The organism is Chitinophaga vietnamensis (genome assembly GCF_902167635.1).
In the GTDB taxonomy this organism is placed as follows: domain Bacteria; phylum Bacteroidota; class Bacteroidia; order Chitinophagales; family Chitinophagaceae; genus Chitinophaga; species Chitinophaga vietnamensis.
Map to the genome: position 1 here is coordinate 633,218 of NZ_CABHMS010000002.1, position 57,671 is coordinate 690,888.

Consider the following 57,671-nt stretch of genomic DNA (forward strand, 5'->3'; position numbering starts at 1 on the left):
TCGAAGCGGATTTTAAGCTCGCAGAGGACCGAAGGCCAAAATAAAATATTTATTTATCACATCATCTTCCCGCTCTGCGAGCTTAAAATACGCTTCGATCCTTTGCTCCTCTGCGTCTTTGCGTGAAAACCCTCCACTCGCTTTCATCCAACGAAACTAGCAAAAAGAAAATTAAATGCAACAAAGTTGCAAATTAATTTATTGTTATACCTTTGGCCGATGACAACGGGAATGATCTACTGGAATATTTCGCCGGAAATTTTTCGTATCGGCGGCTTTGCCTTGCGCTACTATAGCCTGTGCTTCATGCTGGCATTCGGCAGCAGCTATGTGCTGTTGTCGTATATCCTTGCCCGTGAGGGAAGGCCGAAAACCTTGCTGGACAGACTATTGATCTATGTAGTGGCAGGCACTTTGCTGGGCGCCAGGTTGGGGCATTGCTTCTTTTATGAATGGAGTTATTTCCGGCGCCACCTCCTGGAGATCATCCTGCCTTTCCGTTGGGAGCAGGGGCATATCGAGTGGACGGGCCTGCAGGGGTTGGCGAGCCATGGCGGCGCTATCGGCATATTGGCGGCGGTGCTTTTGTTCAGCTGGCGTTATCATACCGGCCGCATCTGGCTGCTGGACCGCCTTTCCATCGCGATACCGCTGGCAGGTTGTTTTGTGCGCATCGGGAATTTCTTCAACTCCGAGATCGTAGGATTGCCTTCCAACCTGCCTTGGGCCGTGGTATTTGTGCGCAAGGACCTGGTGCCGAGGCATCCCGCACAGCTGTACGAAGCGCTGGCCTATCTCCTCATCTTCCTGCTGCTCTTCTGCTGGTACCAGCGCGGCCTGGCTTTCCGCAGGCCGGGCGCCTTGTTCGGATGGTTGCTGGTGCTGGTTTTCGACGCACGATTCTTCATAGAATTCGTGAAAGAGAACCAGGAAGCATTTGAAAACGGCCGGCTCCTCAACATGGGGCAGCTCCTGAGTTTGCCCCTGATCGCGGCGGGCATCTTCTTTTTGTTCTATAAAAATAAAAATCATGGGAAAAGTGCAACCAATACGGGTATACCTGCTCACCGGTTTCCTGGGCGCGGGTAAAACCACCGTGCTGAACCGGCTCCTGCAACTGTTCCGGCAGGAGCGTAATATTGTGATCGAAAATGAATTCGGGAAAGTGAACATCGACACTTCGCTGGTGAGTGAAAAGCTCGATCGCATGTACGAACTTACCAGCGGCTGCATCTGTTGCTCGCTGGATCAGGAGTTGTTTGATGTGCTGAACGACGTACTGCTATTGGAACAGCGGCCGCATAACCTTTTCATTGAAACGACCGGCATCGCCGATGCAGGCAGCATTGTAGGCATGTTCCACCTGCCCGATGTGAAAAAACATTTTGAACTGGTGAAAACGATTGCCATCGCCGATGCGGAAAACGTGATCCGTCGCCTGGAACAGGTAGAAGAAACCGGCAAGCAGTTGGTGGCGGCTGATCTCATCGTGATCAATAAGATCCATCAGTTAACAGTGCCGGAATTGGTTGTGCTGCAACAACAATTACAACAGATCAATCCATTGGCGCTGATCACTACATCAAGAGAAGGGGAGATCAGCCTGCGCGACCTCCAGGCGCCGAATGCCGCCATCAGCAAGCCTTCCTTTGCCTTCAGGGGCGTGCAACAGCACAAGTTGAACACGGTGTTGTTTGAATCTGCTGAAGCATTTGATCTCAACCGCCTGCTCTTCGTGCTCGACTTCCATTTCAGCGTATATCCGGACCAGTTATACCGCATCAAGGGCTATGTGCGCATTGCAGGCAGTGAAGGGCGTTTCCTGGTGCAATCCACCGGCAAATACCTCAACATCGTGCCTGCGGGCGAATGGGACGGTCCGCCGGCCTCTGTACTGGTATTCATCGGGCGCGGGCTGAAAACGCCTGCCATACAGCGTATCCTCACGCCGGCATTGCAGACGGGCTCCCTGGCCTGATGCGCCGCTGCCACGATTTTCCTATCTTTACGGACAATCGTTGCCCGATCATCATGAATCCGTCTATCCGACTTTCCGAACTCACCAACAGGATACAGCAGGCGCTGAACAGTGCGTTTGCCGGGCAAACCTATTGGGTACTGGCGGATATCACCAGCCATAATTTCTATCAGCAAAAAGGCTATCACTATTTTGACCTGGTAGAGAAGGAAGCACATTCCACCCATATCATTGCCAAGGTAGCTGCAGCGGCCTGGGGCACAGGCGCACAGCGCATCCGCGAGTTTGAAACCATAACAGGGCAGCAGTTCCGCAACGATATCCATGTACTGGTAAAAGTATCCGTGAGTTATCACCAGGTGCATGGCTTGCAGGTGTCTTTGCTGGATATAGATACCAGCTATACCATCGGGCAGCTGGAACAGCAGAAGCAGCAGGTATTACAGCGCCTCTTGCTGGAAAATCCTGACCATATCCGCAAGGTGGGCGACCGCTTCATTACCCGTAACAATCAACTGCCTTTGCCCGTCGTGATACAACGCATTGCAGTGGTGAGTTCCGGCAATTCCGCCGGCTACCAGGATTTCAGGCATACCCTGGATCATAACGGTTTCGGCTATACGTTTATAATAGACCCCTATTTTACCGTAGTACAGGGAGAAGCCAACGCCGACCTGGTACAGCAGCGGATGGTGGATGTATATAGCTCCGGCAAACCTTACGATGTAGTGGTGATCATCCGCGGCGGCGGCGCCCAAACAGATTTCCTTTTGTTCGACACCTACCAGTTAGGCAGGGTGGTAGCGCGTTTCCCGATACCGGTGATCACGGGCATCGGTCACCAGAAGAATGAGACCGTGGCCGATATGATGGCGCACACGCCTACTAAAACGCCTACCAAGGCGGCGGAGCTGATCATTGCGCATAACAAGTTGTTTGAAGACGGCATCCAGCATTTGCAGCGGGATATCCTGATCCGTTCGCAACAGTTGCTGGCAACCCACAACAAGGCCCTCACGGCATTGCACAGCGTGGTGGTGAACCAGTCGCGCACCTTGCTGGCAGCGCATAAAGAAAACCTGCTCCAGCATCGCCATGTGCTGCGTCAGCATGCGCAGCAGCTGCTGTTCGGGCAACGGCAGCAGCTGTCGGAGCTGTCGGCCGCCATCGCGGCCAAACCCCGGCTGATAGTATCTAACAAATTGAATAATCTTTCGAATATAGTGGCCAATATCCGGTCTTTCAGCCGCAACCTGCTACAACACCGGCAGGCGGCTTTGCAACAGCAGGAAACACTGTTCCGGGTGATGAGCCCCGATAACATCCTGCGGCGCGGCTTTGCGATCGTATATCACGATCACCATATCGTGAACGATGCCAGCGGCATCAATGCCGGCAGCCATATCCGCGTGGAATTGCAAGACGCTTCACTGGAAGCCTCCGTTACTTCAAAAACAAATCACGATGAGCGAAGAACTGACATATGAATCGGCCTATAATGAACTACAGGAGATAGCCGCCGAAATCGAGAATGAATCCGTATCTGTAGACCTGCTCGCGCAGAAAGTGAAACGCGCCGCCATACTCATTGAGTTCTGCCAGCAGAAACTACGCGCCACCGAAACCGAAGTAAGCAACATCATCCGGCAGATGGAGAAAATTTAGGGATTTACGGATTTCTTGATTTAGGGATTTCTTGATTTGGAGGGAGGCTGAATTTCCTTCTAAATCAATAAATTCGTAAATCAATAAATCTGTAAATCCGTAAATCCCCAATGAAACCTTATACTTTACTGTGGCTGGCAGCCATTCCGGTGGCCATTCTGTTCTGGATATTTGTACCGGATACGGTTGATATCCATCTTTCCGATACGTATTACGTTACCGAACGCGGGCTGGTGCTGGCGGCACTATTGCTGTACCTGCTGCTATTCTGGTGTCTATACCGCCTTACCAGAAACTGGTTGTGGTCTAACTCACTGTCATGGATACACGTAGTGGCAACGGTTATTGCATGTTTCACATTTACTATTGCTATTACGGGATGGAACAATGAACCGCCACGCAGCTATGTGAATGTAAACGCTGATACAGTGTTACTTACTATCCGTGGAATCGTTTTCTCGCTGTTAATCCTCGCCCAGCTGCTGTTTCCTGTTAATCTGTTGCTGGGAATAATGAGGAAAATTTAGGGATTTATTGATTTACGGATTTTTTGATTTGAGGGATACTTCAGTTCCCCTTAAATCAAGAAATCCCTAAATCAAGAAATCCGTAAATCAAAAAATCCCTAAATTTTGTGATAGATGATCGTGTCTGATGCCAACTGCTCTACTTTATATCCGCCGGTATCGATCGCAAGTTTAGGCAATGCGCGCTGTAAATCCGCTGTGGTAGCGGAAGTGATGCCGGTTTGGTAGAGATATAGTTGTTGTAGCTTTTTATTTTGTTGTAATGCCGCCAGGGCAGCCGCATTTATTTTCACGCCGTTGAGATTCAGATAACGCAGCTCGGTGCAGCTATTCAGTTTGGCAAGGCCGCTGCCGTTGATGCTTGTATTTTTCATTTCCAGCCGTGTGAGCTGTGGCATCTGCGCAAGCGTAGTGAAGATATGATCCGTGACTTTAGTGCCGGAGAGATCCAGCCAGATCACCTGCGAGCGGATGCCAGCCAGCAGCGGCGCATCCTGGTCGCTGAAGGCCGCCGCATTGATGCAACTCACCTGTAGCATCGGGCTGCCATCAGCCACAGGCAATACTTTCACGCCTTTCTGCTCCAGCGCCTGGATATGCTGCGCGCTGGCAGCGCTTACCGTTGCCGTGGGAACAAATTCGTTATGATCCAATGCCCTGGCGGGTTGCATGCCTGCTAACACAGCCAGTATTCTTGGTGTTTTAGGCAGGTCTTTGACCGCTTTGCCTTGCGGCGCCCCCTGGCTGATCCACCAATAGAGCAGCTCCAGCTCCTGCGGCGTGAGGCCCGGCTTGCCTTTGGGCGGCATGCGGTGCTCATCGTTTTCGGAAAGGAGCAAACGTTTGAACAGCTCACTTTCTTCCGGTAAACTATCCTTCAACACCGGGCCATGCTCGCCGCCTTTGCGGATGAGAGCTACGGATTCCAGGCGCAGGCCGCCTTTCAGCTTTTGCTCATTGTGGCAGCCATAGCAACGGTTGGTAAGCACGGGACGCACGAGGTCTTCGTATAGCCTGGCATCTTCAATATTCGTATATGCGGCAGCGTTAGCCTGTACACTGGCATGACTGAATCGTTGCAGGGCTGGCGGCATTGCCTGTGAGAGGTAATCATCGCCATGAGTGAGGGAGCCGCCGTAATGGCCGGCAGCACTCAGTAACAGCAACATCAGCACAGCGAGCGGCAAACGGAAGCGGTGCAGCGGCGGCAACATCTCCGCCAGTAATAAAACAATACTACTAAGGGCCACGCCTATACCGAGCCACATGTGGGTAGATAACAAGCGCTCATCGTAGCCGCCATCGAGCGACAGCAAATACCCAGCTATACAGCTATACACGGCCGAAAGGGCCGACAGTAACAGCACGATACGGATAGCAGGCTTCAGCGAGGGGCGCTTGCGCGACAACCATATCAGCACGGCCGCCATGATCAGCATCCCGATGGGCAGGTGCACCACCAGCGGGTGCGAACGGCCCGCCAGCAGGCGCCAGCTGCCCCGGGCAGTGTCCAACAATAAATATAACGATGACATCATTTCTTGTTATAGCGCAATTTTAGCTGGTTCATCATATATACATTGATCTCCCATTGATTGGCCACCGGCTGCCGAGTGTAAGGCAAGGCAGGGAGATAATCCACCGGGCCAAATTCGGTCAGTACCGTCAAAGGCTTGCCGGCGGCCTGATGCCGCTGCACGATCTTATCCCACCAGCTGAAATGCGCTTTCACGGCCTGCTCCCATTCCGGCGCCCGCGGATCATTGACCTGCGGCCCTTCTGCGTGGCCGATGCGCGCATGGATATGTTCCGCGCGCTCCAGCGCCAGTGCAACCGTATCTGCCTGATCCTGCAACAACGACTCATGCACATTACACCAATGCGAAATATCCAGCGTGAGGCGCAGGTCCGGCTTTGCGCTGATGAACTGCCGCGCAATGTGCGCTGCAAACAACATACGGGAACGGTGCGTTTCATGATAAACAGGCACGCCCGATTTTTGCGAGATGCGCGTGGTCATATCGATGAGTGCAGCGTTCTGATCAAAACTGAAATAGTCGCGGCCCGAGTGGCAGTTGATATACAGCGGCTTGATGCGGCTCTGCGTGGTGGCGGCTTCCAGCGCCTGCTCAAACTGTTGCCGGTGTTTCGTATAGTCGTGATCGTAGCCGGCGCAGAGATAACCTACGGACAGCTGGTATTTCTCCAACGCTTTGAATAATTCTTCCTGTGCGGCCTTCTCGTTCGGCCACCATATTTCAATGCCATCATAGCCGGCTTGTTTGGCGGCATGGCAGAAATCATCTGTGGTGCCCGGGAAGCCCCAGTTGGTGGCCAGGATGATGAGTTTAAAGCCATCATTGACAGTAGTAGCGGCGGCAGCCTGGAAAGCCGGCAGAGTAGGGAGGCAGAGGGCAGATCCCAATAACGCGGTTTGTCTGATAAAATTTCTCCTGCTATTATCCATAAAAATTTAGCTCAAAATAGGTGTGATCACTTTTCCGCCAACGTCGGTAAGCCGGAAGGGGCGGCCCTGGAACTGATAAGTGAGCTTCTCGTGGTCGAAGCCCAGCTGTTGCAGGATGGTGGCATGAATATCATTGATGGCTACTTTGCCTTTTACGGCGGTATAGCCTATCTCGTCGGTTTCGCCCCAGCTGCATCCTTTTTTGATGCCTGCGCCGGCCATCCACATGGTGAAGGCATCTACATGATGATCGCGGCCCAGGAAGGGCATGTCTTTACCATCGCGGTTTTCCTGCATGGGCGTGCGGCCAAATTCGCCGCCCCATATAACCAGCGTTTCATCGAGCAGGCCGCGTTGCTGCAAATCTTTCAGCAGCGCTGCAATAGGACGGTCGATCTCGCGGCATTTGTTACGGAAGCCGTAATCGATCGCGAGGTTCTCATCGGTGCCGTGGCTATCCCAGCCCCAGTCGTACAGTTGCACAAAGCGCACGCCTTTCTCTACCAGCTTGCGTGCCAGCAAACAGTTGTTGGCAAAGGATTCGCGGCCGGGCTGCGTGCCATACATTTCGTGGATATAAGCAGGTTCCTTGTTGATGTCCATCACATCGGGAACGGATATCTGCATTTTATAGGCGAGTTCATATTGAGAGATGCGGGCAAGTGTTTCGGGATCGCCATATGCGTTATATTCTTGTTTGTTGACATCGTTGATGGCATCGATCGAGGCTTTGCGCAGGTCTCTGCTCATGCCGTCGGGATCATTGAGGAAGAGCACCGGTTCGCCTTTGGTGCGGCATTGCACGCCTTGATATACCGATGGCAGGAAACCGCTGCCCCATACGCTTTTGCCGGCATCGGGCGTTTTGCCGCCGGAGGTGAGCACCACAAATCCGGGCAGGTTGCTGTTTTCGGAGCCGAGCCCATAGGTAACCCATGAGCCGATGCTGGGCCTGCCGAGGCGCGCGCTGCCGGTATGCATCAGCAATTGCGCCGGGCCGTGGTTGAACTGATCGGTTTGTACGGCTTTGAGGAAACTCACCTCATCGGCCATGGTGGCGAAATGCGGCAGGTGATCGCTCACCCAGGCGCCCGACTGGCCATGCTGGCTGAACACGGCCTGCGGCCCTAACATCTTGGGCACGCCGCGGATGAAGGCGAATTGTTTGCCTTCGAGCAAGGAGGGCGGGCATAGCTGGTTGTGCAGCTTTTGCAGTTCCGGTTTGTAGTCGAACAGTTCCAGTTGCGAAGGCGCGCCCGCCATATGCAGGTAGATCACGCTCCTGGCCCTCGCCGGGAAGTGCGGCGCCCGTGGCGCCATGGGATTGGCGCTCGCTGCCAGCGCATCTTTACGGCTGCCGCAGCCGGTGAGCAGGGAGCCCAGCGCCACGGCGCCGAGGCCGGTTACACAGTCCAGCAGGAAATGCCTGCGGGTAATGTAACGAAGCGTTTCTTCATTTGCCTCGCGGATCAGTTTTTCGTACATACGTTACAGTTATATAAAGCAATCTGTTTATGATTTCATTAAAAATTCGTCCAGGTTCATGAGGGCATTGGCCACTATGGTAAGGGCTGCCAGCTCCGCTGTATGTGGCTGATCGGCCTTGCATTGCAGGAAGGCGACCGCTTTCTCCGGCGCTTTCTTATATTCTTGTAAGGCTTGCCCGTAGAGCTTTTGCAGGATATGCAGTTTCTCTTCCGAAATATCCTGGTACATCGCGGTATGATAACCCCAACGGATACATGCTGCGGCATCGTTGCCGCCGGCCTGCTGCATATGTGCGGCCAGCGCGCGGGCGGTTTCTATATATACCGGGTCGTTGAGCGTCACGAGCGCCTGCAAGGGCGTGTTGGTGCGGATGCGGCGTTGCAGGCATACTTCACGGCTGGAGCCGTCGAAGGTCAGCATCGACGGATAAGGGCTGGTGCGCTTCTGGAATACATACACGGCGCGGCGGTATTGGTTGCCGTCTTCTGCTTTCTTCCAGTATTCACCGCTCCACACGGTTTGCCAGATGCCTTCGGGCTGATAAGGCATGATGCTGGGGCCGTGCAACCGGGGGTTGAGCAGGCCGCTCACTGCAAGCGCCTGGTCGCGCACTTCTTCAGCGGTGAGCCTGAAATGCGGGCCCCTGGCCAGCCAGCGGTTAGCGGGGTCTTTTGCTGTGAGCTCCGGCGTGCTGCGGGAATCACGGCGATAAGCTGCTGATAGCACGATCTCACGCAACAATGCTTTCATGCTCCATTTATAATCGTGCATGAATTTATAAGAGAGCCAATCCAACAGCTCGGGATGCGAAGGCAGGAAACCCTGCGAGCCGAAATCTTCCACCGTTTCCACGATGCCGGCGCCGAAGAGCTGTTCCCAGAAACGGTTCACCATCACGCGGGCGGTGAGCGGGTTGCGCGTATCGGTGATCCATTCGGCCAGCCCGAGACGGTTGCGGGGCGCGCCCGCGGGGAAGGGGTTCAGCGAATGCGGCACATCAGGCGTAACGGCTTTGCCTTTCACCATCCAGTTGCCACGCTCGAATATATTGGTGACGCGCTGCATCACGGGCGGATTCTCCACCATGATGGGCACATCTTCCGGATTTTTATTGATCACTTCCATGAACTGTTTGTTCACCTCAGCATAGCCGGGCTGCCCTTTGCCGGGCAGCTCATCGCGGAAGGCGAACCACTCGATCATGCACACAGCGTCGGCTGCGGGGATAGACGGATTGCGGAATACCATGTACAGATCGTGCGTGCCATTGATGGCCGGCCAGGGAATGGCCACCGCCTCGCGGCCTTTGGTGGGCGCGAGTTTATAGGTGAGCAATGTTTTGCCTTTAAGGCTATCGAGCCGGAACTCAATGCTGCCGCCGGTGGCGCCGGTCCAGTAGTTGATGAGCAGCTGTGTTTTGCCGTCCATGGCCTGTTTGGGCAGTCGGCAGCTGCCGTTATTTCTTACGCCGAGGTATTTGGTGTCCAGCAGGGCGCCATTAATATAGTCGTCACAGTTATGAGCATGTACTTTAGGCTCCAGCGCTTTGAGGAAGAGATCCGTTTCTTTTTCGGCGGCTTTGTTACCATATTGTTTCACCCAGCCGCGGATATGATCGGCTTCGGCGGTACTAACGCTGTCGTATAAACGCAGTTTAGGATGTTCCATGTGCGTGTCCTCATCGCGGGTATTGTTGAGGAAGGCGAGGAGTTTATAATAGTCTTCAAAGCGGAAAGGATCGTAAGGATGGCTGTGGCATTGCACGCAGGCGATGGTGGTGCCTTGCCATACCTGCATGGTAGTGCTTACGCGGTCCATGACGGCGGCGGTACGGAACTCTTCATCTTGTGTGCCGCCTTCATCGTTGCTCATGGTATTGCGGTGAAAGGCGGTGGCAATGAGGTCGTTGTTGGAAGGCGCGGGCAGGAGATCGCCGGCCAGCTGTTTGATGGTGAAGCTGTCGTAAGGCATATCGCTGTTGAAAGCATTGATGACCCAGTCGCGGTAGCGCCACAGGCTTCTGCTGGCATCGCGTTCGTATCCTTTGGTATCCGAATATCGCGCGAGGTCGAGCCACATGGCGGCCCAGCGTTCGCCATAGTGTGGCGAATTGAGCAGTGAGTCGACAATTTTTTCGTAGGCCTTCGGGTCTTTATTGTGCTTGAAAGCCTCGGCCATGGCGGGTGTAGGCGGAAGTCCGGTGAGGTCGATGCTCACGCGCCGCAGCAGGGTGAGTTTGTCGGCTTCAGGGGCGGCCTTGAGCCCTTCTTTTTTTAGTTGCTGTGCAACGAAGTGGTCTATCTCGTTGCCATCGGTGCTGATATCGGGTACTGCTACGGGTTTCAGCGGTATATAGGCCCAGTGATCGCCCCATTCGGCGCCCTGTTCCACCCAGCGGGTGAGGATGTTGACCTCTTCTTTATTAAGGGGCGTGCCTTTCTGTGGCATGCGTTCCTTGGGATCTTTGCAGGTGAGGCGGCGTATAAATTCGCTCTTTTCCGGGTGGCCTGGGATGATGGCAGGTTTGCCGGATTTGGTATTGCCCAGTGCTTCTTCGCGGAACAGTACGCTGAAACCGCCGCTTTGTTTCACGCCGCCATGGCAGCTGATACAATGCTTGTTGAGAATGGGTTTTACTTCCATGCTGAAGCTGACCGGCTTTTGCCGTTCACAGGCCGCCAGCGTGGCGCCGAGGCCCGCGAGCGCCAGCAGGGCACGTGTTCTTATGTTCGTGGAAAAAAAAGGCATCACTGTTCTTGGTTGACTATTGTAAAAGTAAGCAGTGATGCAGGGATTGTTACTAGATGATATCCTGATTTTGATGGATTATATTACGATTGACTGCCTTTCTCGCGGTATTGATTGGGAGAGAGGCCCATTACTTTATTGAAGAGGCGGGAGAAATAATAGGGATCTTCGATGCCCAGCTGGGCGGCCACTTCCTTGATGCGCAGGTTGGTGAAGAGCAGGTACTGGCAGGCCTTCTGCATTTTGAGGTGATTGAAATATTCGATGGGCGGAAAGCCGGTATCTGTTTTAAACAGGTAGGAGAAATGGGAAGGGGAGAGGTTCACTGCTGTTGCCATTTGTTGGAGGGTGAGCATCTGATGCAGGTGTGCTTTCATATACTGGATGGCCTGATCGATGGCGTTGTGGCGCAGGTCAGATTTTTCCGGATGATAGATGCCGGGAAATATACAGGAGGCGAGGAAATACCAGAAGCTCATGTTGGCGTAATAAAGGTTTTCGTTGCGGTAACCTTTTTCCAGTTGCGCATAGATATGGTTAAAGAGATCGATGCGGTCGCTGGCATGTGGCAGGAAGATGCGCGGGCCGTTGTGTTGTTGCTGTGCCATGCTTACGAGCGCATCGGCCGTGTGGCCGGTGAAGTGCGCCCAGTAGATGGTCCAGGGATCGTTATCATCCGCGGCATACTCATGCGGCCATTTGCGCGGGATGAGGAGGCAATCGCCCGCCGCTACTGCATACGTTTCTTTTTTGATGCTGATGCTGCCCTTGCCTTCATGACAATAAATCAGAATATGCTGGTCCGCGCCATGGATACGTTTGCGGAAATGGAAGCGCGCTTTTGGGTAATAGCCGATATCGGTGATGTACAAGGGCGTGGTTACCGCTTCCCTGGCGCATTTGCTGTTGAGGATGTTCCTTGGTATCACGATGGCTTTCTGTCCCTGGAAGCCCTCTTTTTTCCGGATCATGGCAATGTACATTTTTCTAAAAGTAAGAAAATCCATCTTGAAAAGCAGGCACTTAATTTTTCCTGCCACAAGAATTTTCAGAAAATTTTGAAAATTCGGAAAGTTTGATTTAGCTTTGTTCCGGCAACAAAAAGCAATGGTATGAACATCCTCGCTTACAGTATCTATCTACTGATCACCTATCTGATCACGGTAAGAGTGGGGTGGTTGTTTTACCGCAATGGCCGGATATTCATACTGCACCTGATGCGCGGCGAAGCCGGCATTACCGATGCGATCAACCGCATCCTGCTGCTTGGTTATTACCTCCTGAACCTTGGCTATGCCACTTTGATGATCAGCACCTGGAACACCCTGCATAGCTGGACGGAATTATTGCTGACCATTACACAAATGACAGGACATATCACGCTGTTGCTGGCCGGCATGCATTATCTCAATGTAATGGTGATCTATCTCATCAGTAAAAGGCATCTTCAAAAACATCATATATGACTACCTCCTACAATTTTATCGCTTATCTCATTTACCTGCCTGTGGTAATTGCTGTCACCTGGTTTGTAGCGCACACCCTGTTTCGCAACAGCAAAGTATTTATGCTGGATATTTTTTCCGGCAAAGCAGATATCGCCATGGCCACCAATAAATTATTTGAAACGGGATTTTATTTACTGAACCTGGGCTTTGCTTTCTGGATCATGAAGATCGCGGACAATGTGAGCACCGACCGTAGCATGTTGGAGATATTGAGTGGAAAGATAGGCGGGTTCTGTATCTATCTCGGTGTGATGTTATTCTTCAATCTCTATCTGTTCTTCCGCGGCCGAAGAGTGGCGAAACAAAAAGTAAAGTTGGCCGCTGTTACTACGCCATTTTTCCCCAAACCGGAATAGGTGTTGTTGAAGAGACCGGGCAGCCGCAAAGCTGCCCGGTTATTTGGTTATTTTTTTATTTTTTCTGCCAAAAGGCAGTTTGTAACGGAAGATCACTTCTACCTGCACGGGCGCTTTGGGTAGCTTGTTTCCAATAGTGTCCGCAAGTTGTTTACTAACGGGAAAGGATGCACGTAAACCTGCCTGCCACTTGTTAGCATCATAATAAGTTTCCGCGGCTATGCCCCATTGCAAACGTTTCACCTGCGTGAATATATCTTTTTTATCTGCATAGTAAGTCTCGCGCTGCTGCATGCTGTCTTGCGTAAAACGCCTGATGGTGGCCTGTTGCCAGTACCATGCCTGGATACCGGCGGAGGCATGCCATCTTTCATACAGCTGGCGGTGGAATTGAATGGCAGCACTATGGCCGAATTTTTTCAGCAAGGAGGAATTGCCAGGCGGTGCGTTGTTGGTCATGTAGGGGCGGTCGGGGTATAGCTGTGAGGCAAAGGGCGTGAGGTCCAGGCTCAGCGCTGACCTGTTCAGTTGCCGTTGCAGCCGTATACCAGGATACAGGAGGCGATAAGGCTGGCTGCTGCCATCAGGTCCCATGGTGTAAGCGGCGGCGCCCTTGAAAGGGATGGGCCATTGCCATTGCAGCATTACCATCCATCCTTGCGCCGGCCTGGCCTTGATTTTAGGAAAATGGATGTTGAATGCTGCCGCTGCGCTGAGTGCCTTGTTATCCCTTTGCTTGAACAAGGGGAGTGTTTGCAAGGTATTGGCGCTGTTGCTGCTGTCCGCCGCTGTTGACGACGGGGCGTGGATCGGTGGTACGGCAGTAGCAGGCACCCCGGAAGATGCCGCCGCTACGGCAGTTTCCGGCGCCTTGCCGGCGTCCGGTTGCGGGGAGGATGATGGGTATATTGATGCTCCTTGTTGTTGATGTATCGTACTTATTGCTGTTGTATTGGTATTGTTTTGCGGAGATAAATTTCGCGCTCTGACAGTGATATTGGATCCGTGGCTGGTCGGCGTATCGGTATGTGTTGTTAAATTACGTGTATCCGTTTGCGTTATTTCCTGGGATACACGGTGCTGCGGTTCCTGTGGCGCCTGTGGTGGTACAGGTTGTGTCCGGGCAGGAGGAGCGGGGAGCCGATAGGGCCTCTTTTCAGGTTGCCGCAGCGAATAGAGGATCAGCGCAGCGCAAGCGGCGGCTGCGGCGGCGCCCAGCGCCAGCTTCAGGGTGGCGGCCCGCCCTAAGCGGCGGCCGCTACGTGTTACCGGCATGGCGGCATCCAGTTTTCGCCGCATGTTTTTCCAGCCCTCATCAGCCGGCGGGATGGGGATGGGCATTTGGCCCTCTTCGGACAGACTTTTACTGAAATCGCTTTCTTTCACAGCGGCTTATTTTTTAGATAGTATTGTTCGAGGATCGGTTTTAATTTGCTTCTTGTTTCACTCAGGTGCCATTTGATGGTACCGGTGCTCAATTGCAGCATTTCACTGATCTCGCGGATCACAAAGCCCTCCAGGTAATACAGGCAGCAAACGGCTCTGGTGGCGGGAGGCAATGCATCCAGCAGTTTGTAGATATCCTGTTGGTCCAGCTTACTCCAATGCTCTTCCGCCACCGCAGGGAAATCATCGCCAAGACCGGGATTCGGCGGCCATTTCTTCCTGCGTAGCTTGTCCAGCGCCGTATTACGCACCACCGTATATATCCAGTTAAAAAAATCTCCTTTGGCAGCACTATACCTGTCAAGATGGGTAAATACCTGCAACATGCCGTCGTTCAATACTTCCAGTGCTTCATTGTTATCGCTGAAGAATTTACGGCACAATAGGAATAACGCAGGATAAAACTTTCTGTAAAGCTTCTCCTGACTTAGCCTGTTATTGGCCATACACTCCGTAATCAGCTGTTGTAAGTCTTCCAAACGCTGGTTTCCTATTAGAGAGGTTAATATCCCGGTATGGATCATCCAGATGATCCATACCGGAAATCAAGGATGAATTAACTCCAATAATCGCTTAACTCAAAAATCAATTCCGGTGACCCGTCGAGTCGCCAGGCCAATGAGGCACCGTATCATGACGGGGAATGGAATCACCTGGCCAGTGAGGGATCGAATCATGACGCGGGATAGAGCCATGCGGGATAGAGTCATGCGGGATCGTATCATGACGGATCGAATCACGGGGATGGCCAGTAGAATCTTTCGCTGCCGCCTTGCCCGACAAAGGCTGCAGGGTGGGAGCATTTGCCATGTCTTTCCGGCATCCGAAGACAAAACATACCCCCAGTACAGCCATCAGTAGATAGATTGGTACAAATTTCATAGCATGTATTTTATACCAGAGTAAACGGGTGCGTATAAACGAAAGGTTGGGAGAGAAGAAAAAAAATTTCGGACGACCGATGTATCTCCCCCTACGCTCATCATATTTATTCTCCTGATTTAAAAAAATTACGCTTTCTTTAAGGCCATCTTATAATTCTGGATCGAACAATGAAAGCACGACTACTGGCGGCCGTCTTCAGCACCCTGCTGCTGAAAGGCTGGGCGCAACAGCTGCCTTCCGAGCTGCAAACACCGGAAGTGGTGTCAGTGAACAGGATGCCCATGCGCGCCTCCTCCTTTGCATTTGAAAACGCTACACTGGCCCGGCAACGCGATAAAGAGAAATCAGCGTATTTCATCTCGCTGAACGGTCAATGGAAATTTAACTGGGTGCAGGATCCGCGCAAACGCCCGCTCGACTTCTACAAAACCGATTTCAACGACGCATCCTGGGATAACTTCAAAGTGCCCGCCAACTGGGAAGTGAATGGCTATGGCCTGCCTATCTACGTCAACCAGCCTTATGAATTTACCGGCAAGGCGAAAGTAGGCGGTAACCTCAATCCGCCCTATGATATCCCGGAAGATAACAATCCCGTTGGCTCTTACCGTAAAAAGATCAACATCCCCGCCAACTGGGACGGCCGTCAGGTCTTCATTCATCTCGGCGCCGTAAAATCCGCTTTCTTCATCTGGGTGAATGGCCAGAAAGTGGGTTACAGTGAAGACAGCAAGCTGGCAGCGGAATTTGATATCACCAAATATGTGAAACCAGGAGAGAACCTCATCGCACTGCAGGTGTACCGCTGGAGCGATGGCTCCTACCTCGAATGCCAGGATATGTGGCGCATCTCGGGCATCGAACGGGAAGTATATCTCTATTCCACGCCGAAACTGGACGTGCGCGATTTCAAAATCGTCTCTACACTGGATAAATCATATACCAATGGCGTATTCAAGCTGGATATGGAGGTAGATAATTACCGCATCGATAAACGCACCAATCACAGCAAGCCCGATACCTTCGCCGTAACCATTGAACTGAAAGATGCCGCCGGCAACACGGTATACCAGGATCAAACCACTGATATCAAAAAGGTACTCGGTAATTATAAAACACCCATCTCTTTTAGCAAAGAGATCAGCAATGTACATACCTGGTCGGCCGAAACGCCCTACCTGTATACCTTGTACATCACGCTGAAAGACAAGAACGGACAAGTGTTGGAAGTGATACCGCAACGTGTAGGCTTCCGTTCCATCGAGCTGGTAGACCGCAATTTTCTCGTGAATGGTAAAAGGGTATTCCTCAAGGGCGTGAATCGCCACGAACACAATGCTACGCAAGGTCATACGCTCACCCGCGATGATATGCGCAAGGACATGGAAATGATGAAACAGCTGAACGTAAACGCCGTGCGTCATTCTCACTATCCTCCCGATCCTTACTGGATGCAGCTTTGCGACGAGTACGGCCTCTACGTGATCGATGAAGCCAATATCGAATCACATGGCCGTTACTACGATCTCGCCTATACGCTGGCCAACGATAAGCAATGGCGCGTGCCGCACCTGGAAAGGATCCTGCGCATGTATGAACGCGATAAAAACCATCCGGCAGTAGTGACCTGGTCGCTCGGCAACGAAGCAGGCAATGGCGTGAATTTCTATGAAGCATACGACTGGCTCAAGCAACATGATACCCGCCCTGTGCAATACGAGCGCGCCGAACATGATTACAATACCGATATCATCGTACCGCAATACCCTGATCCGGACTGGCTCGTACGCTATTCCAAACGTAATCCCGACCGTCCGCTGATCATGAGTGAATATGCGCATATCATGGGCAACAGCCTCGGTAATTTCCAGGAATACTGGACTGCGATCGAAAATAACCCTTACCTACAGGGCGGTTTTATCTGGGAGTGGATAGATCAGGGCATCGATACAGTAAAGAACGGTAAACGTATCCTGGCCTATGGTGGCGATTTTCCGCTGAGCGGCCCCGTGAATGAAACTTTCAGCGATAATAATTTCTGCGTGAAAGGCGTGGTGACCGCTCATCGCGGTCTTACGCCTATGGCCATTGAAGTGAAGAAAGTATACCAGCATATCAAAACCACGCAGAAAGATGCGCGCACCATAAACGTTCGCAACGGATACTTCTTTCGCGATCTTTCCAACTATCAGCTTAATTGGGAGATCAAGGAAGATGGTAAGGTGATAGCGCATGGCGCCGTGAAAGATCTGAACGTGGCGCCGCAGCAGTCCGTCGATGTGGCGCTGCCTGTGAAAACCGCTATCAAGGCCGGTAAAGAGTACTTCCTGGATGTACGCTATACCCTGAAAAAAGAAGAACCTTTCATTCCTGCCGGCTTCGAAATAGCTAACGCGCAATTTGCATTGAGCAGTACGCCTGCAAACGTTGGCACAGGAACGCATAAAGGCAAGCTCACTTTACAGGAGAATGGCAATGATATTACGGTGAAAGGCGGCAACTTCGCCATCACATTCGACAAGCAAAAAGGTATCCTCAGCAGCTATGTACTGCAAGGAGAGCAGCTGTTGCAAAATGGCCCGCAGCCTGCATTCTGGCGTGCGCCTACCGATAATGATATCGGCGCGGGCTTCAACCACTCATTGCGCAAATGGAGGAATGCCTATGAAGAAGGTAAGCCCGCTGATACCAAAGTGCGACAGGAAGGCGATAGCTACATCATAGAGATCAGGAAAGAGATTATGGACGGAGATGCAGCCGTGGCGCAGACTTTCCAGGTTTTTGGCGATGGCGCCGTGAACGTACATAACAACTTCAGCGCTATCAAAGGTAAATATCCCATCATGCTCCGCATCGGCAACGACCTGCAACTGAACAAGCAGTACGACCAGATACAGTGGTATGGCCGCGGCCCATGGGAAAATTATTGGGACAGAAAAACAGCGTCTTTGGTAGGCATCTACAAACAGGATGTGGCCTCGCAGTACTTCCCTTATGCGCGCCCGCAGGAGAGTGGTAACAAGTCCGACGTACGCTGGGTCGACTTCACCAACCGCAAAGGCAAAGGTTTGCGCTTCAGCAGTACCGACAGCCTGCTCAGCTTCGCTGCGCTGCCTTACAGCATGGACGACCTGGACCCCGAAGCAGATAAAAAGCAATACCATTCCGGTGAACTGGTAGCGCGCGACCGCATCTACCTGCATATCGACTGGCAGCAGTCGGGCCTGCAAGGCATAGATAGCTGGGGCGCCTGGCCGCTGGAAGCATACCGCATTCCTTTCAAGGATCATGCTTATAGCTACAGCATTCAACCGATAAAATAATAATGGCAAGCAAAAAGTATGAAGGCCGGTCGAGGAGGACCGGCTTTCGCTTTTCAGGTATGTGTTAAACATATACTAAAATCAATAGCAGTAAGGGGCTCGCATGATCTTTTCTTTAACTTAGACTGGCAAAGGCCCTGTACTGTCATATGCAATTGAAACAACAGCTTCCTGTAAGTTATTTACTATTCACTACCCGCGGACGTATCAATCGCCGCACTTACTGGATTGTCAGTTTATTTATCGTCACTACCTTTTATATTCTTTATACTGCACTGAATGCCGCGCTGGGAGCGGGCGCCACCTGGGCGTTATATCCCTTGTTATACTGGAGTCTGGCCGCCACTGCGGCGAAACGTTTGCATGACAGCAATCTATCCGGTAACTGGTTATTGGTAGTATTGTTGCCTGTTGCTGGCCCATTGTTGCTGGGCTTTCTGTTGCTCCTGAAGAGAGGTAATAAAGGGAATAACCGCTATGGTTTCCCCGCAGGCGTAGCAGCAGATTACCTGGTGAATGATAACGGGCAGGCCATACCCGGCATCAATGAAGCGCGCATTATCAATGACGTTACACAGCTGAATCCTGTGCAAGTGTCGTATGTGATGAAACCAGCCACAGTAGCCGATCTGTGTGATATTGTAAAGCGTACTTCAGGCAAAGTTTCCGTTGGGGGCGGGCGCTTCAGTATGGGCGGACAAACAGCCAGCACCGGCAGCATGCACATAGATATGCGCCACCTGAATAAAGTGATCGCCTTCTCCAAAGAAGACAGAACAATCACCGTGGAAGCAGGTATACGCTGGTGTGACATTCAACATTATATCGATCCGGAAAACCTGAGCATCAAGATCATGCAAACGTATGCCAACTTTACGGTAGGCGGCGCCCTGAGTGTGAATGCGCACGGGCGTTACATCGGATCAGGGCCATTGATACTTTCCGTGTTATCGATAGATGTTGTGCTGGCAGATGGCTCGCTGGTGCATGCCGGTCCGCATACCAACCCCGAAATTTTTTACGGTGCCATAGGCGGATACAATGCGCTGGGCATTATTGCACAGGTAACACTGGTACTCACTGATAATACCGCCGTCAAACGTTCTCATAAAAAAATGCAGGCCAGTGCCTACCCGCTCTTCTTCCGGCAGGAGGTGCGCGATAACAGCGGTGTTGTTTTTCATAACGGAGATCTCTATCCGCCTAAATTTACGCATATCAGGGCGGTTTCCTGGAAGCAGACAAGCGAGCGCCCTAATGAAAAACAAAGACTGATGCCGCTGAAAGATGCCTATCCGCTGGAACGTTATTTCTTCTGGGTATTCTCCGAAAGGCCGCTGGGCAAATGGTATCGTGAGCACCTGATAGAACCCTTGCTGTATCTCAAAAAGAAAATACACTGGCGCAACTACGAGGCCGGCTATGATGTGGCCGAACTGGAGCCACGTAGCCGGAAGAAAAGCACTTATGTGCTACAGGAATATTTCGTGCCAGTACAACAGTTTGATGCCTTCAATGCCGCTATGGGAGCAGTCTTCCAGCGGTACGGCGTAAATGTGATCAACGTATCCGTGCGGCATGCCCTGCCTGATCCCGGCAGCTATCTGGCCTGGGCCAGGGAAGAGGTGTTCGCCTTCGTCGTGTATTACAAGCAAGACACATCAGCTGTGGCGCGTAACAAAGTAGCCATCTGGACCCGCGAATTGATCGATGCGGCCATCGCAGCAGGAGGAACTTATTACCTGCCATACCAGCCGCATGCCACAGCGGCGCAGTTTCATCAGGCTTATCCGCGCGCGGAAGAGTTATTCAGTCTCAAACGTAAACTGGACCCACATTTCCGCTTCTCCCATGTATTGTGGGATAAATATTATAAACCTTAATAACAGTATATGTTTTCCGAATTTAAAACTGTATTCTCTTCTGTTAAAGGTAGCGATGATTTCTACCGCTTCTTGCAAGTGGTATATCATCTGTACCCCGAAGATAAATTCCATCTGTTGCTCCGTGATACCACCGCGCAGCTGGATAATGACGCTGCCATCTATCAACAGGTACAGCAAAAGTTGAAGGACATCAAGCCTTTCCTCTCTGAGCTTACCTTTGCACTGCCTGCATTGCGGAAACAGAAGGCAGAAATGACAAGGCAAACCATGCAGTTGCTCGGCTCACAAACAAGCATCAACGGATATCTGGAAATAGGCTCCACTGGCCGGTATTACAGCCGACTTAAAAAAAACTGCCAGATATCAGGACCAGTATACCTGATAAATGACACAGCGCCTGATAATTCACCCGCTGACATTATGGAACGTGGCCAGCTGTTTAAAACAGGCCAGTACCTGCCGCTGAACGATTATGCTCCACTAACGGCAACGGATATATGGAACAATAGTGTTGATCTGGTTACCTGCTATATCGGGCTACACCACGCGCCAGTAGAAAAGATCGACGGTTTTGTGCAAACGGTTGCTGATAAGCTCCGGCCAGGCGGCGTTTTTATTATTCGTGATCACGATGTTACCTCACCGGATATGGACGCCTTTTGTGCACTGGTACATACTGTTTTTAATCTCGGTACCCAGGTACCCTGGGAGGTGAACGTCCGCGAATACCGCCGCTTCCAGCCGATAGAGAAATGGAGTGAATACGTTTGCGGCTTCGGCTTTGAAGACAGTGGCGAACGCCTGCTGCAACAAAATGATCCCTCTCTCAATACTTTGATTAAACTGGTAAAACAGTAATGCTACGCCTGCGCATCCTTACATTGATCTCAACGGTATTGGCAATTGTTATCTTCCTGCATAATTACAAAACCCGCAGTACGCATACGATTGCATCGGAATTGCCACGTCAGCGCATATACGAAGATACGGTGGCTACACACTGCCCGCCTGGCGACCTCCGGCCACCGGACCAAACCTTCCTGACCTTTCCGGAATGGTTCCTGGTGCATAGTCCGGCCGAACAGGCCGACTGGTTCAATGCACATACAGCTACTACCTTTCCTTATAGCGGGCACATTGCACAGTTCTGGGGTAGCTATCACCTGATGTATAAGCAAATAGCACATCGCTATCCGTTCAATACCGGCTATCATGTGATGATCTGCGTGATCGGGGTCAGCACGACTGTCGAATATGGTTTCAAATCCTGGTACGAGACGATCGCAGGCCGCGCCACGGCGGCGCCTGGGCTCACAGAAGAAGACCGGTTCAATGCAGACTATACCAAAGACTACGTGGATTTCATCCGCGTCTCCCCCTGGTATGAATTTGACTTCAGCCACCAGCTGAAACAGTTGTGGAGTGAAGTATCCTTGTTGGGTGAACATCCCCTGCGGAAAGTGGAACGCCGCTACCTGCTCACCACAGAGCTGCTCACAAAATGGAGCTATGGCTGGTTGATCAGGCAGGCTACCCGTTCTGCATACGAAATAGCACTGCCTACTACCATCGTGGAAACGGACCGGGCGCCCGTATCCTTCAATGGCAAAGTGTTGCAACACCTGCCCGATAGCACGGTGGTGCTGGAATTGCCCAGGTATGAAGCATTTAAGACAGCGGCTGCACAAGTAGCGAATGAGGGAATTAACTTTCGAACAATTGCGGGTAACCGCTCCGAAATATTACTGACCATATTAACACGAAGTGATGCCCATCCTGCCTTGCCAGCTGGCTGCCGGGTGCTCTTCACACAGGATATTCTTACGCGGCCAGGCATACAACGTGTGGCCGTTACCGTTATAGTAGCGGGGCTGTCGCCCTTACTGCGCTTTCTGGAACAATCGCATATTCCTGTCGAACATATCTATGATTATTGACCGCTGAAATGTCTGTATCTTTGATCCTGCCCGGCCGGTGAATCATGGATAACAGCCAGAACAAATCATACAGGAAGATCATCCATATAGATATGGATGCATTTTATGCGTCGGTAGAACAACGCGATAACCCCGTATACCGTGGCAAAGCCATCGCCGTGGGCGGCTCGCCGGAAGGCCGTGGTGGCGTGGTAGCTACGGCCAGCTATGAAGCGCGCAAATTTGGCGTACGTTCTGCCATGCCTTCGAAACGTGCATTACAGCTTTGCCCGGAGCTTATTTTTATCCGTCCCCGCTTTGATGTTTACAAAGAGGTATCAAGAAAGATCAGGGAGATATTCAGCAGGTACACCGACCTGATAGAACCCCTCTCATTGGATGAGGCCTACCTCGATGTAACAGCGGATAAACAGCAGATTGGTTCTGCTATCGAAATTGCCAAGCTGATCAAACAGGCCATCCGCGAGGAGTTGCAGCTCACGGCCTCCGCAGGCATATCCATCAATAAATTTGTAGCCAAGATTGCTTCTGATCTCAACAAGCCAGACGGACTTACCTTCATCGGCCCCAGCGCCATCGAATCATTTATGGAGCAGCTGGCCGTGGAGAAATTCCATGGAGTAGGGAAGGTGACCGCCGATAAGATGAAAAAGATGGGGCTCTTTACCGGCGCGGATCTCAAGAAGTTATCGGAGAATGAACTGAAGCAACATTTTGGTAAGGTAGGGTCTTTCTATTACCGCATCGTACGGGGCATCGACGACCGGGAGGTACAACCACACCGCGAAACAAAATCATTGGGCGCTGAAGATACTTTCCCGGAAGATCTCACCGAAATCGCAGACATGCATGTGGAATTGGAGAAGATCGCAAAAGTAGTACACGAACGTTTGCAGCGTTATCAGCTGAAAGGCCGTACCATTACTTTAAAGATCAAGTACAGCGATTTCCGGCAGATCACCCGTAACCAGTCGTTTCCACAGCCGGTGGGAGATTTTCATACGATATTGGAAACTGCCAAACAGTTGCTGGCGGCCACTTTCCCGGAAGATAAACGCATACGTTTGCTGGGTATTACGCTTTCCAACTTTGGCGAGGCGGCAACCCATACGCCCCGGCAGGGTAATCCGGACCAACTCTCTCTCTTTGATTAAAAAATATTTTCTCGCAAAGACGCAAAGGAGCAAAGGATTAAAAAGATTCTCTTGATTTAACGCGAAGATCAATTCGAGGGTTGTAGCCCTTGAAGCGCTCAAAGCGCTTCAAGGGCTTCTTCGCTTAAATGATCTTCGCATTAAATCAAGAGAATCTTTTTAATCCTTTGCTCCTTTGCGTCTTTGCGAGAAAAAATCCGTTTCTGCGCGTAAATTATCTCGCGTACTTAGGCAATACCAATTTCTTTACAATGGTATGCGCAATGAGCGACAGTACCAGTACCAATACGATCAGCAAGGATGATTTCAGCGGCGTGTTGAAGGCGTCGATCACACCGGATACTTGTTTGCCGGAATACAGCAAGGTGATCACGCAGGCCAGTACGCCCGCGATCCACAGCGTAAGGTGCGACCACAGGTACTTTGTTTTCTGGAAACCCTTTTTACCGAAGGAAGTGAACAGCAGTAATACATGCGCTACAAAAAATAATAGGGTGAGGACTGAAAGCGTTGTGAGCATTTTGGTCTTTTTAAGGTTAGGATAAAGGTCTTCGTAAACCAATATACAACTTCCTTTTCAATAACAAAACACTCAGGCAAATACGCCTTCGCACAATTCCATATTGATCATGGCGCCGGCGCGGGTACCCGCTGCCACTGCATTTGATACGGAACGGACCGGTGTGGTATTGTCGCCCGCGGCGAATACGCCGGGTACGGTGGTCACTTGTACCTCATTCACTACGATCAGGCCATTTTCGGTAAGCTGGCATCCCAGCGCTTCAGGAATGCCGCAATGCTGGCGAATGGGCGGGCGGGCATACAGCGCGCTGAGCGCGTGCCGGCTGCCATCTGCCAGTTCAATGGCGTGCAGCTGCCCGGCCTCGTGCGTTATGGATGTTACCGGGGTATCGTTAACGGCTATACGATATTTAGCCAGCTGACTCACCTGCGTTTCGGAAAGTGTTACCGGACCATTGGTGAATATGGTCAGTTCTTTCGTCAGGTTGTATAGCAGTTGCACGATGTGCCAGGCCATATCGCCATTCATCAGGATACCAGTTGGTACGTTCGTATATTCGTAACCGTGGCAATAAGGACAGTGGATCACCGAAATGCCCCAGCACTCGGCAAATCCGGGGATATCAGGCAGCTCGTCGGTGAGGCCGGTGGCAAACAATACCTTTTTCCCTGCAAACGTTTCGCCTGCCTCGGTGGTGATGTAGAACAGCCCTTGCTCGTTCCGGCCGCTGATGGCTTTGCCGGTATGAAAACTCACGGAAGGGTAGGCGGCTACCTGCTCGCGGGCGATAGCCGCAATAGCTGCGGGCGTATTGCCATCCTGTGTAATGAAATTATGGGAATGCGGCGTCTGGCGGTTACAAGGGAGGCCGCTGTCGAGCACCAACACCTGCCGGTGCGAGCGCCCCAGGGCCATGGCGGCGGAAAGACCGGCATAGCTACCTCCTATGATGAGGGCATCATATCGCATGGTTCTGGACATATCTTCTTCTCTTTCCGGCAAAGATATAAAAATGCAACATTGTTGCAAATGAAATTTACAGCGACTGCCCCGCTTTTTCCCGGATATGCGAGATATGTTCTGCGATCATATGCAAACGATAGTAGTATTTTTCAAAGATATCATCATACATCAGGTGGCGGTTATGCAAAAAGGCGTTCAACGCAATGTAGATGAACTCCTCAAACGTAGTGTGCTCGCTCACTTTGATCACGCAATCGTTTACAGGCTCCATACTGGTAGCAAACTGTGTTTTTACCTGTATATCGGCCATACTGGTGATCAGGAGTTTGTGCAGCCCCGGCGCTTTGGCAAAGGGCGTATAGTGAATGGCAGTAAAACCATCTTCATCATATACATATTTGTTCACCTGCTCACCCAGCAGGAACTGCACCACTTCAGGATGATTATTATACCGCGTGGCCAGCAGGAGCGGGGTTTCCCTGCTGGCCAGCACAAAATCAAATTCAATGTTGTGAGCAATGAGCAGCAACAACATCTCGGTGATGTTGTTAAGACGATAATGCTGGAAGATATACGCAATGGCAAAAAGATAATCAGGATGCTCCACCTGAAGCCGGGCGCCCTTGGCAATGGCGTATTCCACCGCCTGCGGCTTGTTGGCGCCCACCGCGCAGAACACCACCGGGATCATATCCTCCTTCTTGTAATGAATATCCGCACCACCCTCTTCTATCAGCAATTCCGCCGCCTCAAAAAAGATCTCCTGGTTTTCCAATAACTCACAAAGCAACTCCGATAATTCTCTCCTGTTGAAATAGCGTAAATTAAATCTGATATACGTGATGATTTCATCCGGGTCCTGACAGGTTCTCAATTTTCTTTTTAACTCGTACAGCGAGATTCTTTGCATAATGCTTTATGAAATAATAATAAAGCGGGATCGAAGGATGAAAATATATGTGCAATTTAAATAATTTGTTTATGATTTTTTTAGGATGATTTTTACGAAATTGAGGCCGGATGCAAACGTATCTCTACACGAACCAATAACGATCATATGAAAAGCTTCCTCTTAAAGGCCGGCATGCTGCTGTCCCTCGCAGCATGTAGCGTTTCCGGGCTCTCTGCCCAGCAAACAAAAGCAGAGAAAAAAGCTGCCCAGGCAGCCAAGGTGAAAAGCTGGATGGATAATCAGAACTATACTTTCGTGGCACAATCAGCCTTGCCGATGGGTGGGCGTCTCCGGCAACTTACCTCGGAATATGATGTACGCGTCACCAAAGATTCTGTGGTGAGCTACCTGCCGTATTTCGGCCGAGCCTACACCGCACCGCTCGATCCCACCAAACTGCCGCTGGATTTTAAATCGAAAGACTTCACCTATACCATCACACCACGCAAAAAAGATGGATGGGATATCACCATCAAACCAAAAGATGTGCAGGACGTACAAAGCCTGCAGATCACCGTATCCAGCGATGGTTACAGCTCCCTGCAGGTGACCAGCACCAGCCGCCAGCCCATTAGTTTCAATGGCTATGTAACAGAAATAAGAACGAAGAAAAAGAAATAATCAATAGCAGCCCTGCTGCAAGCAGGGCTTAATTCAACTGCATGCAAAAATCAAAGATCACCACACTTTTCCTGGATATCGGCGGCGTACTGCTGACCAACGGATGGGACAGGAACGCCCGCAAACTGGCCGTGCAAACGTTTAACCTCGATGCCGCAGAAACGGAAGAAAGACATCACCTCACCTTCGATACTTACGAAGAAGGCAAACTCACACTGGATGAATATCTTGGCAGGGTTGTGTTTTATGAAGAAAGAAATTTTTCGAGAGAAGATTTCCGCGAATTTATGTTCCGGCAATCCGCACCCTATCCCGAAATGCTGGAAATGGTCCGCATTCTCAAAGCAAAATATCAGCTCAAGATCGCGATCGTGAATAATGAAGGGAGAGAACTCAATACTCACCGCATCAAACAATTCGGTATCGGGCACCTCGCCGATTTCTTCATCTCTTCCTGCTTTGTGCACCTGCGCAAACCGGATGCAGATATCTATCGCCTCGCGCTCGACATCGCACAGGTAAAACCCGGAGAGGTAGCCTACCTGGAAGACCGTCCCATGTTCGTTGATGTTGCCAACAGCATCGGTATCCATGGCATTGTGCATAGCAGTTACGCTACCACCGTAGCCGCACTGGCTAACCTGGGCCTCATACTCTGAGGCCCCCTTTACCGCTGGTGTAATTTTTTTATCGGGATGATGCTTTGTTCCGATTTATTTCTATTTTGTCAACTGTGTCCGATATATACACAATATTGTATTCCGCGTTTCGCTAGTTTTTTCAGCAGATAAGAAGGGAACAACCAAATCAATCGCACACATATAATATTAGCAGTTAGCAAAAACGATTTAGCATAACGATAAAAATTTTATAAAAACAGCACTATGCACAGATGGAACAAGTTCCGTCCAAAGCTCCGGGCCTGCATCCCCGGCACTTTGGTACTGTTGGCAACCCTGGGAAACACCAACTCCCTGCGGGCGCAGAACAAACTAGCCCTCACCGATCTCTCCGCCTTCCGGCAACCCGCCGCCAACTGGCGTTTAGCCGGCGCCGTTAGCGCCGACCTCCAGCAGCACAACAAGCTGGACATCACGCCAGGAAACGGTATCCTCGTGAACCTGCCAGACAAGGGCGCGCACGGCCAGGATCTCTACACCAATTTTGAACACGGCGATCTGGACCTCGAACTGGACTATATGATGTCCTACGGCTCCAACTCCGGCATCTACCTGCAAGGCAGGTACGAAGTACAATTGTTCGACAGCTGGGGCGCTACCGCGCCACGCGCCTCCGACAACGGCGGCATCTATGAACGCTGGGATAACAGCCGTCCCGAAGGCCAGCAGGGCTTCGACGGCCACGCTCCCCGGCAGAATGCCAGTCATGCTCCCGGCCTCTGGCAACATCTCAAGATCGCCTTCCAGGCGCCCCGCTTCGATGCCAGCGGTAACAAAATTTCCAATGCCACCGTACTGAGCATCGTCCTCAACGGCGTAACCATACAGGAAAACGTAGTGCTCTCAGGCCCCACCCGCGGCGCTATGCAGAACAATGAAGTGCCCAGTGGCCCGCTCCGCATCCAGGGCGATCACGGCACCATCGCCTTCAGGAATATTGTAGTCACCAACTACACCGCACCACAACCCGATATCAAAAACATTCAATACAGCGTATACAAAGGCAAGTTCAATAAACCACCTGACTTCAGTACGCTGAAACCTGCTATCAGCGGTACTTCCACGCAGCTTACGTCCAATATCCCCGGCCTGCCCGCCAACGAATTTCTCGTTCGTTATACCGGTACCCTGGAAATCAAAAAAGCCGGTAACTACACTTTCGGCTTGCATACCAGCGGTGGCGGCGGCATGATGAGCATCAACAACAAAGAGCTCTTCAAAAGCCGCGGCTGGGACGGAAAAGGTAGCATACAACTGGAAGCCGGCTCCTGGCCCATAGAAATACTTTATGCCAAGAACACCGACTGGGCCAAAGCTTCTCTCACCCTCACCGCCAAAGAAGCCGCCATCCGCGAGTTCCTGCTCAGCGATCCCAATGTACCCGCCGATGATCCGGTAGATCCCATCATCGTCAATGCTACAGAAAATACCGTATTGCGCAGCTTCATGGACCTGCACGGCGGCCCCCGTGTGGTACATGCCGTATCGGTAGGCAGCCCTGCAAAGGTGCACTACACCTACGATCTCGATAATGGCATGCCCGTACAGGTATGGCGCGGCGATTTTCTCAACACCACGCCCATGTGGCACGATCGTGGCGACGGCTCTTCCCGCCCGCTCGGCACGGTGCAACAACTCACCAACAAGCCCGCACTGGCCATACAGCAACTCAATACCACCGATGCTCCCTGGCCGAAAGATACCACGGGCAGCGGTTACCGCCCCAAAGGCTATTCGCTGGATGCCGCCGGCAGCCCCGTATTCCATTACAATATCTACGGCGCCGCCATCAGCGATTCCCTTGCTGTATTGCCGCAAAGTCAGGGCCTCTACCGCACCCTCACCGCACAACAGCCGGCAGAGAAACTATATCTGCGTATAGCCGTTGCCGATAGCATCACGCAAAACGGCAACCTTTACGTGATTGGCGACAAATCATATTATATCAGGATAGATGATGCACGCGATGCAGTGATCCGCAGCCAGGAAGGCCGCCAGGAGCTGCTGGTACCCGTGAAATCAAAAGTAGGCTATGCCATCATCTTCTAAAGCACATCTACACATCATGAAACTGAACTATAGAAATATTACAGCAGGAATAGCGGCTGGCTGCTTGTTATGCGCAACGGCCGTATTGCCTGTACGGGCGCAGGAATCGCCCAAGGAAGAGGACTTCTTCCGCATCGCCCGCATCAGCGCGCCTGAAGGCACCCTGCTGGAAGTGGGCGGCCTTTGCACCCTGCCTAACGGCGACCTCGGCGTAGCCACCCGCCGTGGCGATATCTTCATCGTAGAAAATCCTACCAGCAAACAACCCTACTTCCGCAAAGTGGCCTCCGGCCTGCATGAGGTACTGGGCCTGGCCTGGAAGAACGGCTCGCTCTACTGCGCCCAGCGCGGCGAGCTCACCAAACTTACCGACAGTAACATGGACGGTAAAATAGACCAATTCGAAACCGTATATGCGTGGCCGTTATCCGGTCACTATCACGAATATAGCTTCGGGCCGGAACTCGCGCCGGATGGCTCTTTCTTCGTGTCCGGCAACGTTGCCTTCGGCGACGAAGAATGGTGGCGCGGTGAAAGTCGCGTGCCCTGGCGCGGATGGATGATGCACATCACTGAAGATGGAAAGATGGAACCCTGGGCCACCGGTATGCGCTCTCCCTGCGGCCTCGGCATCATCGACGGGGAATTGTTTTATGCAGATAACCAGGGCGACTGGGTCGGCTCGGGCGGGCTGGTACACGTCAAGAAAGGCGTATTCACCGGCCATCCCGCAGGCTTACGCTGGACCAACCTGCCTAACTCCCCGGTGAAACTCAGCACTGAACAGCTGTATAGCAAGGTAGACCCGCGCTATCGCAAAGATGCCAATGGCCGCGCCATCAAACCGGAAAATGTGGAAGACGAAAAATTTGTGACGCTCTTCGATATGAAACAATATTTCCCTGAAGTGCAGCTGCCCGCGGTGTACCTGCCACACGGCGTTTTGGGCATCTCCAACTCACAGATCACCAGCATACCAAATGGTACGTTCGGTCCCTTTGCCAACCAGGTGCTGATCGGCGATCAGGGACAAAGTAAGATCATGCGCGTATTTCTGGAAAAAGTGAATGGCGAATACCAGGGCGCCGCCTGGGATTTCAGGAGCGGCTTTCAATCCGGTGTGCTGCGGCTTGCCTGGGCAAAAGATGGTTCGCTCTTCGTAGGTGAAACCAACCGTGGCTGGGGCTCTGCCGGCGATGCCAACGAAGGCCTGCAACGCCTCGTATGGAATAACCGCGTCCCCTTTGAGATGCGCACCGTGAGCGCCCGCCCTGATGGCTTCGAGATCACCTTCACACAACCCATCGATAAAAAAGCTGCGGAAGACCTGGCCTCCTATAACGTGGAAAGTTTCACCTACAAATATCATCCTGTATATGGTAGTCCAACCGTGAACACGGAAAAGCTGCCCGTGAAAGGCGTACAGGTGGCGGCCGACGGCATGTCTGTTCGCCTGCTGGTAGATGGCCTGCGCAAGTACTACATTCATAAACTAACCTTAACGGGTATACGGGAACAGGATCACTCCTATTCACTCGTACACCAGGATGTGTACTACACGCTCAACAACATCCCGGACGGCGCCAGGATGGCCCCCGGCGCCTACAGCACTAAAAACAGTGCGAAGGCGCCCGCCGCCAAACCGGAAAAAACAGCCAAGCCTGCCAAAGCCGCTACCACAGGTGCTTCCAAGGCGCTCACTTATGCACAGATACAACCGCTATTGGCCAAATACACCTGTGCATCCTGTCATAATGCAGAAAAAAGACAGGTAGGTCCTGGCTTCAACGAAGTGGCCAGGCGCAACTATCCTGTCACCAAAATACTTCAGCTCATCCGCAATCCCCAGCCACAGAACTGGCCGGGCTATGCTACCGCCATGCCGCCCTTCCCGCAGGTCCCGCAATCTGACGCATTGAAGATCGCGACGTGGATCAACAGCTTGAAATAGCTTAAAAGGATTAGCAGGATTTTCGAATTTTTTGATTTACGGATTTTTTGATTTAATTGAAGCGAAGACGAATAACGTTATTATCTCCGCTTCAATTAAATCAAAAAATCCGTAAATCAAAAAATTCGAAAATCCTGCTAATCCTTTAATCATGAGCCATCAATTCTTCGATCTCCTCCGCTTCCCGTGGGATCATCTCCATTAGATCTTCGCAGCCGTTTTCGGTAACGAGCAGGTTGTTCTCTATTCTTACGCCGATGCCTTCTGCTTCGCAGTAGATGCCGGGTTCGTTGGTGAGTATGGCGCCTGCGGGGATGGGCTCATGATGGTAGCCGGTGTCGTGTACTTCGAGGCCGAGGAAGTGGGAAACATTGTGGTAGCAATGCTTTTGGAGGTAGTGGCTGGCGCCGTTGCGGCGGATATCATCAGTGGTGCAGAGGCCGAGCTTCACCAGTTCCTCGATCAGGAAGGAATTGGAGGCAGCCCAGATATCCGTAATCAGGATGCCGGCGCGCACCTGTGCGCGTACCTGTTTGTGCACACGTAATACGGCATCATAGAACTCACGCTGACGGGGCGAATAGCGGCCATTGGCCGGGATGGTGCGGGTGAGGTCTGCATTGTACAATTGCCAGGATGCGGCGGCGTCGATGAGTACGAGATCGCCGTCCTGAACAGGTTTGGTGGTAGCGCGGTAATGCAGTATACAGGCGTCGGCGCCGGATGCTACGATGGGTTCGTAATCGGCCCAGGTGGCGCCGTATTGCATGTATTCGTGTATCATTTCCGCGGCTACCTGCAAGCCTGTTTTGCCGGGCTTCAGGAAGGGCAATACCCGGCGGAAGCCTGCGTTGGTGATCTCGCAGGCCTTTCTCATCAGCGCGATCTCTTCTGGTGTCTTCACGTTGCGTTGCCTTGCCAGCAAGGGATACAGCCTGCCGTACTGATGCAGGGGGTACGCTTGTTTGCAGGCGAGCAGCAGCCGGTCTTCCCTTGTCTGCGTTTCATTTTCGGAGCGTGCATGTTCGTTAGTATGCAGGAAGATCTGTTGCGCCAATGGTATCACGCGTTTCATGATCTGCCAGAATTCATCGGTATAAAAGATGGTGGAGATACCACTGAGCTCCGCGGCGGATGCTTTGCTGGCGCGGTGTCCCAGCCATTTCACATAGAGGTCGTTCGTGCGGCGGATGAACAGTATCTCGCGCATCGACGGATCAGGGTGGCCAGGGAAAAGCACGAGCATGGCATCATCTTCCTGGAACCCGGTGAGATAATAAAGATTGGTGTTGGGTGCATAGCGCATGGTGCCATCGGCATTGGTGGGAAAGATATCGTTGGCAGTGAGGATGGCTATGGCATCGGCGGGCAAGCTGCCGGCCAGCCGCTGGCGCTGTTTTGCATAGTTCATGATGAGGTGCGTTGTTTACGCAAACTTAGCAGGGGAGCGAGAAAAAACTGGTGTACAAATGCGACAATCTAATGGTGCAATTGGCGGCAGGCCTTGCGGAAATGGGAGAAATCACAATAGCCCAGCGCCTCCCAGTCGGCCTTGTAGCCATGCACAAAATATTGAGATACCGCTTCGCGGAAACGCAGGATGTTCAGGCATTTTTTAGGAGAGATATCGAGTGATGCGGAGAAATATCTTTCAAGCGTGCGTGGAGAGAGATAGAGCATGGTGGCCAGTTTCTTCAGCTGGTAGCCGCTTTGCTGCAGGGCGGATGTTTGTACGGATTGTAGTACATAACTGAAAGGTCTGGCGGCGGGGATTGCGGTATGACGGCGCAGGAACCGTTCCAGCAGGGCTTTTACGGTGTCGAGGTCCGGGGCTTCGAACAGTGCGTTTTCGAGGTCGTTGATATGTTGCAGGGCATCTTGGGCCAGCACTGGTTGCTGATGGATATCGGAACCTTTGATATGAAAGAGGTAATTAAGTGAAGCGGGTTTAAACTTGATGCCTACGAGGTAATTGTTGGCCAGGTGCCGGTAGGCCACCGGGGTGGCGTGATAGCCGATCAGCTCACTATGCCGTGAGGCATGCAGCAGGGCGCCATTGTGATCATATATCTCGAAAGGCGCGCCCAGGTTGAGCACCAGCGAGGAGTACATATTGGCCATGAGCAGCTCGCGGTATTCTTCCTGTTGCGGGCTGCGGGTGCGTAAGTCCAGCAGCCAATAACAAACTACATGCTCCGCCAGGTCGGGCGAAGGGGCCATGTAGCGGTACTGGCGCCAGAAATATGGCTGGTCTGTAAGCTCCGAGAAAAACATGCGCTCAAAGTTTAAACTTTTTTTCCTGAGTCCTGTTAATAAAGGTACAAGAAAACCCGTAAGACCCGTAGCTGCCTAATTGTATTATTTATTTTCATAGAAGTATCATATTTCAAGATAACGGTTGATAAACAGGTATAACATCTTGCGTAATCCGAGATGTGCAGGGGCGGGCTTTGTCCTTTAAAACGCCCGCCCTTATTCATTTTGGGATTTATGGATTTTGGAATTTAGGGATGTGGGGATTTAACGTGGATGCCTATACGAAATTATTTCGGATTGGTACGTTGTGCGATGAGGGTGAGGGGAGTGGCGATCATCACGATGAGGATGAAGGCATTGATGATGGTGGAAGTCCAGGTGAAGGGGACGCCTGCCACGCGGCTGAGCGGCAGTACGGCGAGGTTCATGACAGCCCAGTTGAAGAGCCCATATACCACTGCGATTACGCCTCCATTTTTAAAAGTACGGTGCAGGAAAGGATATACCTGGAAGAAGAAGATGGTGAAGGCGAAGGCGATCACATAGTGGAAGAAGAGGCCCCAGTAGGGCATGCCTTCTGCGGTGAAGGCGCTGCGGCCAAATACGCCGCTGGCTACAAAACGGAGTACGGTGCTGAAAGGGCGCCCCGTTCTGGCGGAAGTAATGATGCAGGCAGTCAGGATATCAAGGGTACCTACGAGGAGGCCAGCGAGGATAATGGTCCTGGTTGGCATTTTCTTATAAACTTGTTCTGTGGACATATTTTAAAAATTTCTTCTCTTAAGTTAAAATTTTTCTTTCTTATATCCGTCATCTTTGTGGTGAAAATGGCCCTTAAGCTCGTATCGTCGTGTTAAGCTTTCATTAACAGTTCTGCTTTTATCTCTCTTTATTGTTTGATTTTTGCTTTTATATAGATTATAAAAATAAAAATTTAAACAAGTGATTAAATAAATGATTGTTTAAATCAAACGTTTGTTTAATTTTGTTCCGTCAAATCAAAAAAGGAACATGGAAGATTACAGTGAAAAGCAGCTGGCGATCTTAGCAGTAGCGGAGCGGTTGTTTGCCGACAAGGGCTTTCATGGCACTTCGGTCAGGGACATTGCGCAGGAAGCGGATGTAAACATTGCCATGATATCCTACTATTTCGGTTCTAAAGACAAATTACTGGAAGCAGTATTCAGACATAGAATGGAGGCCTCACGTGCCTTTATTAACGAACTGGTACAAAACGATACGATGGCGCCTTTGGAGAAGATCTACAGTCTCATCGACCGTTTTATCAATAAAATGCTGAACGAACAATATTTCCAATGCATCATGAGCCGCGAACAGCTCAACAGAGAGAGGACCCCTATCAGGGAATTGATCTGGCAGCTGAAGCGGGAAATGTTAGGCCTGTTGGAACCCATCATCACCCATGCGCAGGAAGATGGCGTGTTCCACAAAGATGTAGATGTGATGATGCTGATCACTACCTTGTTCGGAACGATCCATCAGGCGATCCCGGCCCAGCATATCCTCCGGGTGGATGCGCCTTATGCAGAGATGCCGGACGATGAGTTCAGGGAATATTTAAAGAACCGGCTCAGCACCCATTTAAAAAAATTGTTTAAAGCAATCCTTACACATGAATTCTAAAAGCATATACAAACGTTTATATGCGCTTGCATCGGGAGTCCTGCTTACACTGGTGTTTCAGGCAGTTTCCGCACAGGAAAGCAACAAACCGCTTTCGTTAAATGAAGCCATATCGCTTAGTATTCAGAACAGCAAACAGCTCAAAGTGAGCCAAGCCAAAATTGATGAAGCCAACGCCAATGTAAGAACTGCCAAAGACCGTCAGTTGCCGGATGCCAGTATCTCCGGTGCTTACATGCGCCTCACCCAGCCCAATATCGATTTGAAACTGGGCGGCTCCGGGAACAGCGGCAGCGGCAGCGGCAGCAAACCAGCATCGCCGGATGTAAACTCCGCAGCTTATGGTATCGCTAACGTATCTGTTCCGGTATTCGCCGGCATGATGATACAAAATGGTAAAGCCGCGGCTCGTTACCTCGCAGCCGCCGCCAAACTCGATGCCGACAAAGACCGCGATGATGTGATACAAAACACCATCGGCGCTTACAGCAATCTTTACAAGGCGCAGCAAAGCGTGAAACTGATGGAAGAGAACCTGCGCCAGGCTACCCAACGCGTGAAAGACTTTTCCAATATGGAGAAGAACGGACTGCTCGCACGTAACGACCTGTTGAAAGCAGAACTGCAACAATCCAATTATGAGCTGATGCTCATGGATGCGCAGAACAGTTTCAAGATCGCTACCCTCAACATGAACATCATGCTGGGCCTGCCAGACAATACCAGCCTGCAGGTAGACAGTACCATCTTCAAAGCAGATCATAACATCGATCCGCGCGGCGCCGCAGAATTTGAACAGCTGGCCTATCAGCACCGCAAAGATGCTGCCGCCCTGAGTGCCCGCGAGAACGCTGCCAATTATAACGTGAAGAGCGTGAAAGGTGAATACTACCCGCAACTCGCTATCACCGGCGGTTACATCGCAGCCTACGTGCCGAATGTGATCACCATCACCAATGCTGTGAACCTGGGCGTGGGCCTGAAATACAACATCGCTTCTCTCTGGAAAACCGGTTCTAAAATGGCCAGCGCCAAAGCGCAACTGGCAGAAGTACAGGCCAACGAAGAGAAAGTGAAAGATGGCATCCACCTCGATGTGTATCAGTCGTACGAAAACTACCTCCTGAGCCACAAAAAAATGGATACCTACATCAAGGCGATAGAACAATCAGAAGAGAATTACCGTATTACCAAGAACAAGCACGACAACAACCTGGCTACCACCACGGACCTGCTGGATGCTGACGTGGCCAACCTGCAGGCGCATCTGAACTACGCATTCGCCAAAGCAGATGCCCTCGTTGCCTACAACAAACTGTTACAGGCCGCAGGTATCCTGGATACAACCATCAACAATAAATAATCCGATCACCAACAAATTTTTAAGCCGTGGAAACGCAAACAAAAGCTACTAATAATACTAATAATACAACCATGCAGGAAACATCCGCGCCTAAAAAGCGTAGCAAAGGGTTCGTCATCGTACTGGCAGTGCTGGTGTTAGGTGGCGGCGCATTCGGTATCAGCAAATACATTCACGGACAGCATCACGAAGAAACAGATAACGCGCAGATCGATGCAGATGTGAGCCCGGTGATCCCGCGCGTATCCGGTTATGTGCTGGAAGTAAGAGCGAAAGATAACATGCACGTGAAGAAAGGCGATACCCTCGTGATCCTTGATGGCCGTGACCTGGCCCTGAAAGTGCAGGCCGCTGAAAACGCCCTGCAAACTGCACAGGCTAACCTCGGCGCCGCACAGGCCACCACACAGGCGGCTGAAGCAGGCATCAGCAGCGCACAGGCCAATATCGGCACCATCGATGCACAGATCGAAGCGGCAAAGGTAAACCTCTGGAGAGCTAACCAGGACTACGAACGCTACAACAACCTGATCAAAGATCACTCTATCACGCAACAGCAATACGAGCAGGCCCTCGCTGCCAAACAAACCGCAGAACGCCAGCTCGATGTATTGCAACGTCAGAAAACAGTAGCTGCCCGTCAGACCAGCGTAGTAAGCTCTCAGAGCAGCGCTACCTCCAAACAGATCAACCTGGCTAACGCCGGCATCAAACAACGTGAAACAGATGTCGAAGATGCCAAGCTGAATCTCAGCTACACCGTGATCACCGCACCGGAAAGCGGCGTATTGTCAAAGATCTACGTGCAACCTGGCCAGTACATCACTGCGGGTCAGTCGCTCTTCAGCGTAGTACTGGACAACACCCCCTGGGTAGTGGCCAACTTCAAGGAAACGCAGCTCGACAAAATGAAGCTGGGCCAGAAAGTGACCGTACATGTGGATGCCTATCCCGGCAAACCACTGGAGGCGAAAGTGACTTCTTTCTCTCCTGCCACCGGCGCCAAATTCGCACTGCTGCCTCCTGACAACGCCTCTGGTAACTTCGTAAAAGTAGTACAACGCCTGCCCGTGAAAATCGAGTTCACTGACCCTAACAACGAACTGGTAAAACAGCTGCGTCCGGGCATGAACGTGCTGGTAGATGTACACCTCAACTAATCATACTGGAAGCGCTATAACCCGGAATTAATAATTAATGGGAACCATGCAATCATTTACCTGGCGGAAACCATTAGTACAATAAAAGAACTATAAACAGGCCATGCTCCGACATTAATTATTAGTTCCTGGTTATGCTGCTTTCATTCAAATAATATAGTGTTACATGCTGCAACAAGAATCATTGATAGAATACGGCTCGCGCAGGGTGATCATCACGATCACCGCTATCTTTTGCGCCTTGCTGGAGATCGTTGATACCACCATCGTGAATGTGGCATTGAACGATATGCGCGGTAACATGGGTGCTACGCTCAGTGAAATTGGTTGGGTGGTGACCGCCTATGCGATCGGTAACGTAATCATTGTACCGATGACCAGCTGGTTATCCCAGCAATTCGGCCGCCGCAACTATTTCGCAGCTTCCATCATCCTGTTCACTGTTTCCTCTTTCCTTTGCGGTAACGCAACGGCCATGTGGGAACTGATACTCTTCCGCTTTATACAAGGTATAGGCGGTGGTGCGCTGCTGGTAACCTCTCAAACCATCATCACAGAAAGTTATCCTCCTGAAAAACGTGGTACCGCCCAGGCCATCTATGGTCTTGGTGTGATCATCGGCCCAACCCTCGGACCTCCCCTGGGTGGATGGATTACCGATAACTATTCCTGGCCTTATATCTTCTACATCAACATTCCCATCGGTGTGATCGCTACACTGCTTACCCTGCAGTTTGTACGCAGCCCGAAATATGCAGAGAAAAAAGCCATCAACGAAATCGACTTCCTCGGTATCGCCCTGCTGGCGGCCTGTGTAGGCTCTTTGCAATATGTGCTGGAACGCGGACAGGAAGACGACTGGTTTAATGATCCAACAATTACTTTATTAGCGGTGACCAGCGCGCTCAGCCTCTTCTTTTTTATCTGGCGCGAGCTCACGTATAAGAATCCCATCGTGGAGCTGCGGGTACTCTCAAACGGTAACCTGCGCGTAGGTACGATATTATCGTTTATACTCGGCTTTGGTTTGTATGGTTCCACCTTCGTGATACCTTTGTATACACAGGGCATCCTGGGATGGACCGCCACACAGTCCGGTATGCTGATGATCCCGGCGGCGCTGACAACGGCATTCATGATGCCGATCATCGGTAAGATGCTGGAAAAAGGCATCCCGCAGCAATACCTCGTAGCCGCAGGTATGTTCCTCTTCTTCGTATACAGTTTCTGGGGCTATAAGATCATCACACCTGCCGATACCGGCTCTGAAGCCTTCTTCTGGATGCTCATTGTGCGTGGGGTAGGTATGGGGCTGCTCTTTATCCCGATCACCACCCTGGCGCTGTCATCCCTCAAAGGCGTACAGATCGGGCAGGGTGCGGCTTTCACCGGTATGATGCGCCAGCTCGGCGGTTCTTTCGGTGTGGCCCTGATCACCACTTTTATGGCACGCCGTAACATGCTGCACCGCAGCGACCTCGTGTCCAGGCTCGATACCAACAACCCGGATGTGATGAACCGCATCAACGGTATGCAACACAACTTCATGGGTAAAGGTATGGACCCCTCACTGGCCCTGAAAAGCGGCTACCAGCTGATGGATTTCAGCGTCACCAAACAGGCGGCGGTAATGTCCTATATGGATGTTTTTCTCTACCTTGGGCTGATGTTCCTCATCTGTATCCCCTTCGTACTGCTGGTGAAAGGCAATAAAAAACAAGGTAAGCTGGATCCGTCAGCAATGCACTAACGGGGAAGGCTATACGATAAAAGCTATTGTTGCAATAACAGTGTAACAGTTGTAGGTTTAGGTAAATAAACCCCGATATTCATCGGGGTTTTTTATTTAACGCATGTCTGAACCAGGATTAAACGGATTTATAAGATTAATAAGATTTTACGGGGAGATTTTCTGGAAGATCATATTTATTCTTCCAGAAAATCTCCCCGTAAAATCTTATTAATCTTATAAATCCGTTTAATCCTGGTTCAGACATTCGCGCTAGAAACTCAATGCTACTTTGGTAAACAGGCGGATGCCGTTGAAGCCCATCTGTACAGCGTCCCAGGGGCCGCCGGTTTCGCCGTCGTAGGCGGAGAGCTTGGCGCCGGGCACATAGCCGAGATCAGGATGAACGTTGAAGGCATTGTCGGCGCCGAGGAACCAGCTGATGTGTGAGTTGAAACGGATGCTGGCGTAGAAGTCGGTGACCAGCTTGCCCTTATAATTAAACTCTTCAGGAACGAGGGAACCGTCTTTGTCCAGCGCCACGAGCGGGCTGATACCGGTGCCTTCGAGGTTCGGATCGCCGGGAAGACCGGTACCTGTTTTAGCGGGATCGCCGGCATAGCCATAGCCGAGCAGCACGATCTTGCCATAGTACGTAAGACGTGTACCGATGCTGAATTTGCTGATACCGTATTCAAGATTGAGGCCCAGCTTGCAGGGTGGCGCAGATGCCAATACAAAATGTTGTTCGCGTTCGCTGAAGAACTCGCCGCGGTGCAGGTAGCTGTCGTCCAGTTTGGCGGGCACATTGATCTTGTCGATATTCATGTGCTGCACGTTGCCGGTGAACAATGCACGGAAGTGCTGGTTGCCCCAACGTTTGTTATAATCGATCACCATATCCAGGCCGGTATTGGTGGTGTTCACCGCATTGGCAAAGAACTGTGCATTGTCGATGTGCAGCTCTTTCAACTTGGCCTGGAATGCGGGATCAAGCGTGGTGTCGGAAGAGTTGAACTGCCCGGATAATACGATCCTGTCTTTTACTTTCACGAGATAACCATCCAGCGTGATCGTGAGCGCTGACACGGGTTTCCAGGAGAAGCCCAGACTGGCATTGAAAGATTTTTCCTGTTTAAGGGAAGGAATGCCGGCTGCCTGTGTGATAGGGTCGGTGTTGGGCGCGATCTTCACTTCCGTGATACGGCCGCCCTGTACGTTGGTGAATTGCGAGCTGTAGTTGATCTGTTGCAGCGATGGCGCGCGGTAGCCGGTACTAACGGAGCCGCGTATATTAAAATGTGGCGCCGCCTTGTAACGCGCTGCCAGCTTGTAATTGCTGGTGAAGCCAAAGTCGCTGTAATTTTCTGCGCGGATAGCCGCGCCCAGCAGGAATTTTGTGGTGATATCCCATTCTGCATCTACATAACCTGCAACATTATTACGGTTGGCGTTCACCACATCGGTGGGCCGGTAACCAGGGAAGCCTTGCGCGCCTGTAGCCTTGTTGAAGGTAGGATCATAGTTTTTATAAGATGATTCTTCGCCTGCATAAATTTTATAGTTCTCATACCTGAACTCCGCACCCAGCGCCAGGTTGAAGGCGGCGCCTATATGCGGGATGTCTTTGGTGAAGGTGAGGTTGGTAGTATTTTGCAGGAAGGCAAAACCGCCATCATTGAAGTGTGTGGGCGTGGTGCTGCCCAGCGATGCGTTGAAGGTTTTATCGCCGAAGAAATGAAAATCATTTCTGCCGAAAGTATTGCTTAGATCCCATTTCCAGTTGTTGTTAGTGCTGCCTCTTACGCCGGCAGCCAGTGATACATCTTGTATATGTGTTTGTATATGCGGGTTATACACGGTGTCCGGTACATCGCCGGGAGTAGGGATGCTCTTCATAATATCAGGGTAGAAGATGAGCAGGCCGCTGGCGGTGGTAGGGAAACGGTCGGGGTGACCGCTGGACAAGGGATTGGTGCCATGGAAAGTTCTCGTATAGGCGTAAGCGTCAGACGACTTATAGTTATATCCGCCGAAGGCGTATACGGTGGTGGAACTGGCGCCTACCGGCACTTCCATGTTGATCATGCCGCCGCCGGCTGTTACGGAGCCATCGCCGTGTGCGCGCCTGCCGGCGTTGATGGGCAGGCCATTGGCATGTGTGAGGTTGGTATCCAGCACCTGCCGGAATGTTTTTCCTTGTTTGAGGAAATTACCGGAGAAGTTGATGAAACCATTGTGTTTGCCGATAGGCACGCCGTAGTTGAGTCCTGCGCTCAGCGTGTTACCATCGATGCCATGGCCGTATTCATATTGTTGAAGATCGCGACCATAGTAGGTGTTGTATTTTTTGTCGAGATAACCGGCATAACCCGCGTTGAAAGAGAGTTTGTTGACATCTTTTTTCAGGATGATGTTGATCACCCCGGCGATAGCATCGGAGCCATATTGTGCGGAAGCGCCATCACGGAGGATTTCCACGCGGTCGATAGCAGATTCAGGGATCGCGTTAAGGTCGGTGCCGGAATTACCACGCCCGCGTGTGCCGAATACCGCTACGAAGGCGGTCTGGTGGCGGCGTTTACCATTTATCAGTACCAGTGTTTGATCAGGGCCGAGGCCGCGTAAAGTAGCAAGATCGATTTGGTCGGCGCCATCGCTACCGCTTTGTTTGTTGTAGTTGAAAGAAGGGGCGGCGGCGTTGAGCAGCGAGGTGAGTTCCATTTTAGCGCTGGGGAGGCCGGCCTGGTTCACGCTGATCACATCTACGGGCACGGGCGTTTCTGTTTTGGCGCGCCCGCCGCCACGGGTACCTACCAGCACTACCTGGCCCAGTTCTGCGACGGATGATAGCAATTTCACTTCTACATAAGTACGTCCGCCAACGTTGACCTGTTGTGTGATGTAGCCGATCGAGCTGACTTCCAGCACATCGTTGGCGCCGGCATTGAGCGTGAAAGCGCCGTCTTTATTGGTTTGTGTGCCTGTTGAGGTAGATTTGATACGTACCGTAATACCTTCGAGCGGCGTGCCGGTAGAGGCATCAATGATTTTACCGTTGATTTTCTGAGTTTGGGCAAAGGAGATGGAAATACAGAGCAGCAAGGCCGCCATGCAGCAAGGTAGAAGTTTAAGGTTCATACGCAGGTATTTTCCTTAATTTAAGAAAAATACTGCGCAATTTACAGCGGGATGCCTGCTTTTTTATAAATGAAGCTCATCAGCCAGGCGGGGCCTATCAAAAGAAATTGCAGGTCTTTGAAGAAGGAGGGCTTGGCGCCTTCTATTTTGTGGCCGATGAACTGCCCTATCCAAGCGGCAACAAAGATGGCGAGGGCTACTATCCAAACGGTAGCGCCGCTGCCGGCGATCAGGCGCCATAGTGCGAGGCATAGCAGTCCGAATACCAGCATGCCCGCTGCTAATGAAATAGATAATCTTATATAATAAAGTAATAGCAGCAATAAAGCTACATGCGCTACCGTGATCCGCAAACTGCCGCCCAGCGCAGGCAAGGGGATCGCATAGAGAAAGCCGACGATGCTGAAGAAGATTGCCGGCACACAGATCCAGTGGATCGTTTTGTTGGTATGATTGCGGTGACTGGCTCCGTAATCAGTCAGCCATTCCTGTATGGTTTTCATCGTGGAAGTATTTCAGTCTATGTAAATATAAACAATTTACTTCACGGGCATGGCTATACGTTGTTGGAGGGGACGGCGACATCATTCTGCGCTGCTACGCTTTCGCGGTGGTACAGGCCCCAGTCGGACAGATGTTCCAGCAAAGGCTGCATGGAACGGCCCAGTTCAGTGAGTTCATATTCCACGCGGGGCGGCACTTCAGGGTACACAATACGATGTATCAGTTGAGCGTTCTCCAATTCGCGGAGCTGCAATACGAGCACTCGTTCAGAGATGCCGGTAATAGATTTCCGGAGTTCGTGGTAGCGCATCTTGCCTTCTATCAGGCGCCACAGGATCGTGGGTTTCCACCGGCTGCCTATCAGCGACAGCGTATAGGCCATGTCACAATCGCCATTGAGGCGTCTTTCATTCACCGCGTTAGTGGAATTGATTTTACGCATACATTCTTCCTTTTTTAGGATCCGGCATAAAGATACAACTATCCTGACGGTGATCTGTTAATTATCAATATAAACTCGATCGACTATGAAAATTGTTGTACTGCTGGGGCGTCTTTTGTTCGCCCTTATCTTCATTCTTTCAGGTTACCATCATCTGATGGGCGCGGGTATTGATTATGCGGCCAGTGTGGGGGTGCCTTCGGCCTCTGTCCTGGTGCGACTGGCGGGCTTGCTTTCGCTGTTGGGTGGCCTCAGTGTACTAATCGGGTTCAAGGCGCGTATTGGCGCTATCCTGCTCATCATTTTCCTGGTGCCCGTATCTTTTTATATGCACCGCTTCTGGGGCCTTGCCGATCCCATGACTGCCCAGATGCAAATGGCCAATTTCATGAAAAACGTTGCCCTGATTGGCGCCTGCCTGATGATCATTTATTTCGGTCCAGGGCCGGTGAGTGTGGATAAAGCGTAGTTTGTCTGGCTCAGGATTATAAGGATTGAAAGGATTACCAGGATTTTTTTTTGGATTAATAAGGATTATAAGGATTCGCGAAGATCAAATCGAATTAATCTTCGCGAATCCTTATAATCCTTATTAATCCAAAAAAAAATCCTGGTAATCCTTTCAATCCTTATAATCCTGAGCCAGACAGCCTTCGCTATTGGCCTTCTTCTTTCTTCTTCGCTGCTATTTCTTCCAGCAATCTCAAGCCGAGGAGGCCGCTGATAGGGCCGTTGGCGCCGTCGCTGCCGCCGATGAGAACGTCGGGCATGATGCGGATGTGCTGAGCGCCGATGGCTTCCATCACTTTTAATTGGGTGAAGTTGTTGCCGCCCATGGCTTCCACAGCGAGTTTGTAGGACTCGGCGCTGGACTGACCGATGGCGAGGATCTTTTCTGCTTCCGCTTTACCGGTGAGGGAAATTTTTTCTGCGTCGGCTTTGGCGATCCATTCGGTGCGTTCCGCTTCTGCTTTGGCAAGGAGTCTTACTTTTTCCGCCTCACCGCCGGCCAGCAGTTTCATACGGTCGCTTTCGGCATTGGCCTGCAAACGTACGCTGTTGGCGTCACCGGTGGCTTTCTTCACGGATGCGTCGGCGATCTTTTCTGCGATCACCACGCCCTGGTCGGCCTTCACGATCTCTTTCTGCATGTCAGCGATGGCAGTTTCTTTTTCCAGTGTCTGACGGGTTTCCTGTGCGAGCTTTTGAGTTTCGTAGGTTACCTTTTGTTCCTCTGCGATCTTACGGTCGGTGAGCGTTTTCATCAAACTTTCCGGTGGTACGATATCACCGATCAGGGTATCTACGCCGAAAACGTTGTACTGGTCCAGCACATGGCCGATATGCTCTTTGGCGGAGCTTTGCCTTTCCTTACGACTGGTGAGGAAGTCGATCACATCAGAACCTTGTGCCGAGTTACGGAAATAGTTACCGATAGTAGGTTCTAGCACCTGCGTTACCAGGTTGCTCATGTTACCGAAGCGGGCAATTACTTTCGGCGCTTCGAGTGTGGGGATGTGGATGATCTGTGCCACGTCGAGGTTGAAGGTAAAGCCATCGCGGCTGCGCACGGTGATGGTAGAGAGGTTTTTATCCAGCTGGTGCGCTTCACTGCGGGCGGAGGCCCAGTTGAGCACGAGGTTGGTGGTGGGTACCAGCTCTACTTTCATGATGTAGGGGTTGACGGGATATTTACCGGGTCCTAACGGTTCCGCCCACACGCCTTTATAGCCTTTGGCAACGATGTTACCATGTTTAAATTCAGTGCCGCTGAGGTCTTCGCCTTCATTACCCACGAAGGAGATCACTACGCCTACATGGCCGATAGAGATTTCGGTCATCTTCACCATTTCCAGTTTAGCGAACCAGGGATTGATAAAGTAGGAGCCGGCGAGGATCACCTGTTCCTGCAAACCTTTGTAGCCGCCGCCTTCGAGGAAGGCGTCCACATCCTGGAAATTGTTGTGAGACTCGATGGTGCGGCCTGCGATAGCGCCGGTTTCGAGGGCTTTACCTTCCATGGTGGTGACGATGCCTACGGCGTTGTCAGGGATGGAGGTCATATCGGTGATCTCCACTTCAAAGAGGAAGGTGTTGATACGGTAGGAGCCGGGTGTGATGATGGCCGTTTGCCGGCCTTTGCGGCCGCCGTTCTGCAGAAATGCAACAGCGTCCTGGAAGGAGTCGCAGGGTACTTTCCTGGCGAGGATGGCGCCTGTTTCCAGTTCGGCGCCGTCTTTGGCGAGCACGAGTCCTATTTTACCGGTAGGGATGATGGTGAAAGGTTGGAAGGTAACGCTGTACTGCCAGATCCATTTACCAAAATATACGCCGGGGGCGAGGGTTTGGGCCTGGAAGCCGGCTTCGCCGTTGATGGCGAGGATGCGGCCTTCCGGCAGCGATTGCCGGCCCATGAGCTTGAATTTCTTGGTAACCAGCCCGATACGGTCTTCCGGTACGATGATAACGCCAAAGCATATACGAAGTATAACTTTGTACAGTAAAAGGCATAGTAAGGGCACGCCAATGAGCAGCGCCCATCTGAGAATGACGGTGTTTTCCATTGTGTTGTGTTTATTGTTGTTAGTTATAGGTTTGATGGAGAGATGCAGACACACGCGTGGCTTCGGGCCTGTGGTCCGCGCTTGGGTACGGTGGTGTCAACACATAAAGGTTCAGTTGAATGGGGGTGAAGTATTAAAATTGGTGGCAATGAAAGTTGTCAGGATGTTGCCGGAGCAATGATCGGAGTCCATTGTAAAAATGAATTACGATGTAAAAGTGGATATAATTTTTCATCCGTCAAAATATTTATGCTGCCGGCTATACGAACTTGTCCGGTGCTTTGTTCAATCCGCCGACGGTTTTCTTCAAACAAATAATATCAAAGCGGGCATTCCTTTTTGATTTATGAAAAAAGACCCTATATTGAGTTATAGTTTAACTAAATTTTTTTCTTGCTAAAACGATTTTTACAACTTTTATCGACCAAAACAATATATATTTGTCGGGAAGCTAAAACGATTTAGCCCAAAACCTGTATTTAGAATTTATGAAAAGTTCCATGGCATTAGGAATTGATATTGGCGGCTCACACATCACAGCGGCATTGGTAGATCTGGAAAGCAGGTCGATAGTTGAAGGTTCGTGGCGTAGGGAGCGTGTTAACTCACAGGGAGCTGTTACCGACATACTCAACGCATGGTGCGCTGTAATCAACGACGTTTTCGGCAGTGGCATGGCGGCAGATGTAAAATATATCGGCATCGGCATGCCCGGCCCGTTTGACTATGAGCAGGGGATCAGCCACATGAAGAACCAGGATAAATACGATGCCTTGTTTGGCCTGAATGTAAAAACATTGCTCGCCGAAAAGCTCAACATCGATGCGCAGCATATCCGCTTTATCAACGACGCCGGCTGCTTCCTGCAAGGCGAAGCCTTCAGCGGCGCCGCACGCGGCCACCAGCGCGCCATCGGCCTCACACTCGGCACAGGCCTCGGCACCGCTGTCTTCGACGGCCACCTCGCTAAAGACGCCGATCTCTGGAACGCACCCTTTCAAAATAGCATTGCAGAAGATTATATCTCCACCCGCTGGTTTGTAAAACGTTATACGGAGATCAGCGGCAACGTTGTAAAAGATGTGAAAGCCCTCGTAGAGCTCATGCCCACAGATGCCCGCATCAACGGCATCTTCGATGAGTTTGCAAAAAATCTGGCAGGATTCCTGACTGATTTTATCCGTAACAATAATCCGGAAGTAGTAGTGGTAGGCGGCAACATCGCTAACGCCGCGGAATTATTTTTCCCCTTAACGCAACAGGAACTGACCGCACAAAATATTCATGTGCCACTGCTCAAAGCCACCCTCGGCGAATCGGCCGCCATCATTGGCGCAGCCAGCGTATGGTTTGAACAAACAGTAGGCGCCTGATCAAGGCATAAAAAAGGCCCGCACTACGGCAATACCGGACAATTACATAACGACCATTGTACGAACCACCATAAAATAATCGTTTCCGGTATACCGCGCGTGCGGGCTTGGCTCCAAAAATAATCTTTCAATATCTCTCTCCCAAAGATTTTCTGCTATTCCACATCTCCCCGCCATTTATCATTATTTTTCTTCTCCACTTGCATAAGCCCCTGTCATGCGTTATCTTACCACCGCAGCATTCAACCAATTTCATCAACCTTATTTTTTATGTCAAAACAAAACAGTGAATCAAGGCGGGCGTTCCTCAGGAATACTCTGGGAACGCTGGCTGCTTTTACTATTGTGCCCAGGCATGTACTGGGGCGTGGTTATCTGGCGCCGAGCGACCAGCTTACGAAAGCAGTAGTGGGTACCGGCAGTATGGGCCGCGGCCACTTCGGCTATGCAGGCACACGGGTAGTGGCCATCTGCGATGTGGACAAGAGCCATTTGCAGCTGGCGCTGAACCAGCTGGGCGACAAAGCCCGCGGCGTGAAAACGTTTGCCGACTATCGTGAGCTGATCACACTGCCGGAAGTGGACATCGTTCACATCGCCACACCACCGCACTGGCATGGCATTATTGCTGCCGATGCCGCCCGCGCGGGAAAAGACATCTGGTGCGAAAAACCAATGACAGCCACCATCGGCGAAGGCAAACGCCTCGTGGAAGCTGTACAGCAACATGGGCGCATCTTCCGCCTCAACACCTGGTTCCGCTTCGAAGACAATTTCTACGGCATGGGCACCACCGTAAAACCCATCAAGAAACTGGTGGAAAGCGGCCTGCTAGGATGGCCACTGAAAGTGACCGTGAGCAAGCACACCGGCTTCGATTGGAAATTTTACTGGGTGGGAAAAACCAACCTGCCTGAAATGCCCGTCCCTAAAGAGCTGGACTACGACATGTGGCTGGGGCCTGCACCGTATCGCCCTTACAACCCGCACCGCGTGCATCAAACTTTCCGCGGCTATTGGGATTACGATGGCGGTGGCCTCGGTGATATGGGACAGCATTACCTCGATCCCATTCAATATTTTTTAGGAAAAGATGATACCAGCCCCGTTAGCGTAGAGATAGATGCGCCGCAACAACATCCGGATGCCGTTGGCACCTGGAGAAGGATCACCTACACGTATGCGGACGGCTGCCAGATCATTCTTGATGGCGAAGGAAAAGACGAGAACGCGGCTTATATCGAAGGCCCGAAAGGCAAGCTGTATCCGGGTTTCCGCTCGGATATCCCCGATCTGGAAAAGAAGCTCGCAGCATTCCCTGATCCTGCACCGCAACAAACAGATTTCGTAGAGGCGGTGAAACAACGCAAAAAATTTGCGCTCAACGAAGAGAATGGCCATCGCTCTGCTACCCTGGTAAACATGGGCAAGGTAGCGCTGCGCCTCAACCGCTCGCTCAAATTCGATCCCGTTAAGCAGGAGTTCATCAATGATGCCGGCGCCAATGCCCTGATCTATCAGCCCATGCGCGGCCCCTGGACCATTTAAAAACTATTGAACAGTCAATTATGAAAAAGATATTATACCTGATCATCGCGGCGCTGCTGGCCACGCCCGCCTTCCTGTATGCACAGGGGCCTGCGGACCAGCGCGCATTTCATACGAAGGTCGCGGATGTGCTGGCACTGATGCCTGCGAACAACCAGTCGCAGCTCAATACCAACATGGAAACGATTGCCGGTCTCGGCGAAGATGGCCTGGTGGCCATCGCTGGCATGCTGGCGGCTCCCGGCAAAGGCGATAACACCCAGCTGCAATATGCGCTCGCGGGTTATGCCTTCTATGTTACGCAACCCGGAAAAGAAAAACTGCGCCAAACCGCTGTGGCCGCGCTTTGCAAGGCACTGCCCAAAGCGACGGATGTGGTAAACAAAACTTTCCTCATTACCCTCCTGCAAACTGTTGGCGATAACAACGCTGTGAGCACGCTGCAACCTTATCTTTCCGATGAACAACTCTGCGATCCCGCAGCGCGTGCGCTCGTGAAGATCAATACGCCGGCTGCCCGGCAGGCTTTACTGCAGGCGCTTTCCGCCGCTAGTGGTAACAGGCGGCTCACATTAGTGGAAGCGTTAGGGGATAGCAAAACCACGGAAGCTGCTGCCGCCATCGCAGCGCTGGCAGTCAATGCCGATCCCAAAGTGGCCAAGGTAGCCTTGTATGCGCTGGCGCACATCGGCCAGCCGGCATCGGCCACGATCCTGTCGAACGCCGCTGCCAAAGCGGGTTTCAAATATGACGTTACTAACGCGTCAGCTGTCTATCTCACTTATATCTCCGAATTAAATAATAACGGCAACAAAGCGCTGGCCGATAAACTGGCTGCTGCATTGTTACAACAATGCAAGCAGGAAAACCAGCTGCATACCCGCACCGCCGCGCTCGCGCTGCTCTCTGATATCCGCGGAGATAAAAGCGCGCCGCTGCTGATGCAGGCCGCTGCCAACCCGCAGGCACAGTACCGCGATGCTGCGTTGAAACTGTTGGGCAAGTACATCAACAACCTGGATGTAACACAGCTTAACCAGGCGCAGGAAGTGCTGCGCAAGGCGGACAACGGCGGCAAAGCCGCTATGCTGGCCATGTTGGGCGATAATAAAGTATTATCGGCCCTGCCTGCGATGTATGTGTATATGAAAGATAAAGATGAAGCAGTGAGAACAGCTGCCATCGCCGCTGCCGGCAAAACCGGCGGCGTTGCCGCTTTGCCGGAATTGCTGAAAGCCATGAAAACGGGCGATCAGCACACCATAGCCGCAGTGAAAAATGCTTTGCTCATCATGCCCGGCGGAGAAGTGACCGAGCAGGCGGGCGCTTCGCTGGCGGCCATGCCGCCTGCTGCGCAGGCTGCTCTGATAACGGTGCTGGCTGCACGAAAAGCAGATACCCGCATACAGGATGTGTTGCCGCTGACCGGCAGTAAGGATGCCGCGGTACATGACGCCGCTATGGCCGCATTACCGGAAATGGCCACCAGGGCTAATCTTCCGCAGCTCTTTACTTTGCTTAACAGCGCCAACGATGCTACGGATATTCGTCATCTGCAATCCGCTATCATCAATACCCATGTAGCTACTCCCGATGTGCTCGCGCAGATGCAGGCTACGCCGGCGGATAAGCAATACCGCTTCTTCGCGGTGCTGGCCGGCCTGGGCGATAAATCCGCGCTTGCGCCGGTTGTAAATGCCTTCGATAACGGTGACGTACAAACGAAAACGGCGGCGATCAGGGCGCTGTCAGACTGGAAAGATGCCAGCGCTGCACCGGCGCTCTTACAAATCGCCCGCAACAAAAATAACAGCAGCTACCTCGAATCGGCGCTGCTGGGCTATACAGGTCTTGCCACGCATTCCGGTTATCCCGCCGATCAGCGGCTGCTGATGCTTCGCGATGCCATGGAACTGGCCACCACGGCCAATGTACAGCAACAGATACTGAAAGCGGTAGAGAAATGCAAAACATTTCCCGCCCTGCTTTTCGCAGGTAACTACCTCGATAATACCGCCCTGCAACAGGATGCTGCCATGGCAGTGATGAACATTGCGCTGGCAGATAAATCTTACAATGGGGCGCAGGTGCGTGCGCTGCTGGAGAAAGCAGCACAGGCGCTCAAAGGCGGCGATGCCGATTACCAACGCCAGTCTATCCGCAAATACCTCGCGGAAATGCCTGCCGGTGAAGGTTTCGTGTCGCTCTTCAATGGCAAGGACCTCAGCGGCTGGAAAGGCCTGGTGGCCAATCCCATCGAGCGCGCCAAGATGGATGCCAAAGCCATGGCCAAAGCACAAGCCAAAGCCGATGAGATCATGCGCAAAGGCTGGTCCGTAAAAGATGGCCTGCTCATCTTCAACGGCGAAGGCGATAACCTCTGCACGGAGAAGAAATATGGTGATTTCGAGATGCTGGTAGATTGGAAGATACAGAACAAAGGCGATGCAGGCATCTACCTCCGCGGCTCGCCACAGGTGCAGATTTGGGACACTTCCCGCGTGGATGTAGGCGCACAGGTAGGCTCCGGTGGCCTCTATAATAACCAGCAACATGAAAGCAAGCCCCTGGTGCTGGCGGATAACGCGATCGGTGAATGGAACCATTTCCATATCATCATGAAAGGCGATCACGTTACCGTTTATCTCAATGGTAAACTGGTAACAGATAACACGATCCTCGAAAACTACTGGAACCGCAACCTGCCGATCTTCCCTGAAGAACAGATCGAATTGCAGGCGCATGGCTCCTATGTAGCCTATCGCGATCTGATGGTGAAGGAACTGACCAGCGTGAAGCCTTATGATATCAGTGAGGAAGAGAAGAAAGCGGGCTACCGCGTGCTCTTCGACGGCACCAATATGCATAACTGGACCGGCAACACCAAAGACTATGTAATCGATAATGGCGACCTGGTGATCATTCCAACAAATGGTGGTCACGGTAACCTATATACGAAAGAGGAGTTCAAAAATTTCTCTTTCCGTTTCGATTTCATGCTTACTCCCGGCGCCAACAATGGCCTGGGCGTACGTGCGCCACTGGAAGGCGATGCCGCTTATGTAGGGATGGAGTTGCAGATACTGGATAACGAAGCAGATATCTACAAGAACCTGAACGCATACCAATACCACGGCTCTGTATACGGTGTGATACCCGCTAAACGCGGTTACCTGAAACCGGTAGGAGAGTGGAATACGGAAGAGGCGATCGTGGACGGTACCCATATCAAAGTGATCCTGAATGGCACAGTGATACTGGATGGCGATATTGCGGAGGCGAGAAAGAATGGCGCGATGGACCACAAAGAACATCCGGGCCTGAAGAATGAAACCGGTCATATCGGTTTCCTGGGACATGGATCACTGGTGCGTTTCCGCCATATGCGCGTAAAGACTTTATAAGTAGCGGAATAAGAAGTAGAGCCCTTGAAGCGCTTTGAGCGCTTCAAGGGCTTCTTCGCTTTGGTACGTTTCTATAAAATTTAATGGGCAGCAAATTAAGGAGTAGAGCCCTTGAAGCGCTCAAAGCGCTTCAAGGGCTTCTTCGTTTTAATGCGTTTTATTAGCAGGATCTTGTTGGAATATTTTCGTGAGCATCGCATATAATTCAGGGTGCTTCTCCTGCAACAGGTCTGGCCTTTCAAAAAAGTATTCCGATATCACGGCAAAGAATTCGGCTTCGTTGGTAGCGCCGTAAGGATTGATATCCGTATGCCCTTCAGACATCTGCTGGATGGTTTGGTGCACGAGCTTCATCCAGGGGATGCTGTAGCTGTGTTCCAGCAGGTTGCGGGGCATGCCGTCCACGATGCCGTCGGATTTGTCGAGCAGGTGTACAAATTCGTGTATGGCGGTATTGCTTTTGTCGCCCGTGTTGGCGAAGCCTTCCCGCAGTGCATGGCGGGAGAGGATCATCTGGCCATTGAGCGGGCCGCTGCCTACCATGCCGAGGATGTTACGGCGATTGCCTTCGTACTGGTAAGTTTCATCAAACGTATCCGGATAGAGGATCACGTTGGTGAGATTGAAATATTCCCAGTCTTTGAACCCGAAAATGGGGATGATGGCGCTGGCCGCCACCAGCACGCGGTCCAGCGGCTCTACGGCGGTGCCTACGCCTTCGATATGGGTGCGCCGGAGGAAACGTTGCACCTTTTCTTCAAAGCGGCGTTTATCCGTTTCCGTTAGTTGCTGATAATAACGTACATGTTCCTGTAGCAGCGGTTGGTAATCGTCCGGTACTGCGCTCTTCTTCAACTTTCTGCGGGTGTACAGGTTCCTGAAGTACAGGAACAGTATCAACCCGATCATCATCAATCCAAATAAAACCATTACATCGATTATTTTTTGTTCACGCAAAGCGGCATAAGCAGCAAAGCAGCAAAGGCATTTTTTGCGCGAAGCGCCCTTTGCGCCTTTGCTGCTTTGCGCCTTTGCGTGAAACTATTTCGCGCGTAGCGCTTTAAATTCCGATCCGGGCTTCCAGGCAGGGAAGCTGCTTTCATTGCTGAGGGTATAGCCTACGTCGAACAGGAAGCGGAGGTCTTCCACGGTACCGTCGAGCACCCAGGTATTGGGGTCGAACTCATCTTTCGGTGAGTGGTAACGGAGACGGTTATACGCAGCGATCTGTTCTTTGCCCCATCCTGCTTCGTGGCCGATGGCATCGGTGCCAGGGCCGATGTACAGGCCGGGAACGCCTTTCTTGGCAAAGTTGAAATGGTCGGAACGGAAGAACCATCCGCCTTCGGGATTAGCTTCCCTTACGGTGATACGGCCTTGTTTGGCAGCTGCGCGTTTGGCGTAGTCGTCCAGTTCCGACTGGCCATAGCCGATGACGGTGATATCACGCGTTCTCCCGAAAGAATTCAATACATCGAGGTTGATATCCGCTACGGTTTTGTTCATCGGGAAAACGGGATGGGCGGCGTAATATTCAGAGCCGAGCAGGCCTTGCTCTTCGCCGGTTACCGACAGGAAGAGGACAGAGCGTGCCGGCCGCTGTTTCAGTTTAGTGAAGGCTGTGGCCAGCTCCAGGAGGCCAGCGCAGCCACTGGCATTGTCCACCGCGCCATTGTAGATAGAGTCGCCGTTGATGGCTTCTCCAATACCGAAGTGATCCCAATGAGCCGAATATACCACGCATTCCTGCGGCCTTTTGGCGCCGGGCAGTATGGCGAGCACATTATGCGAAGTGGATCTTTTGATCGTATTATTCAGCACCACGGAGGCTTGCAAATGCAATGGCACCGGCTTGAAACCTTTTCTCCTGGCCTTGTCCATCACATCGGGCGACAAGCCGGCGAGCGCAAACATTTTTTTGGCGGCATCGAGGGTGATCCATCCTTCCATCGCAGTCCTGGACTGGCCATTGTCGGCCGTTTGCAGGTGCAGTTTAGAGCCGGACCAGCTGCTGCGTACCACTTTCCAGGGATAGCTTGCCGGGGCTGTTTCGTGGATGATGATCACACCGGCAGCGCCCTGGCGGGAAGCCTCTTCGAATTTGTAGGTCCAGCGGCCGTAGTAGGTCATCACATGACCTTTGAAAAGGGAGCTGTCGGCAAAGCCGGGATCATTGATCAGCACCACTACTGTCTTGCCCTTTACATTCAGGCCGGCATAGTCATTCCAGCCATATTCCGGCGCTACGATGCCATAGCCCACAAATACCATATCGGAGTTATTGACGCTCACCTGTTCTTGTATGTGGCGGGTGGCGGCCACGAAATCATCGAGGTATTGCAGCGCCAGTTCGCCTTTGGCGCCTTTGAAAACGAGCTTGCCGGCAGGTTTGCTGGCGATGTTCACCATGGGCACATCCTGGAAATAGCTGTTGCCATTGCCGGGTTGCAGCCCCAGTTGTTTGAACTGTGCCGCCAGGTATTGAATGGCGCTGTCTTCGCCGCGTGTGAAAGGTTTCCGGCCCTCAAAGGCATCGGAGGCGAGCCGGCTGATATGACGGGTATAGTCATCGGCATTGATCGCCTTGACAGCGCTGGAATCCTGTGCCTGCAAGCCTTGCAGGGATAGCGCGCCCGCCAGTGATAATAATAGATATGTTCTCAAAGCAAAACGTTTTGCGCAAAAATTAACAGAGTTAAGGAATATTTCCAAATCGGGTTTTGTGCAGATTTTTTTAGAATGAAGATAGAGAGATACCGGTTTGGGTTAATATCTGCGCATTATTGATCAATTCCGGCAGCGAAGCTGCGGGGCCGGCCGGTTATTTTTGTAGTATAAAAAATGACCGGACAATGGCACAAATAAACTGGCAAGGCGTATTTCCTGCATTGCTGACACCTTTTACCAATGATGATCGTATCGATTATGATCTGTTCGACAAAAACTTGCAGGCACAGGAAGCTGCCGGCGTGAATGGTATTATCCTTGGCGGATCGCTGGGAGAGGCCAGCAGTTTACAGAACGACGAAAAGTATGCACTGGTGCGTCACGCGGTGAGCCGCCTGGATGGCCGCATCCCGGTGATCATGAACATCGCCGAGCAAACTACCAGCGCCGCTATCGAAGTAGCGCAGGAAGGCAAGAAGGCCGGCGCCGCCGGACTGATGCTGCTGCCGCCCATGCGCTACAAAGCGGATGATGCAGAAACAGTAGCCTACTTCCTTGCGGTAGCCAAAGCCGTAGATCTGCCCATCCTCATCTACAACAACCCGGTAGATTACAAGATCATGGTAACCCTGGAGATGTTTGAACAGCTTGCCGCTGCGCCCAATATCCAGGCCGTGAAAGAATCCACCCGCGATACCACCAATGTGATCCGCATGACCAATCGCTTCGGCGACCGTTTCAAGATACTCTGCGGCGTAGATACGTTAGCGTTAGAGAGCCTGGCGATCGGCGCCCATGGCTGGGTAGCAGGACTGGTAGACGCCTTCCCGCGTGAGACCGTAGCCATCTACCGTCTCGCGAAAGCAGGCCGCATCGCAGAAGCGCTGACCATCTACCGCTGGTTCATGCCACTGCTCGAACTCGATATCCATCCCAAGCTGGTACAATACATCAAACTGGCTGCTACTGCCACCGGCATCGGCAGCACGCATGTACGTGCGCCGCGCCTGCCGCTGCAAGGCAGCGAGCTGGCCAGCGTACAGGCTATCATCGATCGTGCACTGGCGGCAAGACCAGTGTTACCCGAATATCTAAACCTGCCTTCATGAGTATTACCGGACAAAATATTATCGGTTACCAATATGCCGCAACAGGCAGTGAACAATTACGTGCATACGATCCCGTTAGTAACACACAACTGCCCGAGGCCTTTTCCATTGCCACTTCCGAAGAAGTGAACCTGGCGGTGGAAAAGGCCGCGCAGGCATTTCCGGCTTACAGCGCCACTACGCCGGAGCAGCGGGCTGTATTCCTGGAAACGATCGCATCAGAGATCATGGCCATCGGAGAGCCGCTGCTGCAAAGGGCTGTAGCGGAATCAGGATTGCCGCTGGCGCGCATCACCGGCGAGCGAGGGCGCACTACCGGCCAGCTGCAACTCTTCGCCAGCGTGCTGCGCGAAGGGTCGTGGGTAGATGCCGTGATAGATACCGCGCTACCACAAAGAGAACCACTACCGCGACCGGATATACGAAAAATGCTGGTACCCTTAGGGCCTGTGCTGGTATTCCCCGCAAGCAATTTCCCGCTGGCCTTTTCCACTGCCGGCGGCGATACCGCCTCCGCGCTGGCAGCCGGCAACCCTGTGATCGTGAAAGCGCACGAGTCGCATCCCGGCACCAATGAGCTGATCGCAAAAGCGATCCGCAATGCCGCTGAGAAATGCGGCATGCCCGACGGCGTATTTTCCAGCATCAATGGCAAAGGGCCTGTTACCGGTCAGCAGCTGGTGAAACATCCGGGTATCAAAGCGATCGGATTCACCGGCTCTTATAAAGCCGGCATGGCTATCTTCGATGCGGTGAACCAACGCGCAGCGCCCGTACCGGTGTATGCCGAGATGGGCAGCATCAATCCTGTATTGCTGCTTCCCGCCAAACTGGCCACTGCGGCCGAACAGCTGGCAGGCCAGTTAGCGGCGTCTGTTACACTGGGTACCGGGCAGTTCTGTACCAATCCTGGTCTCCTCATCGCATTGGACAATACCGACACGGAAACGTTTGCGCAACATCTGCAAACGCAGCTCTCAAACACTGCGGCAGGTACCATGCTCAATCCGGGCGTCTGTTATCACTATTATGAGAACAGGTCGCAGCTCTCCCGCAAAACGGGTGTGGAAACATTGCTCAGCGGCGAGAAGCTCGTGGCGCAAACGAAAGGCTCTGCCGCCCTGTACCGCGTGAGTGGGCGCCATTTCCTGGCTGATCCCGAAATGCAACAGGAAGTATTCGGGCCTGCCACCTTGCTGGTAGTATGCCGCGATGCTACAGAACTGAACGCCGTATTGCAGTCCCTGCACGGACAGCTCACCGGCACGATCATGGCAGAAGCTGCCGATCTGCAAGCGTTCGCACCAGCCCTTGGGTTGCTCGCCGAAAAAGTAGGCAGGATCATTTACAATAATGTGCCTACCGGCGTGGAGGTATCGTATGCGATGCACCATGGCGGCCCCTTCCCGGCCACTACGGATGTACGCAGCACCTCGGTGGGCGCAGCGGCCATCCTCCGTTTTGTACGGCCGCGTTGTTATCAGAACTGGCCCGAAACCTTGCTGCCAGCGGCTTTGCAGGATAGCAACCCGCTGGGCATATGGCGGAGGGTTAACGGTCAGCTTAGCCGGGAGAGCATTTAGTTATTTGATGATTTTATTATTGGGTTATTTAATTATTTTCTGGGGAGATGTCAACCAAAACATTCTTTTGTATAGAT

Annotated in this window: 47 protein-coding genes (1 of these 47 cut by a window edge); 27 read left to right on the forward strand and 20 right to left on the reverse strand. The window is 51.9% G+C overall.

Features of this window, described 5'->3' with window-relative positions; translation table 11 throughout:
• The first annotated feature begins 219 nt into the window (after positions 1-219).
• The 5 genes from lgt to FPG75_RS06850 all read left to right on the forward strand — a co-directional run bounded on the left by lgt (position 220) and on the right by FPG75_RS06850 (position 4,170).
• A complete protein-coding gene (gene lgt / locus FPG75_RS06830) occupies positions 220-1,089 on the forward strand; it encodes a prolipoprotein diacylglyceryl transferase (RefSeq protein WP_143306021.1) in 870 nt (289 codons plus the stop codon).
• Entirely contained in the window at positions 1,031-1,978 is a 948-nt protein-coding gene (locus tag FPG75_RS06835; protein ID WP_143306022.1) for a CobW family GTP-binding protein, read from the forward strand. Before lgt ends, FPG75_RS06835 begins: the two co-directional genes overlap by 59 nt.
• Positions 1,979-2,031: 53 nt before the next feature.
• Complete coding sequence (gene xseA / locus FPG75_RS06840) at positions 2,032-3,465, forward strand: exodeoxyribonuclease VII large subunit (RefSeq protein ID WP_143306023.1); 1,434 nt, start codon at positions 2,032-2,034, stop codon at positions 3,463-3,465.
• Entirely contained in the window at positions 3,443-3,643 is a 201-nt protein-coding gene (gene xseB / locus FPG75_RS06845) for an exodeoxyribonuclease VII small subunit (RefSeq protein WP_143306024.1), read from the forward strand. Before xseA ends, xseB begins: the two co-directional genes overlap by 23 nt.
• 110 nt (positions 3,644-3,753) lie before the next feature.
• Complete coding sequence (locus FPG75_RS06850; protein WP_143306025.1) at positions 3,754-4,170, forward strand: hypothetical protein; 417 nt, start codon at positions 3,754-3,756, stop codon at positions 4,168-4,170.
• 98 nt (positions 4,171-4,268) lie between these two features.
• Here FPG75_RS06850 and FPG75_RS06855 read toward each other — a convergent pair whose 3' ends face one another.
• From FPG75_RS06855 to FPG75_RS06875, 5 genes are all read right to left on the reverse strand, one after another.
• Positions 4,269-5,705, reverse strand: coding sequence for a c-type cytochrome domain-containing protein (locus FPG75_RS06855; RefSeq protein ID WP_161596702.1), 1,437 nt, complete (start codon positions 5,703-5,705; stop codon positions 4,269-4,271).
• Entirely contained in the window at positions 5,705-6,595 is an 891-nt protein-coding gene (locus FPG75_RS06860) for a sugar phosphate isomerase/epimerase family protein (RefSeq protein ID WP_236652734.1), read from the reverse strand. The genes FPG75_RS06855 and FPG75_RS06860 overlap by 1 nt, the downstream gene beginning before the upstream one ends.
• A gap of 48 nt (positions 6,596-6,643) precedes the next feature.
• Positions 6,644-8,122: a DUF1501 domain-containing protein gene (locus FPG75_RS06865; protein WP_143306028.1), complete on the reverse strand. Its 1,479-nt coding sequence runs from the start codon at positions 8,120-8,122 to the stop codon at positions 6,644-6,646.
• A 27-nt stretch (positions 8,123-8,149) separates the two neighbouring features.
• A complete protein-coding gene (locus FPG75_RS06870) occupies positions 8,150-10,873 on the reverse strand; it encodes a DUF1553 domain-containing protein (protein ID WP_143306029.1) in 2,724 nt (907 codons plus the stop codon).
• Between the two features lie 83 nt (positions 10,874-10,956).
• Positions 10,957-11,844, reverse strand: a complete 888-nt coding sequence (locus FPG75_RS06875) for an AraC family transcriptional regulator (RefSeq protein ID WP_201747897.1) — start codon at positions 11,842-11,844, stop codon at positions 10,957-10,959.
• A 141-nt stretch (positions 11,845-11,985) separates the two neighbouring features.
• Here FPG75_RS06875 and FPG75_RS06880 point away from each other — a divergent pair, with 141 nt between their 5' ends.
• Entirely contained in the window at positions 11,986-12,339 is a 354-nt protein-coding gene (locus FPG75_RS06880; RefSeq protein ID WP_143306031.1) for a hypothetical protein, read from the forward strand.
• Complete coding sequence (locus FPG75_RS06885; protein ID WP_143306032.1) at positions 12,336-12,737, forward strand: hypothetical protein; 402 nt, start codon at positions 12,336-12,338, stop codon at positions 12,735-12,737. Before FPG75_RS06880 ends, FPG75_RS06885 begins: the two co-directional genes overlap by 4 nt.
• 39 nt (positions 12,738-12,776) lie before the next feature.
• Here FPG75_RS06885 and FPG75_RS06890 read toward each other — a convergent pair whose 3' ends face one another.
• The 3 genes from FPG75_RS06890 to FPG75_RS06900 all read right to left on the reverse strand — a co-directional run bounded on the left by FPG75_RS06890 (position 12,777) and on the right by FPG75_RS06900 (position 15,065).
• A complete protein-coding gene (locus tag FPG75_RS06890) occupies positions 12,777-14,123 on the reverse strand; it encodes a RodZ family helix-turn-helix domain-containing protein (RefSeq protein WP_143306033.1) in 1,347 nt (448 codons plus the stop codon).
• Positions 14,120-14,662, reverse strand: a complete 543-nt coding sequence (locus tag FPG75_RS06895) for an RNA polymerase sigma factor (protein ID WP_236652735.1) — start codon at positions 14,660-14,662, stop codon at positions 14,120-14,122. The genes FPG75_RS06890 and FPG75_RS06895 overlap by 4 nt, the downstream gene beginning before the upstream one ends.
• Positions 14,663-14,768: 106 nt before the next feature.
• Complete coding sequence (locus FPG75_RS06900; protein WP_143306034.1) at positions 14,769-15,065, reverse strand: hypothetical protein; 297 nt, start codon at positions 15,063-15,065, stop codon at positions 14,769-14,771.
• A 170-nt stretch (positions 15,066-15,235) separates the two neighbouring features.
• Here FPG75_RS06900 and FPG75_RS06905 point away from each other — a divergent pair, with 170 nt between their 5' ends.
• The 5 genes from FPG75_RS06905 to dinB all read left to right on the forward strand — a co-directional run bounded on the left by FPG75_RS06905 (position 15,236) and on the right by dinB (position 23,368).
• A complete protein-coding gene (locus FPG75_RS06905) occupies positions 15,236-18,391 on the forward strand; it encodes a glycoside hydrolase family 2 TIM barrel-domain containing protein (RefSeq protein ID WP_143306035.1) in 3,156 nt (1,051 codons plus the stop codon).
• A gap of 149 nt (positions 18,392-18,540) precedes the next feature.
• The gene (locus FPG75_RS06910) at positions 18,541-20,274 is read left to right on the forward strand and encodes an FAD-binding protein (RefSeq protein ID WP_201747898.1); all 1,734 of its coding nucleotides are present in this window, start codon (positions 18,541-18,543) and stop codon (positions 20,272-20,274) included.
• Between the two features lie 9 nt (positions 20,275-20,283).
• Positions 20,284-21,135 carry a class I SAM-dependent methyltransferase gene (locus FPG75_RS26130; RefSeq protein WP_201747899.1) on the forward strand — a complete coding sequence of 284 codons (852 nt, stop codon included), beginning with the start codon at positions 20,284-20,286 and terminating at the stop codon, positions 21,133-21,135.
• On the forward strand, positions 21,135-22,214 hold the full coding sequence (locus FPG75_RS06915; RefSeq protein WP_143306036.1) for a hypothetical protein: 1,080 nt from the start codon (positions 21,135-21,137) through the stop codon (positions 22,212-22,214). Before FPG75_RS26130 ends, FPG75_RS06915 begins: the two co-directional genes overlap by 1 nt.
• A 44-nt stretch (positions 22,215-22,258) precedes the next feature.
• The gene (gene dinB / locus FPG75_RS06920) at positions 22,259-23,368 is read left to right on the forward strand and encodes a DNA polymerase IV (RefSeq protein ID WP_143306037.1); all 1,110 of its coding nucleotides are present in this window, start codon (positions 22,259-22,261) and stop codon (positions 23,366-23,368) included.
• 214 nt (positions 23,369-23,582) lie between these two features.
• Here dinB and FPG75_RS06925 read toward each other — a convergent pair whose 3' ends face one another.
• The 3 genes from FPG75_RS06925 to FPG75_RS06935 form a co-directional block, all read right to left on the reverse strand.
• Complete coding sequence (locus tag FPG75_RS06925; RefSeq protein WP_143306038.1) at positions 23,583-23,888, reverse strand: hypothetical protein; 306 nt, start codon at positions 23,886-23,888, stop codon at positions 23,583-23,585.
• A gap of 72 nt (positions 23,889-23,960) precedes the next feature.
• Positions 23,961-24,872: an NAD(P)/FAD-dependent oxidoreductase gene (locus tag FPG75_RS06930; protein ID WP_143306039.1), complete on the reverse strand. Its 912-nt coding sequence runs from the start codon at positions 24,870-24,872 to the stop codon at positions 23,961-23,963.
• A gap of 55 nt (positions 24,873-24,927) precedes the next feature.
• On the reverse strand, positions 24,928-25,764 hold the full coding sequence (locus FPG75_RS06935) for an ankyrin repeat domain-containing protein (protein WP_143306040.1): 837 nt from the start codon (positions 25,762-25,764) through the stop codon (positions 24,928-24,930).
• Between the two features lie 147 nt (positions 25,765-25,911).
• On the opposite strand from FPG75_RS06935, the gene FPG75_RS06940 reads away from it, so the two are divergent.
• From FPG75_RS06940 to FPG75_RS06955, 4 genes are all read left to right on the forward strand, one after another.
• The gene (locus FPG75_RS06940) at positions 25,912-26,427 is read left to right on the forward strand and encodes a DUF4251 domain-containing protein (RefSeq protein ID WP_236652737.1); all 516 of its coding nucleotides are present in this window, start codon (positions 25,912-25,914) and stop codon (positions 26,425-26,427) included.
• 41 nt (positions 26,428-26,468) lie between these two features.
• Positions 26,469-27,086, forward strand: coding sequence for an HAD family hydrolase (locus FPG75_RS06945; protein ID WP_143306041.1), 618 nt, complete (start codon positions 26,469-26,471; stop codon positions 27,084-27,086).
• A gap of 225 nt (positions 27,087-27,311) precedes the next feature.
• Entirely contained in the window at positions 27,312-29,156 is a 1,845-nt protein-coding gene (locus FPG75_RS25970) for a family 16 glycoside hydrolase (protein WP_161596703.1), read from the forward strand.
• A 16-nt stretch (positions 29,157-29,172) separates the two neighbouring features.
• Positions 29,173-31,107, forward strand: a complete 1,935-nt coding sequence (locus tag FPG75_RS06955) for a hypothetical protein (protein WP_201747900.1) — start codon at positions 29,173-29,175, stop codon at positions 31,105-31,107.
• Positions 31,108-31,252: 145 nt separating this feature from the next.
• On the opposite strand, the gene FPG75_RS06960 is transcribed toward FPG75_RS06955, so the two are convergent.
• The 3 genes from FPG75_RS06960 to FPG75_RS06970 all read right to left on the reverse strand — a co-directional run bounded on the left by FPG75_RS06960 (position 31,253) and on the right by FPG75_RS06970 (position 34,124).
• Entirely contained in the window at positions 31,253-32,518 is a 1,266-nt protein-coding gene (locus FPG75_RS06960) for an aminopeptidase P family protein (protein ID WP_143306042.1), read from the reverse strand.
• 68 nt (positions 32,519-32,586) lie between these two features.
• Positions 32,587-33,381 carry a helix-turn-helix domain-containing protein gene (locus tag FPG75_RS06965; protein ID WP_143306043.1) on the reverse strand — a complete coding sequence of 265 codons (795 nt, stop codon included), beginning with the start codon at positions 33,379-33,381 and terminating at the stop codon, positions 32,587-32,589.
• 269 nt (positions 33,382-33,650) lie between these two features.
• On the reverse strand, positions 33,651-34,124 hold the full coding sequence (locus tag FPG75_RS06970; protein WP_143306044.1) for a hypothetical protein: 474 nt from the start codon (positions 34,122-34,124) through the stop codon (positions 33,651-33,653).
• A 250-nt stretch (positions 34,125-34,374) separates the two neighbouring features.
• Here FPG75_RS06970 and FPG75_RS06975 point away from each other — a divergent pair, with 250 nt between their 5' ends.
• The 4 genes from FPG75_RS06975 (at position 34,375) to FPG75_RS06990 (ending at position 39,280) form a co-directional block, all read left to right on the forward strand.
• On the forward strand, positions 34,375-35,007 hold the full coding sequence (locus tag FPG75_RS06975) for a TetR/AcrR family transcriptional regulator (RefSeq protein ID WP_143306045.1): 633 nt from the start codon (positions 34,375-34,377) through the stop codon (positions 35,005-35,007).
• Entirely contained in the window at positions 34,997-36,370 is a 1,374-nt protein-coding gene (locus tag FPG75_RS06980) for a TolC family protein (protein ID WP_143306046.1), read from the forward strand. The genes FPG75_RS06975 and FPG75_RS06980 overlap by 11 nt, the downstream gene beginning before the upstream one ends.
• 26 nt (positions 36,371-36,396) lie before the next feature.
• On the forward strand, positions 36,397-37,530 hold the full coding sequence (locus FPG75_RS06985) for an HlyD family secretion protein (protein ID WP_317130738.1): 1,134 nt from the start codon (positions 36,397-36,399) through the stop codon (positions 37,528-37,530).
• Positions 37,531-37,696: 166 nt separating this feature from the next.
• A complete protein-coding gene (locus FPG75_RS06990) occupies positions 37,697-39,280 on the forward strand; it encodes a DHA2 family efflux MFS transporter permease subunit (protein ID WP_143306047.1) in 1,584 nt (527 codons plus the stop codon).
• A 252-nt stretch (positions 39,281-39,532) separates the two neighbouring features.
• Here the strand turns inward: FPG75_RS06990 and FPG75_RS06995 are convergent, their stop codons facing one another.
• The 3 genes from FPG75_RS06995 to FPG75_RS07005 are packed head-to-tail and all read right to left on the reverse strand — an operon-like array spanning position 39,533 to position 43,346.
• Complete coding sequence (locus FPG75_RS06995) at positions 39,533-42,400, reverse strand: TonB-dependent receptor (protein WP_143306048.1); 2,868 nt, start codon at positions 42,398-42,400, stop codon at positions 39,533-39,535.
• Between the two features lie 41 nt (positions 42,401-42,441).
• Positions 42,442-42,903 carry an Mpo1 family 2-hydroxy fatty acid dioxygenase gene (locus tag FPG75_RS07000; protein ID WP_143306049.1) on the reverse strand — a complete coding sequence of 154 codons (462 nt, stop codon included), beginning with the start codon at positions 42,901-42,903 and terminating at the stop codon, positions 42,442-42,444.
• A gap of 53 nt (positions 42,904-42,956) precedes the next feature.
• Entirely contained in the window at positions 42,957-43,346 is a 390-nt protein-coding gene (locus FPG75_RS07005; protein ID WP_143306050.1) for a winged helix-turn-helix transcriptional regulator, read from the reverse strand.
• Between the two features lie 85 nt (positions 43,347-43,431).
• Between FPG75_RS07005 and FPG75_RS07010 the strand changes: the two genes are divergently transcribed.
• The gene (locus FPG75_RS07010; RefSeq protein WP_143306051.1) at positions 43,432-43,815 is read left to right on the forward strand and encodes a DoxX family protein; all 384 of its coding nucleotides are present in this window, start codon (positions 43,432-43,434) and stop codon (positions 43,813-43,815) included.
• Between the two features lie 187 nt (positions 43,816-44,002).
• Here the strand turns inward: FPG75_RS07010 and FPG75_RS07015 are convergent, their stop codons facing one another.
• Positions 44,003-45,910: an SPFH domain-containing protein gene (locus FPG75_RS07015; protein WP_143306052.1), complete on the reverse strand. Its 1,908-nt coding sequence runs from the start codon at positions 45,908-45,910 to the stop codon at positions 44,003-44,005.
• 488 nt (positions 45,911-46,398) lie between these two features.
• Here FPG75_RS07015 and FPG75_RS07020 point away from each other — a divergent pair, with 488 nt between their 5' ends.
• The 3 genes from FPG75_RS07020 (at position 46,399) to FPG75_RS07030 (ending at position 52,235) form a co-directional block, all read left to right on the forward strand.
• Positions 46,399-47,283 (forward strand): ROK family protein, encoded by an 885-nt coding sequence (locus FPG75_RS07020; RefSeq protein WP_143306053.1) that lies wholly within the window; start codon positions 46,399-46,401, stop codon positions 47,281-47,283.
• A 270-nt stretch (positions 47,284-47,553) separates the two neighbouring features.
• Positions 47,554-48,831 carry a Gfo/Idh/MocA family oxidoreductase gene (locus tag FPG75_RS07025; RefSeq protein ID WP_143306054.1) on the forward strand — a complete coding sequence of 426 codons (1,278 nt, stop codon included), beginning with the start codon at positions 47,554-47,556 and terminating at the stop codon, positions 48,829-48,831.
• 20 nt (positions 48,832-48,851) lie between these two features.
• Positions 48,852-52,235 carry a family 16 glycoside hydrolase gene (locus FPG75_RS07030; protein ID WP_201747901.1) on the forward strand — a complete coding sequence of 1,128 codons (3,384 nt, stop codon included), beginning with the start codon at positions 48,852-48,854 and terminating at the stop codon, positions 52,233-52,235.
• 147 nt (positions 52,236-52,382) lie between these two features.
• Here the strand turns inward: FPG75_RS07030 and FPG75_RS07035 are convergent, their stop codons facing one another.
• Both FPG75_RS07035 and FPG75_RS07040 read right to left on the reverse strand, forming a co-directional pair.
• Positions 52,383-53,165 (reverse strand): M90 family metallopeptidase, encoded by a 783-nt coding sequence (locus tag FPG75_RS07035; protein WP_143306056.1) that lies wholly within the window; start codon positions 53,163-53,165, stop codon positions 52,383-52,385.
• Between the two features lie 111 nt (positions 53,166-53,276).
• Positions 53,277-54,899, reverse strand: coding sequence for a M28 family metallopeptidase (locus FPG75_RS07040; protein ID WP_143306057.1), 1,623 nt, complete (start codon positions 54,897-54,899; stop codon positions 53,277-53,279).
• A gap of 188 nt (positions 54,900-55,087) precedes the next feature.
• On the opposite strand from FPG75_RS07040, the gene FPG75_RS07045 reads away from it, so the two are divergent.
• The 3 genes in view from FPG75_RS07045 to FPG75_RS07055 are tightly spaced (at most 47 nt apart) and all read left to right on the forward strand, a layout consistent with a single transcriptional unit that may run on beyond the window.
• On the forward strand, positions 55,088-56,011 hold the full coding sequence (locus FPG75_RS07045) for a dihydrodipicolinate synthase family protein (protein WP_143306058.1): 924 nt from the start codon (positions 55,088-55,090) through the stop codon (positions 56,009-56,011).
• Positions 56,008-57,594 (forward strand): aldehyde dehydrogenase (NADP(+)), encoded by a 1,587-nt coding sequence (locus FPG75_RS07050; protein ID WP_143306059.1) that lies wholly within the window; start codon positions 56,008-56,010, stop codon positions 57,592-57,594. The genes FPG75_RS07045 and FPG75_RS07050 overlap by 4 nt, the downstream gene beginning before the upstream one ends.
• 47 nt (positions 57,595-57,641) lie before the next feature.
• Positions 57,642-57,671 carry the 5' portion of a 4-hydroxyproline epimerase gene (locus FPG75_RS07055; protein WP_143306060.1) on the forward strand. It continues 972 nt past the right edge of the window, so only the first 30 of its 1,002 coding nucleotides appear in the window; its start codon is at positions 57,642-57,644; its stop codon lies off the right edge, out of view.

What these genes read in the sequence shown, in the direction of transcription:
- FPG75_RS06930 (WP_143306039.1), bottom strand. Translation starts at nt 24,872, where the DNA reads ATGTCCAGAACCATGCGATATGATGCCCTCATCATAGGAGGTAGCTAT.
- FPG75_RS06925 (WP_143306038.1), bottom strand. Translation starts at nt 23,888, where the DNA reads ATGCTCACAACGCTTTCAGTCCTCACCCTATTATTTTTTGTAGCGCAT.
- FPG75_RS06990 (WP_143306047.1), top strand. Translation starts at nt 37,697, where the DNA reads ATGCTGCAACAAGAATCATTGATAGAATACGGCTCGCGCAGGGTGATC.
- FPG75_RS06975 (WP_143306045.1), top strand. Translation starts at nt 34,375, where the DNA reads ATGGAAGATTACAGTGAAAAGCAGCTGGCGATCTTAGCAGTAGCGGAG.
- FPG75_RS25970 (WP_161596703.1), top strand. Translation starts at nt 27,312, where the DNA reads ATGCACAGATGGAACAAGTTCCGTCCAAAGCTCCGGGCCTGCATCCCC.
- FPG75_RS06880 (WP_143306031.1), top strand. Translation starts at nt 11,986, where the DNA reads ATGAACATCCTCGCTTACAGTATCTATCTACTGATCACCTATCTGATC.
- FPG75_RS06870 (WP_143306029.1), bottom strand. Translation starts at nt 10,873, where the DNA reads ATGCCTTTTTTTTCCACGAACATAAGAACACGTGCCCTGCTGGCGCTC.
- xseB (WP_143306024.1), top strand. Translation starts at nt 3,443, where the DNA reads ATGAGCGAAGAACTGACATATGAATCGGCCTATAATGAACTACAGGAG.
- FPG75_RS06885 (WP_143306032.1), top strand. Translation starts at nt 12,336, where the DNA reads ATGACTACCTCCTACAATTTTATCGCTTATCTCATTTACCTGCCTGTG.
- FPG75_RS06935 (WP_143306040.1), bottom strand. Translation starts at nt 25,764, where the DNA reads ATGCAAAGAATCTCGCTGTACGAGTTAAAAAGAAAATTGAGAACCTGT.
- FPG75_RS07010 (WP_143306051.1), top strand. Translation starts at nt 43,432, where the DNA reads ATGAAAATTGTTGTACTGCTGGGGCGTCTTTTGTTCGCCCTTATCTTC.
- FPG75_RS06980 (WP_143306046.1), top strand. Translation starts at nt 34,997, where the DNA reads ATGAATTCTAAAAGCATATACAAACGTTTATATGCGCTTGCATCGGGA.
- FPG75_RS06970 (WP_143306044.1), bottom strand. Translation starts at nt 34,124, where the DNA reads ATGTCCACAGAACAAGTTTATAAGAAAATGCCAACCAGGACCATTATC.
- FPG75_RS06850 (WP_143306025.1), top strand. Translation starts at nt 3,754, where the DNA reads ATGAAACCTTATACTTTACTGTGGCTGGCAGCCATTCCGGTGGCCATT.
- FPG75_RS07035 (WP_143306056.1), bottom strand. Translation starts at nt 53,165, where the DNA reads ATGGTTTTATTTGGATTGATGATGATCGGGTTGATACTGTTCCTGTAC.
- FPG75_RS06945 (WP_143306041.1), top strand. Translation starts at nt 26,469, where the DNA reads ATGCAAAAATCAAAGATCACCACACTTTTCCTGGATATCGGCGGCGTA.
- FPG75_RS07025 (WP_143306054.1), top strand. Translation starts at nt 47,554, where the DNA reads ATGTCAAAACAAAACAGTGAATCAAGGCGGGCGTTCCTCAGGAATACT.
- FPG75_RS06875 (WP_201747897.1), bottom strand. Translation starts at nt 11,844, where the DNA reads ATGATCCGGAAAAAAGAGGGCTTCCAGGGACAGAAAGCCATCGTGATA.
- FPG75_RS06855 (WP_161596702.1), bottom strand. Translation starts at nt 5,705, where the DNA reads ATGTCATCGTTATATTTATTGTTGGACACTGCCCGGGGCAGCTGGCGC.
- FPG75_RS06995 (WP_143306048.1), bottom strand. Translation starts at nt 42,400, where the DNA reads ATGAACCTTAAACTTCTACCTTGCTGCATGGCGGCCTTGCTGCTCTGT.
- FPG75_RS07030 (WP_201747901.1), top strand. Translation starts at nt 48,852, where the DNA reads ATGAAAAAGATATTATACCTGATCATCGCGGCGCTGCTGGCCACGCCC.
- FPG75_RS06900 (WP_143306034.1), bottom strand. Translation starts at nt 15,065, where the DNA reads ATGAAATTTGTACCAATCTATCTACTGATGGCTGTACTGGGGGTATGT.
- FPG75_RS06865 (WP_143306028.1), bottom strand. Translation starts at nt 8,122, where the DNA reads ATGTACGAAAAACTGATCCGCGAGGCAAATGAAGAAACGCTTCGTTAC.
- FPG75_RS07045 (WP_143306058.1), top strand. Translation starts at nt 55,088, where the DNA reads ATGGCACAAATAAACTGGCAAGGCGTATTTCCTGCATTGCTGACACCT.
- FPG75_RS06955 (WP_201747900.1), top strand. Translation starts at nt 29,173, where the DNA reads ATGAAACTGAACTATAGAAATATTACAGCAGGAATAGCGGCTGGCTGC.
- FPG75_RS07020 (WP_143306053.1), top strand. Translation starts at nt 46,399, where the DNA reads ATGAAAAGTTCCATGGCATTAGGAATTGATATTGGCGGCTCACACATC.
- FPG75_RS06940 (WP_236652737.1), top strand. Translation starts at nt 25,912, where the DNA reads ATGAAAAGCTTCCTCTTAAAGGCCGGCATGCTGCTGTCCCTCGCAGCA.
- FPG75_RS06965 (WP_143306043.1), bottom strand. Translation starts at nt 33,381, where the DNA reads ATGTTTTTCTCGGAGCTTACAGACCAGCCATATTTCTGGCGCCAGTAC.
- FPG75_RS07005 (WP_143306050.1), bottom strand. Translation starts at nt 43,346, where the DNA reads ATGCGTAAAATCAATTCCACTAACGCGGTGAATGAAAGACGCCTCAAT.
- FPG75_RS06960 (WP_143306042.1), bottom strand. Translation starts at nt 32,518, where the DNA reads ATGAACTATGCAAAACAGCGCCAGCGGCTGGCCGGCAGCTTGCCCGCC.
- FPG75_RS06905 (WP_143306035.1), top strand. Translation starts at nt 15,236, where the DNA reads ATGAAAGCACGACTACTGGCGGCCGTCTTCAGCACCCTGCTGCTGAAA.
- FPG75_RS26130 (WP_201747899.1), top strand. Translation starts at nt 20,284, where the DNA reads ATGTTTTCCGAATTTAAAACTGTATTCTCTTCTGTTAAAGGTAGCGAT.
- lgt (WP_143306021.1), top strand. Translation starts at nt 220, where the DNA reads ATGACAACGGGAATGATCTACTGGAATATTTCGCCGGAAATTTTTCGT.
- FPG75_RS06915 (WP_143306036.1), top strand. Translation starts at nt 21,135, where the DNA reads ATGCTACGCCTGCGCATCCTTACATTGATCTCAACGGTATTGGCAATT.
- FPG75_RS07000 (WP_143306049.1), bottom strand. Translation starts at nt 42,903, where the DNA reads ATGAAAACCATACAGGAATGGCTGACTGATTACGGAGCCAGTCACCGC.
- FPG75_RS06835 (WP_143306022.1), top strand. Translation starts at nt 1,031, where the DNA reads ATGGGAAAAGTGCAACCAATACGGGTATACCTGCTCACCGGTTTCCTG.
- dinB (WP_143306037.1), top strand. Translation starts at nt 22,259, where the DNA reads ATGGATAACAGCCAGAACAAATCATACAGGAAGATCATCCATATAGAT.
- FPG75_RS07015 (WP_143306052.1), bottom strand. Translation starts at nt 45,910, where the DNA reads ATGGAAAACACCGTCATTCTCAGATGGGCGCTGCTCATTGGCGTGCCC.
- FPG75_RS06910 (WP_201747898.1), top strand. Translation starts at nt 18,541, where the DNA reads ATGCAATTGAAACAACAGCTTCCTGTAAGTTATTTACTATTCACTACC.
- xseA (WP_143306023.1), top strand. Translation starts at nt 2,032, where the DNA reads ATGAATCCGTCTATCCGACTTTCCGAACTCACCAACAGGATACAGCAG.
- FPG75_RS07050 (WP_143306059.1), top strand. Translation starts at nt 56,008, where the DNA reads ATGAGTATTACCGGACAAAATATTATCGGTTACCAATATGCCGCAACA.